The 56,983-nt window shown below is 53.5% G+C and carries 54 protein-coding genes (2 of these 54 only partly in view); 26 read left to right on the forward strand and 28 right to left on the reverse strand.

What is annotated here, in order from left to right; genetic code table 11:
- A protein-coding gene (gene uvrA, locus JUJ53_RS17540; protein WP_204153333.1) for an excinuclease ABC subunit UvrA crosses the window boundary here: on the forward strand, positions 1–1,493 show its final stretch. 1,582 nt of this gene lie to the left of the window's left edge; the window shows 1,493 of its 3,075 coding nt (coding positions 1,583–3,075); its start codon lies beyond the left edge, outside the window; the stop codon is at positions 1,491–1,493.
- 28 nt (positions 1,494–1,521) lie between these two features.
- On the opposite strand, the gene JUJ53_RS17545 is transcribed toward uvrA, so the two are convergent.
- Positions 1,522–4,125, reverse strand: a complete 2,604-nt coding sequence (locus JUJ53_RS17545; protein WP_204153334.1) for a response regulator — start codon at positions 4,123–4,125, stop codon at positions 1,522–1,524.
- A gap of 737 nt (positions 4,126–4,862) precedes the next feature.
- Positions 4,863–6,104 (reverse strand): Zn-dependent hydrolase, encoded by a 1,242-nt coding sequence (locus JUJ53_RS17550; RefSeq protein WP_204153335.1) that lies wholly within the window; start codon positions 6,102–6,104, stop codon positions 4,863–4,865.
- A gap of 371 nt (positions 6,105–6,475) precedes the next feature.
- Between JUJ53_RS17550 and JUJ53_RS17555 the strand changes: the two genes are divergently transcribed.
- Entirely contained in the window at positions 6,476–6,889 is a 414-nt protein-coding gene (locus tag JUJ53_RS17555; RefSeq protein WP_204153336.1) for a gamma-glutamylcyclotransferase, read from the forward strand.
- Positions 6,886–7,362 carry a nucleoside deaminase gene (locus tag JUJ53_RS17560; protein WP_204153337.1) on the forward strand — a complete coding sequence of 159 codons (477 nt, stop codon included), beginning with the start codon at positions 6,886–6,888 and terminating at the stop codon, positions 7,360–7,362. Before JUJ53_RS17555 ends, JUJ53_RS17560 begins: the two co-directional genes overlap by 4 nt.
- 83 nt (positions 7,363–7,445) lie before the next feature.
- Here the strand turns inward: JUJ53_RS17560 and JUJ53_RS17565 are convergent, their stop codons facing one another.
- Positions 7,446–7,793 carry an iron-sulfur cluster assembly accessory protein gene (locus tag JUJ53_RS17565; RefSeq protein WP_204153338.1) on the reverse strand — a complete coding sequence of 116 codons (348 nt, stop codon included), beginning with the start codon at positions 7,791–7,793 and terminating at the stop codon, positions 7,446–7,448.
- Positions 7,794–8,001: 208 nt separating this feature from the next.
- Positions 8,002–8,418 carry a cupin domain-containing protein gene (locus tag JUJ53_RS17570; RefSeq protein ID WP_204153339.1) on the reverse strand — a complete coding sequence of 139 codons (417 nt, stop codon included), beginning with the start codon at positions 8,416–8,418 and terminating at the stop codon, positions 8,002–8,004.
- Between the two features lie 712 nt (positions 8,419–9,130).
- Here JUJ53_RS17570 and dnaK point away from each other — a divergent pair.
- Complete coding sequence (gene dnaK / locus JUJ53_RS17575; RefSeq protein ID WP_204153340.1) at positions 9,131–11,647, forward strand: molecular chaperone DnaK; 2,517 nt, start codon at positions 9,131–9,133, stop codon at positions 11,645–11,647.
- A gap of 184 nt (positions 11,648–11,831) precedes the next feature.
- The gene (locus JUJ53_RS17580; protein ID WP_204153396.1) at positions 11,832–12,824 is read left to right on the forward strand and encodes a J domain-containing protein; all 993 of its coding nucleotides are present in this window, start codon (positions 11,832–11,834) and stop codon (positions 12,822–12,824) included.
- Positions 12,825–12,963: 139 nt separating this feature from the next.
- On the opposite strand, the gene JUJ53_RS17585 is transcribed toward JUJ53_RS17580, so the two are convergent.
- The 3 genes from JUJ53_RS17585 to JUJ53_RS17595 form a co-directional block, all read right to left on the reverse strand.
- Positions 12,964–13,188 carry a hypothetical protein gene (locus JUJ53_RS17585; protein ID WP_204153341.1) on the reverse strand — a complete coding sequence of 75 codons (225 nt, stop codon included), beginning with the start codon at positions 13,186–13,188 and terminating at the stop codon, positions 12,964–12,966.
- Positions 13,189–13,851: 663 nt separating this feature from the next.
- On the reverse strand, positions 13,852–15,441 hold the full coding sequence (locus JUJ53_RS17590; protein ID WP_204153342.1) for a hypothetical protein: 1,590 nt from the start codon (positions 15,439–15,441) through the stop codon (positions 13,852–13,854).
- Positions 15,438–16,124, reverse strand: coding sequence for an MBL fold metallo-hydrolase (locus tag JUJ53_RS17595; protein WP_204153343.1), 687 nt, complete (start codon positions 16,122–16,124; stop codon positions 15,438–15,440). Before JUJ53_RS17595 ends, JUJ53_RS17590 begins: the two co-directional genes overlap by 4 nt.
- Before the next feature lie 352 nt (positions 16,125–16,476).
- Here JUJ53_RS17595 and JUJ53_RS17600 point away from each other — a divergent pair, with 352 nt between their 5' ends.
- Together JUJ53_RS17600 and JUJ53_RS17605 are read left to right on the forward strand one after the other, a co-directional pair.
- Positions 16,477–17,982: a site-2 protease family protein gene (locus JUJ53_RS17600; protein ID WP_204153344.1), complete on the forward strand. Its 1,506-nt coding sequence runs from the start codon at positions 16,477–16,479 to the stop codon at positions 17,980–17,982.
- A gap of 223 nt (positions 17,983–18,205) precedes the next feature.
- A complete protein-coding gene (locus JUJ53_RS17605) occupies positions 18,206–18,751 on the forward strand; it encodes a hypothetical protein (protein WP_204153345.1) in 546 nt (181 codons plus the stop codon).
- Here JUJ53_RS17605 and thrC read toward each other — a convergent pair.
- A complete protein-coding gene (gene thrC, locus JUJ53_RS17610) occupies positions 18,714–19,814 on the reverse strand; it encodes a threonine synthase (protein WP_204153346.1) in 1,101 nt (366 codons plus the stop codon). The two genes, JUJ53_RS17605 and thrC, sit on opposite strands and share 38 nt — an antisense overlap.
- Before the next feature lie 483 nt (positions 19,815–20,297).
- Here thrC and JUJ53_RS17615 point away from each other — a divergent pair, with 483 nt between their 5' ends.
- Positions 20,298–20,519, forward strand: coding sequence for a hypothetical protein (locus tag JUJ53_RS17615; protein WP_204153347.1), 222 nt, complete (start codon positions 20,298–20,300; stop codon positions 20,517–20,519).
- Positions 20,520–20,884: 365 nt separating this feature from the next.
- Positions 20,885–21,421 carry a DoxX family protein gene (locus JUJ53_RS17620; protein WP_204153348.1) on the forward strand — a complete coding sequence of 179 codons (537 nt, stop codon included), beginning with the start codon at positions 20,885–20,887 and terminating at the stop codon, positions 21,419–21,421.
- Between the two features lie 219 nt (positions 21,422–21,640).
- Here the strand turns inward: JUJ53_RS17620 and JUJ53_RS17625 are convergent, their stop codons facing one another.
- Positions 21,641–21,967: a hypothetical protein gene (locus tag JUJ53_RS17625; protein ID WP_204153349.1), complete on the reverse strand. Its 327-nt coding sequence runs from the start codon at positions 21,965–21,967 to the stop codon at positions 21,641–21,643.
- A gap of 408 nt (positions 21,968–22,375) precedes the next feature.
- Between JUJ53_RS17625 and mutL the strand changes: the two genes are divergently transcribed.
- The gene (gene mutL / locus JUJ53_RS17630) at positions 22,376–24,058 is read left to right on the forward strand and encodes a DNA mismatch repair endonuclease MutL (protein WP_204153350.1); all 1,683 of its coding nucleotides are present in this window, start codon (positions 22,376–22,378) and stop codon (positions 24,056–24,058) included.
- 30 nt (positions 24,059–24,088) lie between these two features.
- Here the strand turns inward: mutL and JUJ53_RS17635 are convergent, their stop codons facing one another.
- Positions 24,089–25,480, reverse strand: a complete 1,392-nt coding sequence (locus JUJ53_RS17635) for a malic enzyme-like NAD(P)-binding protein (protein ID WP_204153351.1) — start codon at positions 25,478–25,480, stop codon at positions 24,089–24,091.
- A gap of 417 nt (positions 25,481–25,897) precedes the next feature.
- Between JUJ53_RS17635 and JUJ53_RS17640 the strand changes: the two genes are divergently transcribed.
- Entirely contained in the window at positions 25,898–26,338 is a 441-nt protein-coding gene (locus JUJ53_RS17640) for an SRPBCC domain-containing protein (RefSeq protein ID WP_204153352.1), read from the forward strand.
- Here the strand turns inward: JUJ53_RS17640 and JUJ53_RS17645 are convergent.
- Both JUJ53_RS17645 and rpsD read right to left on the reverse strand, forming a co-directional pair.
- On the reverse strand, positions 26,335–27,591 hold the full coding sequence (locus tag JUJ53_RS17645; RefSeq protein WP_204153353.1) for an S-layer homology domain-containing protein: 1,257 nt from the start codon (positions 27,589–27,591) through the stop codon (positions 26,335–26,337). The genes JUJ53_RS17640 and JUJ53_RS17645 overlap by 4 nt on opposite strands.
- A gap of 35 nt (positions 27,592–27,626) precedes the next feature.
- The gene (rpsD, locus tag JUJ53_RS17650) at positions 27,627–28,235 is read right to left on the reverse strand and encodes a 30S ribosomal protein S4 (protein ID WP_204153354.1); all 609 of its coding nucleotides are present in this window, start codon (positions 28,233–28,235) and stop codon (positions 27,627–27,629) included.
- Between the two features lie 280 nt (positions 28,236–28,515).
- On the opposite strand from rpsD, the gene JUJ53_RS17655 reads away from it, so the two are divergent.
- Together JUJ53_RS17655 and JUJ53_RS17660 are read left to right on the forward strand one after the other, a co-directional pair.
- Positions 28,516–28,731, forward strand: a complete 216-nt coding sequence (locus tag JUJ53_RS17655) for a DUF4327 family protein (RefSeq protein WP_204153397.1) — start codon at positions 28,516–28,518, stop codon at positions 28,729–28,731.
- A gap of 126 nt (positions 28,732–28,857) precedes the next feature.
- Positions 28,858–29,082, forward strand: coding sequence for a hypothetical protein (locus JUJ53_RS17660; RefSeq protein WP_204153355.1), 225 nt, complete (start codon positions 28,858–28,860; stop codon positions 29,080–29,082).
- Here the strand turns inward: JUJ53_RS17660 and JUJ53_RS17665 are convergent.
- The 7 genes from JUJ53_RS17665 to JUJ53_RS17695 form a co-directional block, all read right to left on the reverse strand.
- Entirely contained in the window at positions 29,079–30,422 is a 1,344-nt protein-coding gene (locus JUJ53_RS17665) for a hypothetical protein (protein ID WP_204153356.1), read from the reverse strand. The two genes, JUJ53_RS17660 and JUJ53_RS17665, sit on opposite strands and share 4 nt — an antisense overlap.
- Before the next feature lie 186 nt (positions 30,423–30,608).
- Positions 30,609–32,534 carry a S9 family peptidase gene (locus JUJ53_RS17670; RefSeq protein WP_204153357.1) on the reverse strand — a complete coding sequence of 642 codons (1,926 nt, stop codon included), beginning with the start codon at positions 32,532–32,534 and terminating at the stop codon, positions 30,609–30,611.
- 367 nt (positions 32,535–32,901) lie between these two features.
- A complete protein-coding gene (locus JUJ53_RS17675; protein ID WP_204153398.1) occupies positions 32,902–33,669 on the reverse strand; it encodes an MBL fold metallo-hydrolase in 768 nt (255 codons plus the stop codon).
- 118 nt (positions 33,670–33,787) lie between these two features.
- Positions 33,788–34,399: an aminodeoxychorismate/anthranilate synthase component II gene (locus tag JUJ53_RS17680; protein WP_204153358.1), complete on the reverse strand. Its 612-nt coding sequence runs from the start codon at positions 34,397–34,399 to the stop codon at positions 33,788–33,790.
- A 138-nt stretch (positions 34,400–34,537) separates the two neighbouring features.
- The gene (locus JUJ53_RS17685) at positions 34,538–34,990 is read right to left on the reverse strand and encodes a diacylglycerol kinase family protein (RefSeq protein WP_204153359.1); all 453 of its coding nucleotides are present in this window, start codon (positions 34,988–34,990) and stop codon (positions 34,538–34,540) included.
- A gap of 305 nt (positions 34,991–35,295) precedes the next feature.
- Positions 35,296–35,820 carry an rRNA maturation RNase YbeY gene (gene ybeY / locus JUJ53_RS17690; protein WP_204153360.1) on the reverse strand — a complete coding sequence of 175 codons (525 nt, stop codon included), beginning with the start codon at positions 35,818–35,820 and terminating at the stop codon, positions 35,296–35,298.
- A gap of 11 nt (positions 35,821–35,831) precedes the next feature.
- Entirely contained in the window at positions 35,832–36,050 is a 219-nt protein-coding gene (locus tag JUJ53_RS17695; RefSeq protein WP_204153361.1) for a DUF3285 domain-containing protein, read from the reverse strand.
- Positions 36,051–36,571: 521 nt separating this feature from the next.
- Here JUJ53_RS17695 and JUJ53_RS17700 point away from each other — a divergent pair.
- Positions 36,572–37,810, forward strand: a complete 1,239-nt coding sequence (locus JUJ53_RS17700) for an adenylate/guanylate cyclase domain-containing protein (RefSeq protein ID WP_204153362.1) — start codon at positions 36,572–36,574, stop codon at positions 37,808–37,810.
- 28 nt (positions 37,811–37,838) lie between these two features.
- On the opposite strand, the gene JUJ53_RS17705 is transcribed toward JUJ53_RS17700, so the two are convergent.
- The 4 genes from JUJ53_RS17705 to JUJ53_RS24755 all read right to left on the reverse strand — a co-directional run bounded on the left by JUJ53_RS17705 (position 37,839) and on the right by JUJ53_RS24755 (position 42,043).
- Positions 37,839–38,303 carry a hypothetical protein gene (locus JUJ53_RS17705; protein WP_204153363.1) on the reverse strand — a complete coding sequence of 155 codons (465 nt, stop codon included), beginning with the start codon at positions 38,301–38,303 and terminating at the stop codon, positions 37,839–37,841.
- Positions 38,304–38,372: 69 nt separating this feature from the next.
- Positions 38,373–40,058, reverse strand: coding sequence for a phosphate ABC transporter substrate-binding/OmpA family protein (locus JUJ53_RS17710; RefSeq protein WP_204153364.1), 1,686 nt, complete (start codon positions 40,056–40,058; stop codon positions 38,373–38,375).
- A gap of 201 nt (positions 40,059–40,259) precedes the next feature.
- Entirely contained in the window at positions 40,260–41,642 is a 1,383-nt protein-coding gene (locus JUJ53_RS24750; RefSeq protein WP_343327982.1) for a pentapeptide repeat-containing protein, read from the reverse strand.
- On the reverse strand, positions 41,576–42,043 hold the full coding sequence (locus tag JUJ53_RS24755; protein ID WP_239125176.1) for a hypothetical protein: 468 nt from the start codon (positions 42,041–42,043) through the stop codon (positions 41,576–41,578). Before JUJ53_RS24755 ends, JUJ53_RS24750 begins: the two co-directional genes overlap by 67 nt.
- A gap of 481 nt (positions 42,044–42,524) precedes the next feature.
- Here JUJ53_RS24755 and JUJ53_RS17720 point away from each other — a divergent pair, with 481 nt between their 5' ends.
- On the forward strand, positions 42,525–43,925 hold the full coding sequence (locus JUJ53_RS17720) for a HEAT repeat domain-containing protein (RefSeq protein WP_204153366.1): 1,401 nt from the start codon (positions 42,525–42,527) through the stop codon (positions 43,923–43,925).
- Positions 43,926–43,955: 30 nt separating this feature from the next.
- Here JUJ53_RS17720 and JUJ53_RS17725 read toward each other — a convergent pair whose 3' ends face one another.
- Complete coding sequence (locus tag JUJ53_RS17725; RefSeq protein ID WP_204153367.1) at positions 43,956–44,900, reverse strand: 50S ribosomal protein L11 methyltransferase; 945 nt, start codon at positions 44,898–44,900, stop codon at positions 43,956–43,958.
- 423 nt (positions 44,901–45,323) lie between these two features.
- Between JUJ53_RS17725 and JUJ53_RS17730 the strand changes: the two genes are divergently transcribed.
- Entirely contained in the window at positions 45,324–45,533 is a 210-nt protein-coding gene (locus tag JUJ53_RS17730) for a type II toxin-antitoxin system HicB family antitoxin (RefSeq protein WP_204153368.1), read from the forward strand.
- 2 nt (positions 45,534–45,535) lie between these two features.
- A complete protein-coding gene (locus JUJ53_RS25540; protein ID WP_204153369.1) occupies positions 45,536–45,760 on the forward strand; it encodes a type II toxin-antitoxin system HicA family toxin in 225 nt (74 codons plus the stop codon).
- Positions 45,761–45,892: 132 nt separating this feature from the next.
- Here the strand turns inward: JUJ53_RS25540 and JUJ53_RS17740 are convergent, their stop codons facing one another.
- Positions 45,893–46,105: a hypothetical protein gene (locus JUJ53_RS17740; protein WP_204153370.1), complete on the reverse strand. Its 213-nt coding sequence runs from the start codon at positions 46,103–46,105 to the stop codon at positions 45,893–45,895.
- Between the two features lie 162 nt (positions 46,106–46,267).
- Between JUJ53_RS17740 and JUJ53_RS17745 the strand changes: the two genes are divergently transcribed.
- The 8 genes from JUJ53_RS17745 (at position 46,268) to metK (ending at position 53,121) form a co-directional block, all read left to right on the forward strand.
- On the forward strand, positions 46,268–47,140 hold the full coding sequence (locus JUJ53_RS17745) for a GGDEF domain-containing protein (protein ID WP_204153371.1): 873 nt from the start codon (positions 46,268–46,270) through the stop codon (positions 47,138–47,140).
- Between the two features lie 27 nt (positions 47,141–47,167).
- Positions 47,168–47,491, forward strand: coding sequence for a YlcI/YnfO family protein (locus JUJ53_RS17750; protein ID WP_204153372.1), 324 nt, complete (start codon positions 47,168–47,170; stop codon positions 47,489–47,491).
- Between the two features lie 140 nt (positions 47,492–47,631).
- Positions 47,632–48,420 (forward strand): class I SAM-dependent methyltransferase, encoded by a 789-nt coding sequence (locus JUJ53_RS17755; protein WP_204153373.1) that lies wholly within the window; start codon positions 47,632–47,634, stop codon positions 48,418–48,420.
- A 7-nt stretch (positions 48,421–48,427) separates the two neighbouring features.
- Positions 48,428–48,763, forward strand: coding sequence for a cupin domain-containing protein (locus JUJ53_RS17760; RefSeq protein WP_204153374.1), 336 nt, complete (start codon positions 48,428–48,430; stop codon positions 48,761–48,763).
- 199 nt (positions 48,764–48,962) lie between these two features.
- Positions 48,963–49,475 carry a DUF1993 domain-containing protein gene (locus tag JUJ53_RS17765; RefSeq protein ID WP_204153375.1) on the forward strand — a complete coding sequence of 171 codons (513 nt, stop codon included), beginning with the start codon at positions 48,963–48,965 and terminating at the stop codon, positions 49,473–49,475.
- 322 nt (positions 49,476–49,797) lie between these two features.
- Positions 49,798–50,997: a type I restriction endonuclease gene (locus JUJ53_RS17770; RefSeq protein ID WP_204153376.1), complete on the forward strand. Its 1,200-nt coding sequence runs from the start codon at positions 49,798–49,800 to the stop codon at positions 50,995–50,997.
- A 345-nt stretch (positions 50,998–51,342) separates the two neighbouring features.
- Positions 51,343–51,489 (forward strand): hypothetical protein, encoded by a 147-nt coding sequence (locus JUJ53_RS25545; protein WP_343327981.1) that lies wholly within the window; start codon positions 51,343–51,345, stop codon positions 51,487–51,489.
- A 378-nt stretch (positions 51,490–51,867) separates the two neighbouring features.
- The gene (gene metK, locus JUJ53_RS17780; RefSeq protein WP_204153378.1) at positions 51,868–53,121 is read left to right on the forward strand and encodes a methionine adenosyltransferase; all 1,254 of its coding nucleotides are present in this window, start codon (positions 51,868–51,870) and stop codon (positions 53,119–53,121) included.
- Between the two features lie 186 nt (positions 53,122–53,307).
- On the opposite strand, the gene JUJ53_RS17785 is transcribed toward metK, so the two are convergent.
- The 3 genes from JUJ53_RS17785 to JUJ53_RS17795 form a co-directional block, all read right to left on the reverse strand.
- On the reverse strand, positions 53,308–53,889 hold the full coding sequence (locus JUJ53_RS17785; RefSeq protein ID WP_204153379.1) for a DEP domain-containing protein: 582 nt from the start codon (positions 53,887–53,889) through the stop codon (positions 53,308–53,310).
- A gap of 95 nt (positions 53,890–53,984) precedes the next feature.
- Positions 53,985–54,983 carry a tRNA dihydrouridine(20/20a) synthase DusA gene (dusA, locus tag JUJ53_RS17790; RefSeq protein WP_204153399.1) on the reverse strand — a complete coding sequence of 333 codons (999 nt, stop codon included), beginning with the start codon at positions 54,981–54,983 and terminating at the stop codon, positions 53,985–53,987.
- A gap of 222 nt (positions 54,984–55,205) precedes the next feature.
- Positions 55,206–56,024: a tetratricopeptide repeat protein gene (locus tag JUJ53_RS17795; protein ID WP_204153380.1), complete on the reverse strand. Its 819-nt coding sequence runs from the start codon at positions 56,022–56,024 to the stop codon at positions 55,206–55,208.
- Positions 56,025–56,572: 548 nt separating this feature from the next.
- Between JUJ53_RS17795 and JUJ53_RS17800 the strand changes: the two genes are divergently transcribed.
- Positions 56,573–56,983: the beginning of an aspartate ammonia-lyase gene (locus JUJ53_RS17800; protein ID WP_204153381.1), read on the forward strand. It continues 1,002 nt past the right edge of the window; only the first 411 of its 1,413 coding nucleotides appear in the window; it begins with the start codon at positions 56,573–56,575; its stop codon lies beyond the right edge, outside the window.

Raw genomic sequence — 56,983 nt, forward strand, 5'->3', positions numbered from 1 at the left:
TTGGGGAATTGGTGCTCAAAGAAATTCGCGCCCGGCTGCAGTTTTTAATCGACGTGGGGCTAGATTACCTCACCCTAAACCGAACGGCGATGACCCTGTCTGGTGGCGAAGCCCAGCGCATTCGCCTGGCCACCCAAATTGGCGCGGGGCTCACCGGCGTGCTCTACGTTCTGGATGAACCCAGCATTGGTCTACATCAGCGAGACAACGATCGCCTCCTAGCCACCCTCACCCGTCTACGCAATTTGGGGAACACCTTGATTGTGGTGGAGCATGATGAAGACACCATCCGCGCCGCTGACCATTTGGTGGACATTGGCCCCGGTGCCGGGGTGCATGGAGGGGCGATCGTGGCCCAGGGCTCCTTCGATGAATTGCTGAAGGCTGAAGACTCCCTCACCGGGGCCTATCTATCGGGTCGGCGCAGGATCCAGACGCCCGCCCAACGGCGCACCGGCAACAGCCGCATGTTGAAAATCCGCCAGGCCCACCGCAATAACCTGAAGCAGATTGATGTGGATATTCCCCTGGGTAAATTAGTCTGCGTCACTGGGGTCTCAGGATCGGGCAAGTCTACTCTGGTGAATGAGCTGCTCTACCCCGCCATTCAGCACCACTTTGGGCGCAAGATTCCTGATCCTAAGGAGATGGAACCGATTCAAGGTCTGAAGGCCTTGGATAAAGCGATCGTGATTGACCAGTCGCCCATTGGCCGCACGCCGCGATCGAATCCTGCCACCTACACCGGTGTGTTTGACGTGATCCGGGATCTGTTTGCAGAAACCATTGAGGCGAAAGCGCGGGGCTATAAGCCAGGACAGTTTTCGTTCAACGTCAAAGGTGGACGCTGTGAGGCCTGCGGTGGTCAGGGGGTGAATGTCATTGAAATGAACTTCCTGCCGGATGTCTATGTGCAGTGCGAGGTGTGCAAAGGGGCGCGCTATAACCGGGAAACCCTGCAGGCGACCTACAAGGGCAAGTCGATCGCCGATGTGTTGAACATGACCGCCGATGAGGCACTGGACTTTTTCCAGAACATTCCCAAGGCAGCATCGCGGCTGCAAACCATGGTGGATGTGGGGCTGGGGTATGTGCGTCTGGGGCAAACAGCGCCGACGCTCTCCGGCGGCGAGGCCCAGCGATTGAAGCTGGCGACGGAGCTGGCGCGACGAGCCACGGGCAAGACGCTGTATTTGATTGATGAACCCACCACGGGGCTCTCATTTTATGATGTCCACAAGCTGCTGGATGTCCTCCAGCGCCTGGTAGACAAGGGCAATTCGGTGTTGGTGATTGAGCACAATTTGGATGTGATCCGCTGTGCCGACTGGATTGTGGATCTGGGCCCCGAGGGGGGCGATCGCGGCGGCGAGGTGATCGTTATGGGAACACCGGAAACGGTCGCGGCCCATCCCACCTCCTATACGGGGCACTATCTCAAGCAGGTGTTGGCCACCCATCCCCCCCAAGCGATCGCTCCCATCGACGCTTAGGGATCTAACGCTAGCTCCCGGCCCTAGGTCACTGACTGTCGCGAATATTTTGATACTGCTGCAGGATGGTGGACAGGGCATCCATGCGAATGGGCTTACTCAGGTAGTTGTCCATACCGGCTTGGAGACAAACCTCGCGATCGCCCTGGGTGGCATTAGCCGTCAAAGCCACTACGTAGGGCTGTTGTTCGGTAGGAATCTGCTGGCGGATTTCTCGGGTGGCTTCCAGTCCATCCATCTCTGGCATTTGCACATCCATGAGCACTAGGTCATAGGGATGCTGCCGCAGATAATCCAACACTTCGATACCGTTATTGGCGATCTCTGCCTCATGGCCCAGCCGTTTGAGCAATTGCAGAATCACTTTTTGGTTGACTAGATTATCTTCAGCCACCAAGACACGCAGGTCATGGGTGGTCAACGTCGATGGTTTGGACAACTGTTCCATATCAGACTTAGAAAGGTGAGACGATTCATCATGGGGGGCTTTCAGGCTATGAAGCAGGGCATCGCATAGGGCGTTCTGCTTCACAGGCTTACTGACGTACTGGATGCCAGCAACCGGATTTTGCTGGGCCATCACGGCTTGGTCGATTTGGGTGAGCAGCACGACCGGAATATCTTGGGCGTTAGGACAGTGCCGAATCGTCTGCAGCAACTGGGTATCTTGAACACTGAGCGGTTGCCCATTCAGGATAATAACGTCGAACCGTTGACTACTCAAAAGTTTTTCTCCTTCCTCCAAGGAGTGGGTCGCCAATGAGGTCATGCCCCAGGTGCGGGTCTGTAGGAGGAGGTTTTGCTGACTGACGGTATTGGCGTCAAGAATCAGCACCCCTTTGCCGGCCAAGCCAGGAATGGGCGAACTGGGAAATCCGACCTGGGGTTCTTCGACGGCATCAACCACGACGGAGCACCAAAAGGTCGATCCCACACCCAACTCGCTATCTACCCAAATTCGTCCGCCCATCATTTCACTGAGGCGCTGGCTAATCACCAAGCCCAAGCCCGTGCCGCCATAGACACGGCTGATGGAGGCATCGAGCTGGCTGAAGGGCTGGAATAGATAGCGGAGGCGATCGGAGGCAATGCCAATCCCGGTATCTTTGACGGCAAACTGTAGGGCATAGCGGGCCGTGAAGGGGTGGGATTGAGAACGCCCCTGCGCAGAAAACTCTGAGCGAAGCTGCCGGGCATTCACCACCACGGTCACTTCTCCGGTGGTCGTAAACTTGACGGCGTTGCTCAAGAGGTTGCTGAGGATCTGCCGCAGGCGCACCACGTCACTCACCACCACGCGAGGCACTTCAGGCTGAATGAGATAGGCGAGTTCCAACCCTTTTTCGCTAGCTTTCGGGGCGAGGAGATCTAGGGCTTCTTCGACACAGGTGCGCAGTTTAAAGGGCTTTTGGTCGAGGGTGAGTTTTCCGGCTTCGATTTTGGAAAAGTCTAAGATGTCGTTGATGATCACAATCAAAGCATCACCGCTGGTGCGAATGGTTTCGACAAAATCGCGCTGTTGAGGGGTTAGTTCCGTATCCAGCAGCAGCTCGGTCATGCCAATCACCGCATTCATGGGCGTGCGAATTTCATGGCTCATGGTGGCCAAAAAGCTGCTTTTGGCGCGATTATCGGCTTCGGCTTTCCAACGGGCCTGCTCCAAGATGGTTGTTTTCAGGATCAGATCTTGCTGCTGTTGGCGATGCTGATCGGCTTTTTGGGCATGGGCGATCGCCAAGCCGATGTGGCTAGCGATCAGCTCCAGATGATGAATCGTTTCTGATGACCATGGGCGCGGGCGATCGCATTGCTGCAGACACAGCACACCGGCGACCTGCCCTTGATACAACACGGGCACCGCAACCAAGGCCTGCACGGCTGTCAGAGCCTCTCGGGGGGCATCGGCGAGAGCGATGGGCAACGGGCCAGACGAACAGTTGTCGATCACCCAAGAGCTGTGATCGGGCTCAGTTTGAATATGGTGCTGCAGGTGGTGGGCTAGGGCCTCAAAGGTGTCTAGAACTGCGGGAATATCATCGCGGCAATATTCCACCTGATGTAAGGCTGAGCGGGGAGGGGAGGGGTGCGCATAGATCAGGCAGCGATCGACCTGGAAGGTTTGCCCAACTTGGTTGGCGATCGCCTGCAGGGTTTCATGCAGGGTCAGATCCTGATGAAGCACTTGAATGGTTTGTTCCAGCCCATGCAGAGACGGTTTGGCGGGCGGGAGAGAAGCCTTCGCCGGACTAGGCTGGACGGCGAACATTAGATAGGTCGATGATCCTTCGGGTGGCGCTACCCAGGTGATGTGTCCTTGCCCAGGATGGCGGTGAGAGGCGAGGGCACCCGCTCGCAGAAAATCGACTGGCAACGTAAACGAGATCTCATTGACCTCGTTGCTCAGTAACGACTGAAGGCGATCGCAGCAGGCTGACCAAAGGCTTGGACAGGCTTGATCCAGAGCAACACCTAGCAGGTGCTGCCGAGATATTCCCGTCCAGTCTTCGAGCAGGCGATTCCAGCAAACAATGGTGAAATCAAGCTGCACCACGCAAATTCCCATGGGAACTGCATCAAGCGCATAAAACTGGGACGGCATAATCTGAGTCGGATGTTGATTAAGTGAACTCATGCGCTGCGTTCCGGCATGGCGTAACCGTCGTTCCCCAAGTTTACTCCTTGAATTCCCTTCAGGAACGGACGTTCGTTAGATCCTTCCAGGAAACTAGGATGATATCAGCACTGATAGGTACGGTTTCGAGGTAGATCGCCGATCTAGGATGCTGTGGATCATCTTGGTCTGACGGGTTATTCCGTGATGGGTAATCGACAGAAGATCAGTGATTGTACGGAAACACGTTGCCTGACTCTTCTATGGGTTCTATAGATTGACGAGATAGGCACCTGTAATGTTCTGGCAAGCTCGTGATTCCCACGCCCATCTGTGAGTTATGAGCGAACGATAGGGGCTTGCCTGGAATAGGTTCTAGGGTCTTGGCTACTGCTGCAGGGGAGACAACCCAGCCCGGCATCTTGCAAGAGTGAAACGCTAGAATCGCCCAAACCAAAAAGCGATCGCCCTCCCTAGTCCCATTGTGAATGAGCTTAGGGGCGATCGCCTCCAGTTAACCTACGGATTTTCTGCACTCAAATCATAAAGATTCGTCAGACGCGATCGCCTGATCCTTGCATACCTGCATGGCGCTGCGATCGCGTCTAGGGCTAGCACTCTGAGGCGTAGGTAACCCGCCTATGTGCTAAGGCGGGAAACCTCGTGTCTCCTGGATCCTCTTCGTTTTCCTGTCTTCGTTCTTCTGTTTTCGTTCTTCTATTTTCATTCTTCTGTCTTCGTTTTTCTGTCTTGCGATCCTAGCTGTAGACCTGATCTAGGCGCACGAGGGTGTGGAGCAACACGGTCGCTCCCTGAGTACATTGTTCTGGGGAAGTGTATTCTTGGTCGGAGTGACTGATGCCGGCATGACTGGGCACAAAAATCATGCCCATGTCGGTGATATGCCCCATTTCCATAGCGTCGTGACCGGCGCGGCTGGGTAAGGCATGGGCGGAAAATCCTAGGTCTTGGCAGACTTCGCGGATGACGGACTTGATGCTGGCGGCGGCGGGGGAGGGCTTGACTTTCAAAATAGGGGTCATGTCAATGTCGGTGCGGGTCTTGGCGGCGATCGCCCGCAGGTGCCGCGATAGCTGATAGGTCATGTCATCCAGACAATCCTGGGACAGATCCCGCATATCTACGGTCAGTTCCACCCGACCGGGGACAATGTTGGCAGCGTTGGGAGACACGTTGAGGGAGCCCACGGTGGCCACAGGACGGCTGGGTTGCTCTAGGGCGATCGCCTGCACGGCCAGGGTCACCTGAGCGGCAGCCACCAGAGCATCATGGCGCATATCCATGGGGGTGGTGCCAGCATGGTTGGGCACGCCGGTGATGGTAATGGCGTAGCGGTTCATGCCCACCACGCCATCCACTACGCCAATTTCATAGCCTTTGCTGTCGAGCACACTGCCCTGTTCCACATGCAGTTCTACAAAGGCCGCCATATCTTCGCGGCTACGGCGGGCCGAGAGAATGCGCGACCAGTCACCGCCCACGGCATCCAAACAGGCTTGAATCGAGGTGCCCTGTTCTGGATGGTAAATCGCTTCTCCCTTCACGGCACCAGCGATCGCCCGCGACCCAATCATGCTGCTTTCTTCGTCGCTGAAAACAATGACGTCTAGGGGATGGTCTAGCCGTAGCCCTTGTTCATGGAGGCTCTGCACCGCTTCAATGCCTGCCAAAACCCCAAGAACGCCGTCATAACGACCGCCCGCCGGCACGGTATCAATGTGGGAGCCGGTGGCGATCGCCGCCAGCTTGGGTTGTTGACCGGCATAGCGGCCAATCATATTTCCGGCTGCATCAACCCGTACCTTCATGCCAGCCTGTTCCATCCACTGGCGCACCCGCTGCCGAGCTTGGCAATCTTCGGGGCTAAAGGCCAAACGGCGAATGCCACCGTGGGGCAGCCGACCTAGTTCGGCTAGTTGATCAATATGCTGATTGAGGCGATCGCCATTGACAGCGAGAGCGGTAGTAAGTACGGTCATAGACGAGATGCCTCCTAAAATGTGAGTGAGTTTTGCCTAGGTGCGCTGGGGTCTGAAGGGATCGAACCGCGAGCAGGGCGACAATGCAACCTTGGCGGAGCCCTAGGGCTGATTATTGAACGAACGTGATGGGGCGATCGCCCATCCTATGACGGTACCTAGGATAGGTTCCTGAAAAATGTTCTCTATAAACTAAACTACCAGCCTTGCTGTGAAATTGAATCCGCCCTTCTGCTGACCTAGGAGCGATCGCCCATCTCCGTCACCCATCTCCGTATCTGAGGAAATGGTCACTTAAGACAGTTGACGAGATGGATGCAACAAGCCTTAATGAGATCTGTCATCGATCTACGAACGGGATTTCAACTGGCATGACCGACTCGAACGCATCTGTTAAACATATCTTCATTTGCGGATCTGCACTGCAAGGGCAGCCTGACCACGGCAATCTCCAGGGGGCAAAGTTTTTGGGCCCCACCTGCACTCAGCCCCGCTACCGGCTCCATGCGGCAGGCAATGGATGGCATCCTGCGATCTATGAAGTGGAGACCGGAGGCATCAGTATTCCTGGAGAAGTCTATGAAATGACCTTGGCTGAATACGAGTACTTGCTGGCCAATGAGCCACCCAATATGTATCCCGATGACGTGGTGCTAGAGAACGGTGATGTGGCGACTGCCATGCTGTATCCCAAGGCACTGATTGATCAACACCAATGGCCCGATATTTCCCACTACGGCGGCTGGGCAGCATACAAAGCAGATCAACCACAGGCTAGCTCATGACAGAACCCAATCCTGAATTTATGCGAGAGGCGATCGCTCAGTCCCTAGAGGGCATGCGCCATGGCCATGGCGGCCCGTTTGGCGCAGTGATTGTCAAGGATGGAACTATTATTGCTCGGGGACATAACCGAGTCCTGACGTCCAACGACCCCACAGCTCATGCGGAGGTCAGCGTGATTCGAGATGCTTGCCAGCAACTGCAAAGCTTTCAGCTCGACGGCTGTGAGCTATACACTAGCTGTGAACCCTGTCCTATGTGCCTAGGCGCAATCTACTGGTCTCGGCTCGACCGGGTTTACTATGGCAATACCAAAGTTGATGCCGCCGCCGCAGGGTTTGACGATCAGTTCATCTATGATGAGCTAGATGTGTCCATGGGCGATCGCCAGCTCCCCATGAAGCCTTTCCTGCGCGAGGAAGCCCAGAGTGCCTTCCAAGAGTGGATTGAAAAATCTGATAAAACGCCTTACTAACGCCTGGAAACCTGGTTGGGTCGCACTTGCTTGACCCAGCCAGACTTGGACTAGCTATTTCCTTGACTAGCTATCCTAAAGTACTAGGCCAACGTGAGCTCGGGTGATTGGGTGGAAAAAGAATTGCCACAGCCACAGTCTTGCCGAGATTGGGGGTTGCGGAAGCGAAAGCCACCGCCCATTAAATCTTCGGCATAATCCACCGTGAGTCCTTCTAGCACCGCCGCACTCTCGACATCCACAGCAACCCAGATATGGTCATGCTGAGAGACATGATCATCAGCATGGGGGCGATCGACTAAGTCGAGGATGTAATAGAGATCTTGGCAGCCGCCCGGCCGCACCGAAATCCGCAGCCAGGCATCGGGCTGGTCTCGACTATGTTTCAGGCGATTGACTTCTGCGATCGCAGTTGAACTGAGGTGAATCATAGCTGTTACTGAACAGATGTCTTTGAACAGGACGTTATCCCAATCCTGTCCAATGTCTCATTACTGTAGCAGCACAATGACACCAAGCACGAGAGTCGCGTCGGCTAGTAGAGCGGTGAAGCGATCGCCTGATGGTGGAGCGATCGCTGTTCTGGCTCAACCTAGCGTATGCTGGGCGCTAGGATTTGCGATCTTAGGATTTGCGATCTTAGGATTTGCGATCGCGGGCGTAGTCGTCTTGGTAGCGAATAATGTCGTCTTCTCCGAGGTACTGACCGTTTTGCACCTCAATTAAGATCAATGGAATCACCCCAGGGTTTTCGAGACGGTGCTGGGTGCAGGCCGGTACATAGGTTGATTGGTTGCTAAACAGCAGCTTCTCTTCCCCATCACAAACCACCTTAGCGGTTCCCGATACCACAATCCAATGCTCACTGCGGTGGTGGTGCATTTGAAGGCTGAGGCGATGGCCCGGCTTGACTTCAATGCGCTTAATCTTGTACCCCTGCCCTTCTTCCAGAACGGTGTACGACCCCCAGGGACGTGGCTCAGCTTCCCCAGAACCACCCGAGGTGCTCGGGAGCGTTAAATTCACGGGTACTGTCGCTTCCTTGGTCTGAGTCATGAAACTGCTCTCCTAAAAATCCGGGTGTGCAACATCTCAAACGTGCTGATGGATCTCATCATTCAGGCGAGTTGGGGCTGATACTCTTCACTATGGCTGTGATGAAGATGAATGCCCCTACCCTTCTCAATATTCCCAAGTATCTACAAAGGAGACCGCTCTTTTGCCCTGATGCCATGCCCAGGGTAGACCCAACCTAACATAACAAACTCAGATCTTCTGTACGCGATCGGCGGTATTGTATGACACGAGTACAGGTCAATTCTTCATAAAACTAGGGTGATGTTCAAAGATGATATGAAGTTATCCCAAGTCAAGCAATGGGGCCCGCGAGAGATTTGACCAACGTTCGATGAACGACCCGAAACGTTAGGTGTGGTTTGACTTCAGAGGAGTATAGTGCAGCTATATCCTTAGCAAGGTGCCCGACTTGCGTCTCGTCCCATCCCTCTTGAAGCGGATAGGGCAACGGTGAGGTTAGCCAAAGCGTGCGTGACCGTCGAAACTGTTCTTCATGTTACATTTTAGGGCTGTTAAGATTTCGTAAAGTAACGAAGCACTGAGACGGGTTGAAGAGCGATCGCTCTCTCGGTTCCTAGAGTAACCGATGGATTTATCACCAGAACCCCCTTGCTGACAAGATAATATAGATTCAGCAACGATTCTCAATATTCGGTATAGTCATTCAGGCAAGCGAGGAGCATCGCAACGCATGGGAAAAGTCGTCGGTATTGACTTGGGCACCACAAACTCAGTTGTCGCTGTGATGGAGGGCGGCAAACCCATTGTCATCGCCAATTCAGAAAGTATGAGGACGACTCCCTCCGTGGTTGCGTTTAGCAAAGATGGAGAGCGCCTCGTGGGGCAGATGGCCCGTCGCCAGTCTGTGCTAAATCCTCAAAATACTTTTTATGGCATCAAGCGCTACATCGGTCGGCGCTACAGCGAACTGCCTGCGGAGTCGAGGCGGGTGCCCTACACTATCCGGCGGGATGAGGTGGGTAACGTGAAGGTGCAATGTCCGCGCTTGCAAAAGGAATTTGCCCCGGAAGAGATTTCGGCCATGGTGCTACGCAAGCTGGTGGATGAAGCTAGTCGCTACCTGGGAGAATCGGTGACCGGTGCGGTGATTACGGTGCCGGCCTATTTCAACGATGCCCAGCGGCAGGCTACCCGCGATGCAGGGCGGATTGCTGGGCTGGAGGTGAAGCGGATTATTAATGAGCCAACCGCGGCGGCCCTGTCCTATGGCCTAGAGCGCCGGGACAGTCAGCGTATCTTGGTGTTTGACTTGGGCGGCGGCACCTTTGATGTGTCGGTGCTGGACATCAGCGATGGCGTTTTTGAGGTGAAGGCCACTAGCGGCGATACCCAATTGGGCGGCAGTGACTTTGACAGCAAAATTGTCGATTGGCTAGCGGAGCAGTTTCTAGAAGCGGAAGGCATTGATCTACGGCGCGATCGCCAAGCGCTGCAGCGGTTGATGGAGGCGGCGGAGAAGGCCAAAATTGAGCTGTCTGGGGTCACGAATACGGAAATTAATTTGCCGTTTATTACCGCTACGCCGGATGGCCCTAAGCATCTTGAGACCCGGCTGACGCGATCGCAATTTGAAGGACTCTGTGGTGACTTGATCAGCCGCTTGCAGCTTCCCGTCAAGCAAGCGATCGCTGATTCAGGACTACCGCCGAGCCAAATTAATGAAGTGATTCTCGTAGGCGGCGGTAGTCGAATGCCGATGGTGCAGCGGTTGGTGCGATCGCTGATTGACCTAGAGCCCAATCAAACGGTGAATCCTGATGAAGTGGTGGCGGTGGGTGCAGCGATTCAAGCCGGCATTCTCAACCAAGACATTCAAGACATTTTGCTGCTGGACGTGACGCCGTTGTCTATTGGTCTGGAAACCATTGGCGGCGTCATGAAAAAACTGATTCCGCGCAATACGACGATTCCCGTGCGGCGATCAGATGTGTTTTCCACGGCGGAAAATAACCAAACCTTGGTGGAGGTGCATGTCCTCCAAGGGGAACGGGAAATGGTGGCAGACAACAAATCTCTAGGCCGCTTTAAGCTCATGGGCATTCCCCCAGCGCCGCGTGGTGTGCCGCAAATTCTCGTGTCTCTGGACATCGACGCTAACGGCATTCTGCAGGTGACGGCCCTCGATAAAACCACCGGTCGAGAACAGGGCGTCACTATTCAGGGCGCTTCCACTCTGAGTGAGGAGGAAGTCAACCGCATGATTCTGGAGGCAGAGCAGTTTGCGGATGAAGATCGGGCGAAGCGAGAACGGATTGAAAAACGCACCAAGGCTGAAGCCCTCACCTTCCAAGCCGAGCGCCTGCTGCGCGAAGTGGCCCTAGACTTTGGGATGCAGTTTGCTGGCAGCTATCGCCGTCGTATTGAGCGATTGGTGCAGGATCTGCGGGATTGCCTGGATCGCAAGGATGACCGGGGTATTGATATGACCCAGTCGGAACTGCAGGATGCGCTCTACGATCTGCGCCAGGAAGCCTATCAATTTGCCAAGGAGGAAGAGGAGGAAGACGACTTCTTTGGATCCATCCGTCGCACGATTGCCAACTTGGGCAAGGATGATGATGAGTATGATTATTATGATCGCCGTAGGGATCCCTATGAGCGCGATCCCTATACTCAGGATCCTTACAAGCGTTCTCCTTACCAGGATCCCTACAGACGTGATCCCTATGCTCAGGATCCCTACCAGCCGAATCGCGATCCGTATCGGGCAGAGCCATCGCGATCCGATGCCGGTCGCCGTGATCCCTATCCGTCCTACGACTATCGGCAAGATGCGCCCAGCCGGGATCCCTATGCTCAAGATCCCTACAATGCGCGTCCTAGCAAGGATCCGTATAGCAAAGATCCCTATGCTCAGGATCCCTACGATGCACGTCCTACGCGGGATCCCTATGCTCAAGATCCCTATGATGCACGTCCTGCTCGGGATCCCTATGCCCAGGATCCCTATAATGCTCGCCCTAGCAGAGATTCGTATAGCAACGATCCCTATGATGCGCGTTCTACACGCGATCCCTATGGCGATCGCCGCCCGGCTGCTCCCTCCGACCCCTATGCTGCTCGTCCTCCACTGGATCGCCCGCGAGGAGAGCGATCGCCTGCACCGCCGCCCAATGACTATGACAATCGCCGTACCCCTCGCTATTCTGACGATGAAGATTGGGGTGACGAGGATGAATGGCTCTAAGTCTAAGGGGTTGATGGCTACTAGGTTGCCACTAGGTTGCTACTAGGCTGCTACTAAGTTGTCACTGAGGGGCGATCGCCTTCATCTCCAGCTTGATGTCATCTCCAGGTTGACTACTGATACTTTTGATACCTGTATCTCGTTCACATAACGCTCTGACTCATTCGCCGTGTCCAACGCCTCTATGCAAAACTTCCGGAACTACTATCAAATCTTGGGAGTTCCTCGGGACGCTACACTTGACGATATCAAAAAAGCATTTCGTGCCTTGGCCCGCCAATATCATCCGGATATGAATCCGGGGAATAAAGCAGCGGAGGAAACGTTTAAAGATCTTGGCGAGGCCTATGAGGTGCTGTCAGACGTCAGCCGCCGAGAACAGTACGATCGCTTCAGCCAATATTGGAAACAGCCTGGATTCCAGCGAAAAGCTCGGAGCGGTCGTGGTGCGGCCGATGATCTCAACTTTAGTGATTTCCCAGACTTTAATAGCTTTGTCGATCAATTGCTGAATCGCCGGGAGGAAACGGTTGCCCGTGCCCCTGCGCCACGTGCCGCCTCTCCCCGTCCGGCAGCGTCTACCTCAGCTCCCCCGCGGCCAGCATCTACGGGCAAAGCACCTCGGCGATCGCCCCCTCCGAAATCCACGGCTAATCCTTCTCCGCGCGCTCGGGACACAGAAGCCCGCCTGACGGTGCCCCTAGAAACGGCCTACGCGGGTGGACGGGAGCGAATTCGTCTGGAAGATGGGCGATCGCTTGAGGTGAATATGCCAGCAGCGATCGTCAGTGGACAGCGGATTCGCCTCAAAGGACAGGGATCTCAAGGGGGAGATCTCTATCTAAAAATTACCCTTGCTCCCCATGCTTTTTTTGGCGTTGAGGGAGCAGATATCTATTGCAAGGTGCCGGTGACGCCCAGTGAAGCAATTCTCGGTGCGGCTGTGGAGATTCCTACCCTAGATGGCCCGGTGAAAATGACGATTCCGGCGGGGGTGCAGCCAGGGCAAAAGTTACGGTTGGCGGGCAAAGGATACCCCATTGAAGGGCAGCGGGGCGATCAAATTGTGGAGATTGTTCTGGCTCTGCCGAAGGATCTCACCACCCATGAACGGGAACTCTACGAAAAACTGCGGCAGCTTGAAACCTTTAACCCTCGGGGGCATTTGTTCTTATAATGCTCACGCAGATGGCTAGTCCTCTGAAGCGGAAGTCACCCGCCTATGGACTCAGGCGGAAACCTTGTTTTTCCTGGAATTCTTTTTCGTTCTTCTGTCTTTGTTCTTCTGTCTTGCGATACTGGTCAGCTAGGACTCGCTAGCGGCGGAATGGAATTTTTACCGCCGATGTGCCGCTCATGAGCAGCAGACCGATCAGCACTAGCTTGATGAACCATGGGGTCAAAAATAGGCTCACAAAGAGGCAAAACAGGGCAACGAGTAAGGCTAGCAGGGTAATGCCTTCTGCTTCTTCCGCAAGGTGGGTGCCAACATAGAAGGAGGCGATCGCTAAGCCTAGGGCAATCAGGCTAAGTCCAATCATGGGACAAACCTCTACGAGGATAGGCGCGTTAACAGACGGCTAGGGCTGTATGCTCTGGGGCAGACATCGTTGAGCCGCGGCAGCGCTTAGATCACTAACATTCCCTCAGAATACCCAAAACCCGTCAGATTTGGGGCAAGGTGAGCTAAATCTTGAGTCAAATCCTGTAACGGAATCGTTGCGGTTCATGGCTAAGCATAAACTTTAGTGAATACCCTACCTACACCGAAAAAGACGTGATACTTTTAGATCAAGGCACAAGGCAATCAATCTTCTCTTCAAGTTGATTCCCTTACCCCCCTTGAGTTAGAACCTGTGCCTCCCGTTCTAGTTCAACACAGCACTCTACTTGTACGTGACAGATCAACACTACAGCGGTCATTAGTAGATAGCGATTGGTTTAGTCGAGGTCTATTCCTGACTCAAAGCTCACTAGCCTCCTAAAGAGACTCGATCTGTCCAGCATGAGAGCCTGTTGTGGGTTCATGTCCACCTCATTATTTTCTCTAGACACGGTTCACGGATTACGTTTCAATCTGATTCGAGTTAGTCTAGCGTGATTTTCTGATTTTCTAATTGTTCTGGGGGCTGCGATCGTTCGCGCCCCCATTATCATGTGGGGCCAATTTTGAGCCAAGGTGCTCTTGTTTTGGCAAAACGACCCTAGCGCGGCGGGATATCCCAGAATTCAAGCTGGAGGTCTAGCTGCAAGGTTGCTGGAGTAGGGCGATCGCTCTCAGCGTTCCATAGATCGACGGGTAGGGGCGATCGCAGTTGGTCGAGCAGAGGCGTGTGGTAGCACTGTTCTAAAACGGCTTTTTGTAGAGATTCTATGGATAGGAGTTCCGCATTCCAGCCGAGGCAGCGAGGACGAGCGATCGCGTCAGGATGGATAGCGCTGTGCGGTTGGTCTTGGGCTTGACCGGTGGTGAGATCGAGGAGGAGATCTTGGGTTTCTGTCTTCAGATGCAAACCGGCCCAGAGGTGTAGGGTTCCTGATTGCCAAGCGGTACCGGGTTGGAGCACCTGAACGGATATGCCGCCTAGGAGCTGCATCACAGGATAGGCGCTGCGGCTGATTTGCCACAACAGCCATCGTTGCCATTGGTAGACAGGAATGGCTTGGTGCAGCAGCATGGAATGGTAGGTGAGGGCTGGGTGGCGCAGGGTCTCGGTGACTTGGCAGGCTTGATAGGCCCAGTCACCAATAGACTGCACGGTTGGCATTTGAGCGATCGCTTGCCAGGCCTCAGCTCGGTGAGCGATCGCCTCTTGGCGCTGGTGGGCGATCACCGCTGCGATCAAGGCTGTGCGCTCAGGTTCTTGGACAGCACATTGGGTCGGTGTGGGTTGCCCTGCGGTAGTTGGTGGTGAAGGGATGTCCGCTGTATCTGATGGAGTTGGAGCTAATAGAGTTGGATCTAACGGTGACGTATCCGATGGTGCAGGGGAATGGGGGATGAACTCAAAGCCAAACTGCAGTTGAATATGCCCCCGCTGCCAGGTTTGCTCCGGCTGCAAAATATCCACGCGTTGTCCATCGAGCAGGGGTTTTAGCCGAGGCGTGGTGACCTGTAAGCCATCGAGAAGCAGCGCTAATAGGTTTTCCACCGAACAGGGAGTTTGCTCTAAACCTTGGGAGTCTGGAGTTTGGGACTGCAGTAAGACGCTGGCATCGAGCAAGGGGGAGGGCTGCTGCTGGGTTGTCAGATCAAAGGCGATGGTCTGCTCTAGGGTGAGAATGCCGTAGGGAACTAGGCGCACTTGCCCCTGGATGGGCGCTGCATCTGGGGATAGCACGACCGTTGCTTCCAACCCCTCCATCCACTGCATAGCGATCGCACTGCCCCGTACCACCGCCCAAAGCAAGCGCGATCGCCAGGTATCCACGTCAATGTAATGGCTAGTTTGTTGGGGGAGCCCACTAGGAGCGATCGCCTCTAGGATCGAGGGAGTTGGCTTCGGTGGTGCATGACTCCAAGCTTCCAAGACCCGATCAATTTCCTCAGCTACGTAGGGAGCGAGGGTCTCTGGGGTTTGGGGTAGGTCACTGGGCCAGCCACTATCGGTGGTCTGGAGTTGGGCCACCATGGTCACCAAGGCATCGAGGGTTTGCGCCACCGGCTCTGGCAGAGTGGGCGATCGCCCATCCAGACCTTCTAAAACTGGAGTTGGAAACCGCAGTACGGTGGCCATGAGAGAGTCCGTGGCTGCTGTTGTCGTGGGTGCCTGAGTTAACAACACATCGGTCATAGCAAAATTGGCGCGGTCTGCGCCTGCTCCAAATCGATGGTGGTGACCTGACGGTAGGCATCGGCGATCGCCCGCTGTCCTCGCAGGAAGCCTGTATTGGCTCCAGGGCATAGGTAGGTTAGGGTTTCGCTGGAAAAGCGATCGCGGATAGCCTGCACACTGCGAAGCTGGCGGGGCCAGTGGAAGGTTTTGGCCGTACGCAAGGGCACAGGCTTGCCCTGCCGATCGGGTAAGAGATGCCGCCCGGTCAACAAGATGCCGCCTTGCCTTGGGTCATACACACAGGCTGATCCCGGAGAGTGGCCGGGTGTCCAGAACACCTGAAGGCGATCGCCTAGGGTGAGGTCATGGTGAAACGACACCACCTCCACCTCCGGCAGTAAGTAGGCTTCCTGTTCTTGGATGACGACCTGGCACTGGAGCGCCGTTTGGATCTCCTTCACCTTGCCTAAGCCGCCGCGATGGGTGATGACCAGCCACTGAACTCCACCATGGGCTTGGAGAAATGATAGATGTTCTGCATCCCAAGCCGGACAATCTACCAGAATATTGGCCGGTTGGCTATCGATCTGGTCTAGGATGAGATAGGCTGTTCCACCCATGGTGTCGCGGTTTGGAGGAAATGCAAATAGGGTGTCAACATAGTCAAGCACCGGACGAGGAGATTTAGACGATGTTGGCATAGCACACTCAAAAAACACCAAACGCGATGCGGGTCAGGATTTTACCCGTGAACTCAGCGATCGATCCATGGGCGATCGCCCCAAAATGCAGCAAGATTCCTAAATTTCACTGGAGCCTGACCGCATTTATTTCTTACCATAATTTTAGGGATAGATTTTAGAGCTGGAGTTGAACCCTTCATAAAATGGGACGATTAATCTCCATGGGAGAGTCGTCTGTCCTCGGCAGCCCTCGTTAAAACCTAGCCGAGGATTTCGTAGACTACTGGGTTCAAGGGCGTTGACGTTGCATGATGCAGAGTTGACGCAGGTTTCCCCTTTCTCCGCTCATCGACGCTTTGAGACAGATGGCATGATCATTCTACTGCTCGTTTTCTTCACACTGAGCCTATTCACCTACATGGTCGTGAAGCGCAGTGTCGCCAAGATTACCCGCACTCCTATTTGGTTACTCTGGGCAGTCATGATGGCCCCAGCCTTCATTTGGATGGCTTGGCTGGTGGTCAATGGTGAGAATGAGCAAATGCCCTTTGCCCTTTTCATTATTCCCTTTGTGGTGTGTCCGATGCTCTACTGGTTTTTGGTGCAGTGGGGGCGCTTGCCCGAAGCACCGAAGCCGTCTCGCACTGCCGACGATCTACCCACCTCTGACGGCTTGCTGACCTACTCCTCGTCCTTAGAGGGCAAGTCAACGGTTCGGCCGGTTAACCAAGAGGAAGAGAAGCAGTTGCGCAACTGTTTTTCTTGGTCGGTTTATTACCTACAAACCGTGGAATATCGCCCTCAAGCCGTTATCTGTCGGGGGCAGCTTCGGACGTCTCCTGAGGTTGCCTATAAGACCATTCGGGAAAATATTGAGGCTCAGTTTGGCGATCGCTTCTTGATCATTTTCCAAGAAGGTATGCAGGGCAAGCCCTTTTTTGCCTTGGTGGTCAATCCAGCGGCGAACAGCAACGAGGATGCGTCGCCGGTGTCTCGCCCGCTGCTGGCCCTGGGGCTTTTGGTCGCAACGTTACTCACCACCACCTTGGCCGGGGCTTGGCTGATGATTCCTCCAGGGAGCGAGTTTACGCCGGAAGCCTCAATGCTATGGAGCGGTTTGCCCTATGCCTTGTCGATTATGGCGATTTTGGGTACCCATGAGCTGGCCCACTATCTAGCCGCTCGGCGGTATCGCATCCAGGCGACCTATCCCTACTTCATTCCCGTCCCACCGGCACTTATTTTTCCCTTCGGTACCTTTGGGGCCTTCATCCAAATGCGATCGCCCGTCCCCCATCGCAAGGCGTTGTTTGATGTGGGTATTGCGGGGCCCCTGGCAGGCTTTGTTATGACCATTCCGCTGCTGATTTGGGGACTCGCCCATTCTGAAACCCTACCCTTGGAGGAAACCTCTAGCCTGTTTACCTTTGACTCTTTCTCTCCTACCTCATCCTTGCTGCTCACCCTGCTGGCCCGGTTGTCCTTGGGTAGTGCGTTCACGGCCGACCAAGCCCTGAGTTTACATCCCGTGGCGATCGCTGGCTGTTTGGGCCTCATCGTCACGGCCCTCAACCTGATGCCGGTTGGACAGCTTGATGGCGGGCATATTGTTCATGCCATGTTTGGGCAGCGTACCGGAGCCTTGATTGGCCAAGTGGCTCGTTTTCTGGTTTTGGCTCTAGCTTTTGTACAATCTAGCTATCTGGTCTGGGCGATTCTGCTGTTTTTGATGCCGACGGTGGATCAACCTGCTCTCAATGATGTGACGGAACTGAATGACTCCCGCGACTTTTTGGGACTCTTGGCTTTGGGGCTGCTGGTGATCATTGTCTTGCCAGCACCGCCGCTGCTCCTTGATATGCTGCTGGCAGGCTAGATGCCCCATGACGGCGGAAGCGTAGGGCAATAGAACGCTGAACCAGGATAAATTTGCTAGTCTTAGGGTTGCTAGCCCTAGGGGTCACCCGTCCCATCTTGCTAGGAAGCCATGGCGGAGGAGCGATCGCTGCCTAAACCCGCTGAGAAAAGTTTTTGATTTATGAGTTCTAGAGTCTGCCATCGTTGAGCCATATTCCTTTTAGTCGTCCCATGTTCTGACCATGTCGCAAGATGTTAAACAGTGGATCGCAGAAATTCGCACCCTCCAGCACCAGATTCAGGTTGCTAATAAGGAGCGCGACCAAGCCTATGCCAGCGCTGAAAACTGGCGAAAGCTCTACCAAGCCGAAGCTCAGCAGCGTCGTACCGATGCCCGGCTAATGCAGGAAAAGCTGGATCAGCTCGGTATGGAGCTGCAAACGCTACAACAGCAGATCTCTAGCGATCGCTCCGTCGATGGGGGGGGCGAACAACCGGCGATGCAGCTTGATCAGCTTGAGGCTCTCTCCGTGGAACAGCTTCGGGAGTCGCTGCAGCAGGCGATCGCCGATGCCAATGGTCTACGGCAGGCGCTGCAGGCAGAAAAAATGGATCATAAAAATACGCGCCAGAGCTTAACCACAGCCCTGGCCGACACCATGGATTTGCTGACGCGGGAAAAAAGCGATCGCCCCATGCCTGCTGCAAGCAGCGATCGCCCTTCTGAGTCGTCCGATGCTCAACCCCAGCCTAAAAGCCCATGGCCTGAGCTACCACATCTACATTAGGCGGCAAACCTTTCTTGACCTGGTTGTTGCCGTGCTCAATGGCCGTATCTGGATCCTTGAGGCCGTTCCCTGTGAGGACACAAACCACCGTGGCACCCTCCGGCACCTGATCCTTAACCTTGAGTAGACCGGCTACGGATGAGGCGCTAGCGGGTTCACAAAACACCCCTTCTTCCGCTGCTAGCAAGCGATAGGCGTGCAGAATTTCTTCATCCGTGACGGCGTTGAACTCGCCCTGGCTCGCATCGCGCACCGCCACCGCATGGTGCCAACTGGCGGGGTTACCAATGCGGATGGCCGTCGCTACCGTTTCAGGATGGGCAACGGGGTGACCGCTGACGAGGGGTGAGGCTCCAGCAGCCTGGAAACCCATCATGCGCGGTAGGCGTTGACTGCGGCCCACTTCTCGGTATTCGCAAAATCCCATCCAGTAGGCTGAAATATTGCCAGCATTACCCACGGGAATGCAGAGCCAGTCGGGAGCATCACCGAGGGCATCTACCACTTCAAAGGCAGCGGTTTTCTGTCCTTGGAGGCGATAGGGGTTCACGGAATTGACCAACGTGACGGGGTAACGATCTGCAATGTCGCGCACCAGAGTGAGGGCTTGGTCGAAGTTTCCATCAATCGCCAGCACATCAGCACCGTAGAGAAGTGCCTGAGCCAACTTGCCCAGCGCTACATAGCCATCGGGAATCACCACAAACGCTCGCAGCCCGCCGCGCCTTGCGTAAGCCGCTGCCGCCGCCGATGTGTTGCCAGTACTGGCACAAATGACGGCCTTAGCCCCTTCTTCCTTGGCTTTGGAGATGGCTAAGGTCATACCTCGGTCTTTGAAACTGCCGGTGGGGTTCAAGCCATCAAACTTAACGAAAACCTTCACCGATCGCCCCACTTGGGCCGCGATCGCCGGGGCGGGAATGAGGGGCGTATTGCCCTCTAGCAGGGTCACAACGGGGGTTTTCTCAGTGACCGGTAGAAAGGGGCGATAGGCTTCAATTAAGCCCGGCCAGCTTCGGGACGACAGATCAACCGGGTTGGAAACAGAAAAACTAGGGATCACGGCAGTTAACGCATTACCTCAAGCATACTTTACACGACTGGCCCAGCAAAATACCGACGATGCGGGTGGCAGAGCCGTTAGAATTCCTGTCCGCTCTGGGTTAGGTGGGCTGGCGGAGTGATGACACCTCTTTTTGCCAACGGACTAACCAGGGTAGCCTATGCTACATCCAAATGGGTAGCCCAAATGAGTAGATAGATCAGCGTATCGATGATCGAGCTATCCTTATGGTGATCATTCGTTGAACAGAATCCCACCTTTTAGTCTAGCTTGCCCTGTTGCTGTCCCTGTATAAATTTAGGGATCAGGGCTGTCTCGATGGAACCGTTGAGGCAGACCGTTGGGGCAGACCGTTGGGGCAGACAGTTGAGGAACTGCCACACCCTTTTGGGAGGCGATCGCTATATTGCATACAATCGATTGCGTTGGATACGATAGAATACGCCATGTTGTGAGTGAGTAAAAATGACTATCCAAGCTTCTATGGCTAATGTACTCCTAGAACGTCCAAGTTCACCGGTTACGAGCTCTCAGCCTCACCCCTCTGAGGCGATCGCTGCATCGGCCCTGACGTCGTCCGCCCACGCATCTATCCCGGAGACCTCTCACCTGCCCTACTGCGCCATGCACCAAGCTGAGCTGCTATCGCTGCAAGCGGAAGCCGATGCCCTTTTGCACCACCTTCAAGCCCTGCGGCAGGAGTAATTGATAGGAAAGCTTGAACCGCTTGCCCTTCTCAGATGGCCCATCGTGGTCAACCTTAGCACCGTGACCAGACGGGTTACCTTGCATCACCGATTGTGGTCGACAGACTCATCTAGTTAAGAATCCTTAACACTATACTCAGACTAGCGCAGCTCTCCCCGAGGGCTGCGCCTCTTGTTTTGGGGCATTGTGGTGAGGTTTTAGACGGATCTTTGACGGTTTAACAGGGTGAAGGCGATCGCCCCCCGTCAACATGGGCTGTTTCACTTCAATATTAATCTTAATCAATATGATTGAGTTTCCTTAACAATCATTAAAATTAATTACAATGATAAGTAGACAATCTAGAGCAACCCCTGGGGCCCATGACTACAACCCAACGTTTAACCCAAACCGCAACGGCACTTCTAAAATCTAATTTGTCTGCCAACTACGGATCTCAGGCCGTATGGACGATTCTTCGCGTCGTGGCAGGTGTGGTGATGATTCACAATGGTCTTGACAAGTTGTCGAATATCGAAAGCTTTGCCCAGGCCTACGTACAGGTGATTGGACTGCCTTTCCCAATCTTCTTCAGCTATGTGGCAGCCTACACGGAACTGCTGGGCGCACCGCTGCTCGCCCTCGGTCTACTAACCCGTCCCGCAGCCTTGGGTCTGTTTAGCACCATGGCGGTGGCGATGTATCATCACGTCTTGGTAGCTGGATTGAGCATTCCCTACCTAGAGCTATCGGTGCTCTACGCTGCCTGTTTCCTGTTCTTCCTGGTGAACGGAGCGGGTCTGTTCTCCGCTGACGCCCTCATTGCTGGTTGGCTCGATGCTGCTAGCGGCAATGCTCAAGCTCAGGCGATCGCTGAAGCAGAATCAGCCTATAGTGCCTCTCAGCCTATTACCAAGTAGGTGCAAGCGCCCGTTTGGCAGTTCATCTGCCTTGGTCGGAAGCGCATCTACCTTGTATCTACACATTAAGCTAGCGGATTCGGGGGACTGTCCTTGGATCCGTTTTTTTGACGCTCCGCTAACGCTTCGCGTATGGCAGGAGATTCCTTGTTCACAGAGTCGTAGAGTTTCTAGGCTAGCTGGCACGTTCATAGGGGCTGCTGGAGCCTGCGGATTCAGCTAGAGCAGCAGATCGGCGTCATTGCCCCTGGCATCTAACGGCGGCATCAAGGGCTTGCAAGACTGAACCGGAACGGTGGCTACCAAGTCCCCTTTCACCAAAAATTTAATGTGCCGCGCAATGCGCAGTTGAGCGATCGGTTCACGGATTAATTCACTCAGATCTCGGAGAGCTAAGGCTGTTGATGCGGTATGGCACTCAATCCGTAGCGATCGCCAGCGACGGGTCAGTTTACACTGACGCAGGAGGTTGAGTTGCTCTAACTCTGCGGTATTTTCGCGATAGTAGTTTAGGATGAGTTGAGTAAGCTGTGATTGCCAGTTCATAGTCTTTCTGCGGCGAATTCTCAAACATTCAACAATGGCGAATAGACCGCCTACTGAGGCTATGGGTGGCAGCTCAGTATCGGTTCTTAGTCTTTTAGGTGATACCAACCGGGTGGACGTATCGCCCTCTACCGTCATTGAACCCTAGTTCCCTTTGGGGCAGATGGGTCTTGCAAGAAGACTTAACGACTTGTCGCCTCTGTTCATAGAGCAAAATCCGGGGCGATCGCTGATGGGCCTTGAGGTTGACGATATCTCGCCGCGATCGCTACCGTAATATTCCCGAGGGATTTCTTGAAGAAACTCAACAAATGGCAAGGGAGAATAGTGTGAGGGCTCATGCTCTAGGGGCTCTGATGGGACGATTGGATGGTGATGGCGCGATAGGGTGTCTATGACAGTGGGTCTATGACGGATGCAATTGGCGCATTACCGAGGGATGTCGTCCATTTAATGGCGGCGGGCGAAGTGATCGATTCGCTGGCGGCGGTGGTGCGAGAACTTTCGGAAAATGCCATTGATGCTGGCGCAACTCGCATTGCGGTGACGGTGTGGGGATCGCAATGGCGGCTGCGGGTGGCGGACAATGGCGCGGGTTTATCGCTGCTGGACTTACAGCAAGCGGCTCTGCCCCACTACACCAGTAAAATCAAAACCTGTGATGATCTGTGGCGGATTAAGAGTTTAGGATTTCGCGGGGAGGCTCTCCACAGTCTGGCCCAGCTTTCCATCTTAGATATTTGCAGCCGGCCGAGAGCAGCAGAGCATGGTTGGCAAGCTCACTACGGTCACGATGGGGTGCCCGTTGCCACGCAGACCGTAGCGATCGCCGCTGGAACGGTGGTGACGGTGCAGGATCTGTTTGGCAATTGGCCGGGACGGCGGCAGGGATTGCCCTCGTTACCCCAACAGTTGCGGGCGGTGCAGCTTATGGTACAGAAGCTGGCCCTATGCCATCCTCAGATTACCTGGCAGATGCAGCAGGGCGATCGCCCTTGGTTTTCGATCAGTGCAGGGCAGAGCGGCTGTGATATCTTGCCGCAATATCTACGGGATGTGCAGCGATCGGATTTGCGCGATGGACAGGTAGGTTTAGCCAATCCTGAGGGCGCTGACGGGGATACTCAGCGGGAGGATCCCCGTCTGTATGTCTTGCTAGGACTGCCCGATCGCTGCCATCGCCACCGGCCAGATTGGGTGCATGTGGCTGTTAATGGCCGGATTGTCCAATGTCCTGAGCTAGAGCAAATTGTGGTGGGAGCCTTTCGCCACACCCTGCCCCGCGATCGCTACCCGGTTGGTTTTGTCCACCTGACCTTGCCACCAGAGTATGTGGACTGGAATCGCCACCCGGCTAAGGCAGAGCTTTACTTGCATCACCTGTCTCATTGGCAGGCCCAACTGCGGGAGGCGATCGCTCATCTGCTAAATCTACAGATCACGAATGGCGATTTGATCCCGCAGCGTACGGGGCAGGTGTTCAAAAGTGCTGAACAGTCCACCCGCTATTTACCCGGTGAAAATGGCCAGAAGCCGCGATCGCCCGTTAGCCTGCCTTTGAAAGCGATCGCCCAAGTGCATCAGATGTATATTTTGGCCGAGCATCCAACCGGCCTATGGTTGATTGAGCAGCACATTGCCCATGAGCGCGTGCTCTATGAACACCTGTGCGATCGCTGGCAGATGGTTGACCTAGAACCGCCGTTGATTCTCCCCCAGCTCTCAGCATCGCAGGTGGAGCAATTGGAGCGTATTGGTGTGAAGGTGGATCTATTTGGCGATGATCTATGGGCCGCTAGAACCGCCCCTGAGCCCTTAGCCCAGCGGCCCGACTGTGCAGATGCGCTGCTGGAACTTAGCCGAGGGCCCGACCTGGATACGGCGCTGGTGGCCACGGCCTGTCGCACGGCGATTCGTAACGGCACGCCGCTGGAGCTGCAGGCGATGCAAACCTTGATTGATCAATGGCAGACCACCCGCCATCCCCAAACCTGCCCCCATGGCCGCCCTATCTTTTTGCCCCTGGAGGAGTCGAGTCTATCTCGGTTCTTCCGGCGACATTGGGTGATTGGCAAGAGCCATGGGATCTAAGGCTGGGGACGTGGGTGGACAATCGCTAGGTTAGCGTTCTGCTACGCCATCTTGACGAGCTGCTTGCTGCACCGCCGCCGCCACGGCTGTTGCTACCCGTTCATCAAAGACGGAGGGAATAATATGTTCGCTATCCAGGTCGCTAGGCTTGATCAAGGAGGCGATCGCTGCTGCTGCTTCTAGATACATGAGGGTGGTCATGGTCTTGGCCCGGCAGTCTAGGGCTCCCCGGAAGATGCCGGGAAAGGCCAAAACATTGTTGATTTGATTGGGATAGTCACTGCGGCCGGTGGCCATCACGGCAACATCGCTGCTGATCAACTCCGGCTGAATTTCAGGAATGGGGTTGGCCATGGCAAAGACAATCGGGTCGCGGGCCATGGATCGCACCATGTCCGGTGTCACCACTCCCGGCACACTCACCCCAAGAAATACATCTGCGCCGATCATGGCGTCGGCGAGGGAGCCACCTTTCTCCACGGCGAACTCCCGCTTTTGGGAATTCAAATCGGTGCGGCTATGGCTGATGATGCCTCGGGAATCGCAAAGACAAATATGCTTGGCCCCTGCCTTTCGCAGGAGGCGAGCGATCGCCACTCCAGCTGCCCCGGCCCCATTCAGGACAATCCGCACCTCATCCATGGGCTTTTTCACCCACTTCAGGGCATTAAACAGGGCGGCTAGGGTGACGACGGCGGTGCCATGTTGGTCATCATGGAAGATGGGGATATTCAGCTCTCGCTGAAGGCGGGCTTCAATTTCAAAGCAGCGGGGAGCGCTAATGTCTTCTAGGTTAATGCCGCCAAACACGGGGGAAATATTTTTCACCGTTTCCACGATGGCATCGGTGTCTTGGGTGGCGAGACAGACAGGGAATGCATCGATCCCCGCAAATTCTCGAAACAGCATGGCCTTGCCTTCCATGACCGGCAACGCTCCCTCTGGGCCTAAATTACCTAGTCCCAGCACGGCACTACCATCGGTGACGATCGCCACGGTGTTGCTTTTGATGGTGAGATTAAATACCTGCTCGGGATCATTGGCGATCGCGGTACAAATTCGGCCAACCCCTGGGGTATAAGCCATGGCCAGATCCCCCTGATTTTTCAGGGATAATTTGCTGCGAACTTCGATCTTGCCGCCTCGGTGTAGGGCAAAGGTGCGGTCATACACATCCAGCACTACAATGTCGGTGAGCGCTCGCACGGCGTTGACAATGATTTCTGCATGTTCAGAACTAGATGCATCCACCGTAATGTCGCGCACAATCACCTTGCGGGTTTGCTCCACTAAATCAATCTGCCCGATATTGCCCCCGGCCTGGGCGATCGCTTGGGTCACATTGGCCAGCATCCCGGCTTGGTTGGGAATTTGAAATCGGATCGTTAGACTGTAGCTGGGGTTAGGTGTCAGATTGACCATGGTGTTTGCGTCGCTTCAATAAAAAAAGGGTTCCTTCATCCTGACGGATTGATGACCGCTGCAACCGTCATATGGGTAACAGGACTGAGTTAGCATACTACGGATGTCAGCGGCGATCGCCTGTTATACCAACTTTCTGAAGACCTACTATCCTTAGCCCGCGCCCTCCATATCTATCTCTGAGGGCGAGAGGTTTTGACGTTAACGATCCTGTAGCCTGATCGTACGAGAATGGATAGTACGTGGATGAACTCCATTGAATGGAACTGCCGGGTTTCGACGTCGCTCAATCCTCTTCTCATCAAGATTGGAGCATTATGTCGGGTTTCGACGTCGCTCAACCCTCGTCTTAGGTTCTCCCACGTACTGAGAACTCAGTCCCTTCCCTGTCGCACTGTCCACGGTTGTTTTGTCGTTATGCCTAGCCTTTACACCGAAACGATTATTCATGCTCCACGGGCAGTGGTCTGGCAGGCCCTTGTCCGCAAGCAAGACTGGCTGAAGTGGAATACGTTTTTATTCGATCGCCAGCCCGAGCAAGCTTTTCAAGAAGGGCGATCGCTGCTGCTGTCGGTGCGGCGGGTGGAGGGGGGCGACGAGATAGAATTTGAGGCTTCGGTCAACCGCGTGCAGGAAAACTGTTACCTGCGATGGCGCTCTTCAGTTCCAGGTTTGTGGAATGAGCATAGTTTTGAGCTACAGGATGTGGGCGTGAATCTCACGCAATGTATGCATCGCAATCGCTTTGATGGTCTAGTGGCACCGATGATTCTGCCTTTTATCCGCCAAGATGAGCAGCGGGGGATGCGGCGCATGGCCCAAGAACTGCGGCAGTATGCTGAATACCTCAGTTACTAAGTTTGGGAATTGTCTAGCTCATTGCCATTTGTAGAATTGTTGCCATCAGACCTAGTGCCATCAGACCTAGTGCCATCAGAATCCACGGAGCGATCGCTTGCGTCGATGTCTTCTGTGTCCATTGTGTCCATGTCTTCATCCCCGGTGCTTGGATCACGGCTCTCTTGGCTACGGGTACGCAGCACGTCTTGAGCCGATCGCCCATCGCCTTGATAGCCAAAAAACCACAGCACAGCAGCAGCTTCAGCGCGGGTGACCGATCGCTTCGGCTGCAGCAGGGTGGTAAAACCAAAGGCGCGGCGGGTGCTGGCCCGTTCCCCATTTTGGTAATCGGCTAGTACGGCCTGCAGGGCATCGGGATCAATCTGTCCGGCATCTTGAAAGCCCCAAGTTTGGCTGATGGCTTCAACAGAGGCCGTGGGCAGGGGCTGGCGTAAATCTAGGGGCACCTTCCAGCGCAGAGCCGTTTCACGGGTCAAGGGTTCGTCGGGGCGAAAGTTGACGGTGGTGGCATTGCCTGACAGCGGACTGGGCAGCAGACCGGCTTCAGCTAAGCCCTGAATGGCGGCAAAGTCGGGATCGCTGGGGGGCACATCTTGAAAGGCAGGCTGAGCGGTGTCGGTGGCTAAGCGAATGCGATAACTGGGGCGATCGCTAAACAGTTGATTATTGGTGGCGACTAGCCAACGAGCAAACTCGCGGCGGGTCACCGGTTGATTAGGTCGTACTACGTTGCGTTGATCCGGTGGATTGGATTGATCCGGTGGGTCAGCCGCGTCTGCCGCGTCTACGGTTTCAGACTCCAGCACGCCCAACTCCGCTAGGTCTAGGAGGTAGGGGCGCAAATCCTCAGGAGCGTCGTCTAAATCGGCAAATTGCTGGGGCGGCCGCGGCGGCAGGACATCCAATGCTTGTCCAAGTCGATCAGCGCTTGGGAAAAGCCACTGTTGTCCGAACTGGTCGCCCAATTCCATGGGCTGCTCGGGGGCGGACGGTTGGAAGGAGGACGATGATGGCGCTGGTACCTCCGGATCTGCTCCATCGGTATATCGCGGATCCGCAGACAGGGATCGCTCTACGTCCTCCGCAAACGGACTGTTTGCACAGGATGCGATCCCTCCCCCAAGCAGAATCAGCCCTAGGGCGATACTGCAGGGGCGTTGGATACGTTGATAAATCCAACGCGATCGCTTCACTGCCAGCAACCGAAGCTGCTCTACATGCGATCGCGTCCTTCCAAGTCGCTCGATCATCTCGATCCTCAATAGCCCAACAGTCGTTAGCCGGGCTAGGCTTTCCGGGAGTAGTACTCAACCACTAGGAGCTCGTTGATTTGTAGCGCGATCCACTCACGTTCAATCAACCCGGTTACCTTACACTCTAGCTTGCTCTTGTCGAACTCTAGGTGGGTGGGCAGGTTGGCTAAACCAGGGAACTGGAGGTTGGCTTCCACGAGTTTGCGAGAGCGATCGGTATCCCGAACCCCAATCACATCACCGGGTTTGCACTGGTAGCTGGCGATATCTAGAACACGGCCGTTCACGGTCACGTGACCATGGTTGACCAACTGACGAGCGCCTGGAATGGTGGGAGCCATACCTAAGCGGAAGACCGTGTTGTCTAGACGCATTTCCAGCATCTGCAAAAGAGCTTGCCCCGTTGAAGTGGTGGAGCGTCGGGCCTTTTTCACATAGGTCACCAACTGCCGCTCGGTGACGCCGTAGTTGTAGCGTAGTTTTTGCTTTTCTTCTAGACGAATGGCATATTCAGAGCGCTTCCGACGGGCTTGGCCATGTTGCCCAGGCGGATAGGCTTTTCTGGGGGTTTTGCGGGTCAATCCTGGCAGATCTCCCAAGCGGCGCACCACCCTTAGGCGCGGACCTCGATATCGAGACATTGATTTCTTTTCCTCTCTCTAAGAACGTACCCAAAACTCTAATTCTAGGGATAAAACCCCACAAACGCAACTCATTCACGCTATAGTGAATTTAAGGCGCTCTGTTAGTGTACGTGAATAGTATGCTACAGTATGCGGAGTGTTGAGCAGCCCCGGTAGTACAGCTAGCTACGCATTGTATTACTGCATCCGATATCGTCCTGAATCCGATGTCGTCCATAGTCGGGTTGCATGTAAGATCTTTTCAAAAATTTACAATTTTGTTATGTCTAAAGGTGTTTTGAGCCAGCCGGTTATTCACCCAATGGTGAAGTTCCAGCGCAAGGTAGACTCCCTAGTCAAGTCTGGTGTTGTGAAATCATCCGATAGTATCTGGAAAATCGCGTTGCTCTATGGCGACGATTGGGCCTATTGGAAACAAGAGCTGGAAGATTTCGAATTTTCTGTGCAGGATCCGATTGGGGATCTGTTGGTGGTTGAAAGCTGGGATGATTGATCCCTCAACTGTTCCAGTCTGATCAACTCTAGTTTAATCCACTGCTTGGCAGTCGGTACTGTATCTCTGGGGGATGGTTGTTCCAATACCTGTGAATAGCTATCCCTTTTGCTTGGCCCCTTTTCCTTGGGTTGGTCACGTGATGTTTCCCGCTATGGCGATCGCCCCTTTCCTGAGAAGGCGTTTGCCTCCGGGATCTCCGGGATTGTTTCGCTAGGGCCCCGACCCGATCAGTCTGAACCGTTATGGGATGCAGTCTGTCCCAACCAAGGTGCAATGGCTATTTTTGCCATGGTTGCACCAGCCGCCACCCTGAGGATCTCGATCCAAGGTAATTGCGTTGGCGTCTAGATTGTAGTCGCTGATGATGCTTGCTGCATCTGCTGGGCGATCGCGTCTAGAATATCCTGCTCGGCGGCTGTAATAGTGTCGTCGAGGTGGGCAATGCGCTCACATTGGGCGAAGACAGAGCTGGTAAAGGTGCTGTCTAATTGAGGTAACAGATTCTCCAATGGTGGTGGATCTGATAGGTTAAGGGCGATCGCTTCCAAGGATGCAGGACTTAAACCAACCTGTTCTAGTGAGGGCAGCATCAGATCCCAGGTTTGGTCGGGATGACTGGCCAACACCATATGCACCAGAACCTGATCCATCAGAGTTTGCTGGTCAATGGCGTGATCTTGGAAGTCTTGCGTATCTCTTACTAGCCCATCAAGGTCTTGCTCGTTGAGTGCTTGGTGCTCACCACCCATACTGTAAAACTGACAGGCGGCGTGGCCTAGAGTATAGAGCATGACGGCATTGGAACTAGCGCCGATCAGGGCCCCCGCCACTGGTGCTGTTTTGAGTAGACCCAGTCCGGCTTTGAGAGCACGACTGCCGCCTAAACTTAAGCCAAAAATAGCGAGCACCTCACCTTTGCGGGCAGGGTCTTGGAGATCGAGCCCATAGGCGGCGGCAATCTGGTAAACCAGTTCTGCTTGCAGGAGGGTGGTGGCCATGAGGTCTACGGTAAAGGTGGCGGCGGCCAGACCGGGGATGAAGCTGCCGGCCAATCCTGTTCCCCCTGCCAATAAGGTCTTTTCCACCATCAAATGATGGGCGATTTGCCGTGGCGTTTCTTCCGGATGTTTTTTCTCTAGGCGACGCACTGCCTGTTCTGCCTTGACCAGATCGACGTGATCGGTGACGCCCAACAGCCAATCTAAATTGAGTATGGACGTTGTTCGTCGCAGCAGGGGATTATCTGTGACCCAGGAGACGGCTTTCCCTACTGTACTTGTCGTTTGTTGCAGAGCCTGGTGGGTTTGCTGGGTGGCAGATTCTCCTAAGTTGACTACGGTAGCGGCTGCCTGGGATGCGGCGCTGCTCATGGTTTTGCCGGTGTGGGCGGCGGTGTCGCTCATCCGTTGACCTGTTTGAGCAGTGGTTTGAGCGATCGCTTCACCGGCATCTGTCATCACCGTTTTGACAGATTGTTGGGCTTGCTTTGCAGATTCTCCAACTGTTTTTCCAAACTCTGAAAGTTTATTGGACACTGCTGACCAACGATTGGGCGGAGTAGGCGGTGTTACCTCAATTTCAGTACTCTCAATGCTTTCAGTACTCTCGTTACTGTCTGAGTCTGTCTTTATATCAGGCTGGGGCAACGACTCAGGGGGCGTGGCGTCGGATGGGTTGGGATGAGACATGGCACTAGGGGCGATCGCAGTGAAGAATAGGGTTAGTCTCGACAGGACTAGGCCCAGCGTAACCCAATGAAGAAGAGAATTCCCATGGGACTGAACCATGTCCTACAATGCACCCTAGCTTCACCTTCTCAGGGAACGGGCCTCATTTCGGATAGCCATACCCCATGGATCCTGATCTAGCGGGGCTTATAGGTTAGCGATCGCCACCGGCTCAATAGTCTCGGCTAGCTCAAAACCAAAGACCTGGGCATAGAAATAGAGTTCGCCATCTAAGGTGCGTTTAATATTCTCCGCCTTACGAAAGCCGTGCTGCTCCCCTGCAAACAGCACATAGGCGACCGGCAACCCCTTATCTTTGAGGGCAGAGACCATCATTTCGGCCTGATTGGGGGGCACAATTTTATCTTCGTCACCCTGGAAGAAAATCACTGGGCAGGCTAGCTGATGAATATGGTGGATGGGCGATCGCGCTTCGTACAGATCTTGGCGTTCGGGGTAGGGGCCAATTAATCCGTCAAGATATCGTGACTCAAACTTATGGGTATCTTCCGCCAGAGCTTTGAGATCACTGACGCCGTAGTAGCTGGCCCCGGCCTTAAAGGTATTCCGGAAGGTGAGGGCCGCTAGGGTCGTGTAACCGCCAGCACTGCCGCCCTGAATCACCAAGCGATCGCCATCCACTTGCCCCTGCTGCACCAGATATTCTGCACCATGAGCACAGTCGTCTACATCCACGATGCCCCAGTTGCCCTTGAGGCGTTCGCGATAGGCTCGACCATAGCCGGTACTACCGCCATAGTTGACATCGAGAATGCCAATGCCGCGACTTGTCCAATATTGAATACCGGGGTTGAAGGTAGCTGAAGTGGCCGCCGTCGGCCCGCCATGGCCCTGCACCCGCAGGGGTGGACGTTCACCCTCTGGGGCCACAAAGTCTTTATTTTGGGGTGGGTAGTAAATAGCGTGGGCGGTTAGACCATTGCTGGTGGGAAATTCAATCACCTGGGGCATGGAGAGATAGCCGGGATCGATGTCCATCTGGCTAGAACGACGCAGCACCTGCACCTGTTCGGTGATCAAATCTAGGGCAGCGATCGCACTGGGAGCATCGGGGGAACCGCCCAAAAATACAGCTTGCTTGTCGGAGACTTGCAGGCCACCGATGGCAGTGTAGGGGGTGGCGATCGGCGTTAGCTTTTTAGTTGTTGTATCTAACCGAGCCAACACCTGAATGCCGCGTTCCACATAGGTGCAGATCAGGGTATCGACTGAGGCAAAACCGTAGGTGGCCATACGGAACACCCATTGGGGTAGGCCAAACTCGGCTGATTTAGGACACATGGGTTCAACCATGTTGTCATGCCAGCGGTAGAGATTCCACCAGCCGGTGCGATCGCTGACGAAATAGAGCACGCCGTCGGGCGACCATTCCGGCTGAAACACGGATTCTTCCAAGCCACCAGCAATGCAGTGTGCGCCATGTACCTGGCCTTGCTCATCGACCTCAGCCAGCCACAGTTCCGTGCCATCCCAGGGCATATTGGGATGGTTCCAGCTAATCCAAGCGAGGTGGCGACCATCGGGGCTGAGGCGGGGCGATGCATAGAAGTCACTGCCGGACACCAGCACAGTGCCGTAGCTGTCTGGATCTAGGCTCAGGGCAGCGATCGCGTTGACCGGTTCGCCATCCCCACTGCCATCTTCACGGATACAGACTAAACGCTGACGTCCTGCATCCCATACGGCATCGGCGTAGCGATAGGGCCCCTCCGGGGTCACGGGCGTCGGATCTGCTCCCGGCGCTTGGCGATAGAGACGTTGATCTAGAAAATTCGAGAAATAGACAATTCCATCGACGACAATATAGGCTCCGCCGCCATATTCATGGACACGGGTACGTACATTAAACGGAGCTGGGGTGACATCTTGGGTGCTGCCAGCCTTCCAACTGACCACAACATTGCGGCCCCCTTCCGTAGGCCGCCCCTCACTCCAATAGAGGCGATCGCCATCTAGGCGAATTTCACCCAGCCGCAGACTACCCGCCACAATGAGGTCAGAGGTAATGGGTGAGGCCCAACTTCCATAGGGAGCAACTTGAGGTTCAGACATAATACTTCGCAGACCAGAAAACCTTACATCATACAAAGATAGAAGGTTCTGCCGGTGATGCGCTAGGGCTCAAGCTATTCTCAGGGTGAAACCGACCCTGATTCCAACTAGGTCGTGCTTCAACGATCATGGTTGTGAGTGCTAGAACGCTGATTCATCCAGGATTCAATCTGCCATAGAGTCGCAGGAGCGACCAAGATGGGTGTCAACGCGAGCTGGCATTATAAAACACAGGAGCGTTGGCACCATACAAGAGTCGCAGGAGCGACCAAGATGGGTGTCAACGCAGGAGCGTTGGCACCATCAACGTTGGCACCATCAACGTTGAGCACGACCCGTGATTCAGACCCAGGATTAAAAACTGGGATTAAAACGAGTAGTTGAACACCCGCACACTCGACCCAGAGGCGGGCAGGTCGGCGGCACCGATGGACACGGTATCCGTGGTATGGCGCGTGATGGGTGTGCCCGATAGAAGGTTCAGAAAATCATCGACCGGCGTAATATCGCAGGTGTTGGCATCGGCGGCGGCGGTGCGATAGTGGGTGGGAATAATCACCTTGGGGTTCAATGCCTCAATGGCGGCGATCGCTTCCTGGGGCGTATAGGCCTTGTCACTACCGCCGACGGGAATCAGCAGCACATCGGGGCGGCCAACAAGCACCTGTTGCTCAAAGGTAATGGGAGCAGCAGCTCCACCCATATGCAGAATATTCAGCCCGGCCTGTTGCCAGTTCCACATGACATTGGTGCCAAATCGCCGTCCACCCACGCGATCGTGGGCAATGGGAATCCCTTCAATTTGAGTTCCCGATAGCTCATAAAGTCCCGAGCTGGAGAGAACGCGGGGATTGCCCGGCAGCCCTTCCACTACGCCTTCGTCCAGCAAACGGCTGCTGATCATGACGACATCGGCGGTTACTTGGGGGGCTCGATAGCCTGCAGTACAGCCAATGGCTTGAAAGGGATTGACAAGAAATGTCTGACCATCGCCCGTAAACGAAAAGCACGTATGCCCCAGCCAGCGAATTTGCACAGAACTGGACTGAGCTTGGGCGGCGTTGCCCAACAGACCCAGACCCACACTTGCGCCTAACCCAGCTCCCGTATATTGAATAAACTGTCGCCGCTTCATAATTTCCTCAGGATTCACCACTGCTGAACGCGATCGCCCTTGACCCAGGCAAGCTTAGGTTCCATCGAGATGCCTATCCAGCACGATGGAGGGACGAGTATTGATGCTATTTCGGTGTTCAGTGCGCTACGAGCGATCGCTGACTCACCTCAGCCAAAAAGTTACTTAACAACAGCTTGCCGGATGCCGTCAAGATACTCTCTGGATGAAATTGGACACCTTGGAGGTGCGGATAGTTCCGATGACGCACGCCCATAATTGTGCCATCTTCTACCCACGCCGTAATTTCCAACACATCCGGACAAGACTCGCGATCGATGATCAAACTGTGATAGCGAGTGGCTGTGAAGGGGGTTTCAAGACCGGCAAAGACCCCTACTCCGGTGTGATGGACTGGAGATGTCTTGCCATGCATTAACTCTGGGGCAGAGGTAATCCTACCACCAAAGACTTGCCCCATGCTTTGGTGCCCAAGGCAAACGCCGAGAATGGGATAGTCGGGCCCCAAGTCGCGAATGAGGTCTAGGGAAATGCCCGCATCTTCGGGACGGCCGGGGCCGGGTGAGATGACAATGCCGTCAGGATGGAGCGATCGCACCTGATCGAGGGTGATTTGGTCATTGCGATAGACCTGGATCTCAGCAGCGACGGCATGGTCGGCACCTAACTCGCCCAAATATTGAACGAGGTTGTAGGTAAAACTGTCGTAATTATCGATAACAAGGATCATAGTTTCTATGCAACGCGGGCTATGCAACGCGGGGATGAAGGACAAGGCACGCCTTGAACAAGGGCGGGACACCTACCCTAGGTTGGGCGTGGATATAGTGTGTGGCAAGGGTTAGAACCGTCTAGCTTGATCCTAAGACTAGCTGACCCAGAGGAGAATTCGCTGGAGTAACGGAGGGAGAAGCAGTGAACCTGCCACAATCACGGCTGCTAGCGCCGAGGTGAGGACGGCTCCTGCGGCACAGTCTTTGGCAATTTTAGCGAGGTCGTGGTAGCTCTGCTTGACGGTTAAATCGACCACAGACTCAATGGCTGTATTGAGTAATTCCATGGTCAAAACGGCACCCGTGGTTAAGCCAATGATGGCCATTTCCACGGCGGTGAGCTGGAGATAGATGCCCAGCACTAGGGCAAGCGTGCCGACCAGCAGATGAATTCGAAAATTGCGCTGGGTGCGGAAGGCGTAGCGTAGGCCCGCCCAAGCGTACCGAAAACTCACAAATAGATTTGACGCAACCCGCCATGAAAGCTCCCGATTTTTGGGCATCGTGGAGGACTGGGATGCTGTCTCCGTTGAGGTCTGCTGAGACATAGGCAACGTTACCTGATCAAAACAATTTGAACTGCTCTCTCGCCGTTGCGATCGCGCCTAGCAGAGAGGTCTATATGGATTACCTGAGTATGGCATTCACGGCGATCAACCCTATCAACGGAATGCTCTCATGGTACCTAGAGGCGCTAGAAATTTATAGCTTGGCGTTCCTGCTGATGCTCTCTTGGCTGCGGCCAGGGGCTCGGCAAGAAACGAGACATGCAGCAAACTCATTCATGGTACATCCTCTCCCTAGAAGAACAAAGAGCATCCTATGACTGAGTGAAGCAAGGCTAAGGACTTCTTTAGGCTACGGGGTCAGGCAGCAAGGCAGCGGTGATACCTACGGTAGCAAGCAACACCTGCTGTTGGTTCAGCATATCCCAGAGGGTATCATCATCGGGATGATCCCATCCCAGCAGATGCAGTAGTCCATGGGTTGCCAGAATCGCCAGTTCATCCTTTAAAGAATGAGACGTAGCCTGCCGCTGGGCTGTTTCAACAGAAATGACAATATCACCCAGGTAGACCGGCATTTGCGATCGCATCTCAGCTAGCCCCGGCAGAGGATCATCTAAGGTGGCAAAGGCCAAGACATCCGTGGGGCGATCGACTTGGCGGTACTGGGCATTTAGCTCATGGATGTCGGCATCGGTGGTCAGCCGCAGGCTGATTTCATACTGCCCAATGGGGGAGACATCAGGCTGCATTTCGGATAGCCAATCCTGGAACCACTGCTGCCACTGGTCATCTGAGGGGCGATCGCTTCCCTGGGGCCAGTCATCTACGTCATCCTGCACCAAGAGTTCTAAAACGGGGAGGGGAGCCATGGTGATCTGACCTAACGAGTGAGGTAGGCCAGACCCACTAGCAGCGCTAGCAGACCAACCACTGTGAGACCAAAATGCACTAAAGACTGCCCGCCTTTTTTGACCATGTTGCGCATGGCTAATTTGACGTAGCTGGGTGCGGGCTCGTTGGGGGTGATGGCTGGCCCTGGCTGGCTTGGATCGATGGGCAGGTCTGCTGGAGTGGGAGAGGGGGAAGACGGTTGGGTCATGGAGCCACGGGATAGATGGTCAAACTACAACGTTCAGAGGGCAGCTAGGTGAGCCGTCTGTATGCACAGGGTAACAAAAAAAGAGCTGGGCAGAGAAGAGCGATCGCGCTCTCACGATGAGCTAGGGAAGAGCCTTAACACACTTCTTGGTATACTTGCATACTCTACTTATCTCAAGACTTAGGGCTGTATATGAAGCTCGTCAGAAAAGATAAGCAAAAGAGATTGAACTGCTGATTAAGCCTCTATACCAGTTGTTTCACGGCTTAAGTTGTCAAAGAGATCCAGGAACGTTCACAGAGTTGATCATTTATCTGGAATCTATCTCAAGCCAAATATCCAACGCTATACCCGTGTCCTCAAGATGGACAGGTATCCTTGAGCGGTAGGATGCCAGCCGTGTCTTGTGCAAGACTCCAGAGGGTTCTAGGCTAGGGTCTCTCACTGTGGAAACCTGACAGGCTAACGGCTGAGTCTTGTAGCATAGATCTAAAGCATAGCCGGTTCTAGGCACTACTCCGATGAGGCCGCTCAAACCAACTCCGCCCCAATCCGCTACCCGATTGTCGCTCCAAGCAACCCTCGATCAAGTCGTGGCCGCCGAAGCCCACAGCAATGAGCGCAATTTCGCCTATGTACGGGCGGTTGTGCTGTTCATTTCTTCCGTTCTTGATGTAGCCGTGTTCTTGTTTCCCCAGCCCTTGATGGGTGAAGACTATATTCCTCCGACGGTGATGATCATTAGCCTCTGTGCCAGTATGTTTGCTCTGGGGCTGGTTAAAGTTTTACAGCGACCCCTATCGTTGCGTAGACTGCGGCAGTGGCAGTTGATTATTCCAGTTTTTGATAGCCTGCTGCTATGTGCATTTATCACCAATATCTGGAAGGTGCTGGGCGAAACTCAGCCTCTTATTTTAACGAATATCGCTGCTTTTTGTTGCTTAATAGCTATATCTGGAGGCATCCGCCTCAATCGTCGTGCTGCTTGGTTGACGACTCTGTTGTCCTTGGCTAATTTTACCTATGCAGCTTATTTATTTCAGGTTGATATAGCGATCGCTCTTTTCGCGACTATTACTATTTTTGGTACAGGCTTTTTAGGCATGTGGATGGGGGGGATTGTTCGCCGCCATATTAAAAATGAGTCAGGGCGCGTGTTGATTGAACGATTTTTACCTCGAACGGTGGTGGAAACTGCTTTCGAGTCGCCCCTTAATCTCCTGCAGCAACCTAAAAAATGTGATGTGACTGTGGTGGTTGCTGATTTACGTAGCTTCACTCAGTATTCTGAACACCTAGATCCTCAAGCGGTGCTGGATTTTCTTAACCGCTACCAGGGGTTGCTAGCTACGATTGTTGAGCAGCACGGTGGCTGGGTGGATAAATTCATGGGAGACGGCATGTTAGCGGTGTTTGGGGCTCCAGAACCTCTGGAAAATCATGCAGAGAAAGCACTAACGGCAGCGATCGCCATGGCGTGGGAGGTGAAACAAATGTCTCCCTTAGCTATGGGCATTGGCATTCATTCTGGGCAAGTAGTTGCAGGTTGCCTAGGCTCAGTGCAGCACTTAGAGTTTACAGTCATTGGCGATACGGTGAATGTGGCATCTCGCATTGAGGCGCTCACGAAAACGCTAGGTTATCCTCTGCTTGTGAGTCGCACTACGCAAGAACTGATCACGTCTAAGACGCTTACGTCTGTGGGGTTTCAAACGATTCGGGGACGGGTAGAAAAGCTAGAATTGTTTACGCTAGGCTAACCCCTACATATCCTATCTACCGTTTGAGTTAATCATCTAGCAGGGCAAGCAGCCGCACCAAATCGTTTTGAACCGATGCATGGGTATATTCATCATCGGGGTGGGGCATTTGTCCGGGCTGTTGAAAATGGGGACGCTCGTCATACATCTGTCCCCATTTCATATCTGCCTGCTGCACCAGTTCATACAAGAGTTGTGGGTGTTCCAAAATATTCTGGATAGCCTGCCGCAAAGCATTCAGGGGCGTTTCAATATGCTGACTCAGCAATCCCTCATGGGTGCCGACCCAGTTTTTGAGCGTCACCTGCAGGGCTCCAGATGCGTCTACTAGGTGGCGATCGATGAACAGATCTACAGCATGTTTAGCCTGAACTAAGGGGGGAATCATTGACTCTCCTTTCAGAAAGTCTCCGCCTTCCCGAGCAATTAATTCTGCGATGGAAAATTCTCGCCCCATGCGAAGCTCTTGTTCGAGGTCTGCCTGATCTGACATAACTGCTCCGGTCTTGACGAGTTCATTCTATCGCGATCGCTTTCCATCGTGGCACAGATCGTCTGTAATTCAAAGCTTGGCGATCGCTGCCCATGGATCAGCGATCAACACCGATAGTCCTGTACTCCAAGCTAGCGATCCAGGATCGAGGTGAGGCAGGGGCGATCGCTGCTGCGTTTGGGCTGTGGTATTCACCCGCACTAGGCGAATTTCGGTGCGTTGGTTGCGGGCATCTTCGGGGGCGATGCCGGGTAGCGGTTCGTTAAACCCCTTACCCTCGGCGGCAATATTATGCTGAATACCCTGACTGCGTAGATAGTCTACGACCACCTGGGCCCGCTGTTGGCTGAGCTGTTGATTGATAGCGGCACTACCGGTACGGGAGGTATGACCAATGACCCGGACGGCTACGGTTTCGATGCTAAATTCTTTAATTTCTGTCGCGAGTTGATTCAGGGTTTGTTGACCCTCGGGCGTCAGTTGGGCGGCTCCGGTGGCAAAGCTCACGTCACCGCGTACATCAAGGTTGCCGATGTCGGGGGCAGCTTGGATTTGGGCTGGCTCTAGGGTGGGGGCGGCGGGGGCAGTGGAGCGTTGGGCACCCATAAGCTGATCTGCTAGTTCTGGATTATCTGCCTTAACTAGGTCAATAAGCGCTTGGGTGTTGCTGGCGGCTTTGACAATGAACTGAGGATCGTAGAGATCACTGAGGTTGTCAGGAACAACGTTGACTTGATTGGATAGGGTAAGAACAGCAGCGATCGCTCCGATACGGGTCTCTAGGATACCTTCGGTCATCCAAGCCTGAGCTTCAGCAGCGGTGAAAAACTCAATGCCATTGACGACAGCAGCGGCATCAGCGGGTGATAGGTTACCATCTTCGGCAATTTGGGCCTGCAGTTGGGATGAGTCGCGGACATTGGCATCAATACGGCGGTAGTAGGCTTCTAGGAATTCTGAAACCAGGTCAGGCTGCGATCGCACCAAGCGATCGGAGGCGACCATGACGTCAACAATGGCTCCTGGGGCATCTTCACTAGAGAGGACGACGGTATAGCCCTGCTGCCGCGCTTGGGATACAAAGGGTTCCCAGATGATGGCAATGGCGATCCGTTCGTTTGGATCTTGAATGAGCTGCCATGCCTCTGAAGCGTCGCCCACTCGGGTGATATTGAAATCAGATAGGTTAAAGCCGTCAAACTTGGTATCCAGCACGAGGGCCAGATATTCGCTGGGTGTATCGCCAGCAAAGGCCATGCCGAGGGGTTGTCCTTGGCTTTTGGCTTCGGCGGTGAGCTGGTTGAGGTTTTGCAGGGAGGTGAGGTTGGGATAGGCGGGGGTGTTGAGAATGACGGCATCGGCTCCGACGGTGCGATCGATTAAACCGACGATGCGTCCGTCGGGCTGCTGCTGCACAAATTGATCGAGGGTGGTGACAATGATATCGGCATCGCCTTGGTTGAGGCGATCGGCGCGGGCGGCTTGGTCAAATTCATCGTCGTAGGACAGGCTAATGCCTAGCTCGGACAGGGTGGCTTGAAAAGCGCTATTGCGGAAGGTGCTATAGCCGCTGAAAGTATCACCCAACACTCGCAGGCGGCCTGCTTCACGGCGATCGCCCGTCAGACTAGGAAGGGGATTCGATCCGCCAGACAGGGATCCCAACATCCACAGACCGCCTGCCACCAGACCGCCGGTAAACAGGAGGGTCACCACAAGGGCAACAATTAAGGTTGGATCAATGCGCTTGCTCATAGAACTACCGGATATTCCACTGGTTGAGTCTTCTGGATGGAGGACGGGAACTCCTGATGGATAGCGGGATTTGTAAGGGTTTGTAACGTTTCCTAGGGCGATCGCCGCTAGTCCTAGAATACCCCCCCTAGCATCGATGTCTATATCTACGTCAGCCTAGCTGGAAGGGCAGGCACGAGAACACCTTTGGCTTCAAGCGGCTTAAAACAAGGCCAGGATCATGGGTAAGAGGCTTGTGCAAGCGGTGGCGAGTTTGGAGGCTTCGGTCAGGGGTTCGGCGATCGCCTTCAGCGTGGCGGTGGCCCGTTTTGCAAGGCGCTGCATGGTGCTTTCTTTGGGATTGCTGCCAGCTTTGACTAGTTTGGCGACCTCTTCTAGAGCTTCGGCTTTTTCATCGTCGCTGAGTTCAGTATCGGTTTCGATGGCGGCTTTGAGCTGCAGCAACAGGGTCTTGAGGCTCGGTTGATTGGGCGTGGGAGCAGCATCGGGCAGTTGATTGATCTGATTGCTGACCTGTCCACTAATGTCCCCGAGGTTGAGGGTGCTGCCGGTGAGGTTGACGTCGCCACCTGCGTAGAAACTGCCGTCGCCGGTATTGATTGGATTGTTCATATTATGAATGGATAATGGGTTTTGGGTAAAACTTAGCATGACTTCCTTTAGATCATTGGCGCGCTGGGTTTGTCCTTCCAACAAGCCACTGTGATATCCCTCCTTTAGTCCAAGTTGATATCCTTCGTCCCACGTTCGCTCAATCTTGGCTTTATCTGTTCCTGACGGCACTTGCAACGTGAGTAGAATATCCTGTCCTTGCCGTTCAAACCCTTGAATTGAATCACGACTTACGTCAGGATTTTCAGCCGTCACCTTCTTAAAAGCAGTTCTGAACGCTGCGGGATCAATTCCATTACGGATTAGAATTTGAACGGTATCTAGGGTCTCTTTGAAGAATTTCTCGAAATCGCCAGGCTGAAAGTCCTTATCTAGATTGTGGGGACGTCGTTCTCTGTCACCCCGATCATCCGGCTTCTCTTTAAGAAAGATATGTTGACAGTCAACGTCTTTTAGGATAGTTGTTTCATCAATATTCCAAGCTTCTAGACAAGCGCCGGTGAGGTGGGCGGCGGTGAAGTTAGTGGCAATACACTGGGCTTCGGTGAGGATAGCTCCGTGAAGTTCTGCACCTTCCAGGGTTGCGCCGTTGAGCATGGCATTGTTTAACCTAATGCGGTGGAGTTGGGCGCTGGCTAAGTTTGCACCATGTAGATCGGCATGGGACAGATCATGATCAATACCGTTGAGGGTAGTAAGCAGAGTGCAAACGCGAGGATCTTGGAGGATGCTGGAGCCCAGCCGAGCGCGATCGAGATCGTGAGACTGGTGCCAGCGTACGTGGGTTAGGATTGTAGGTTTATGGCGGGAATCTGCAAAATTGGTACGTTGAAGATAAGCATGGGAAAACGAAGCCCCGCTCAAATCAGCACCATTAAATGTGGTTCCCCCCAGTGCGGCAAACGCTAATCTAATGATACGAAGATTCTCAAATCTCTGGTCTCGCTTCCGGATACATCGGTTAATGTAGATAGAGAGAAGTAAGCTTGTGACAGCGACAGCGCCAGCGAAAGCGACAGCGAAAGCGAAAACGAAAGCGCCAGCGAAAGCGACAGCGACAGCGAAAACGAAAGCGCCAGCAACAGCGCCAGCGACAGCGACAGCGAAAGCGCCAGCGACAGCGACAGCGACAGCGCCAGCGACAGCGAAAGCGCCAGCGACAGCGACAGCGCCAGCGCCAGCGCCAGCGACAGCGAAAGCGAAAGCGCCAGCGAAAGCGAAAGCAAAAGCGACAGCGACAGCAAAAGCGACAGCGCCAGCGAAAGCGACAGCGACGCTCCCCAGTGCTTTGATTGAGCATCCTTGGCGGGCGATCGCGAAAAACGTACCCGCAACCATAATGATGGCAGCGATCGCTGCTGCCTTATCAGCATAAGCAGAGGAGCTGTATGTCAGCCAATACCCAATCCAAGCTCCTACGTAACCTTGTAATGCTCCTGCCAACCCTGCAATCATCACCACCAACAGCAACTGCCCCAGCCACCAGCGGCGCTGTAGGCCTGCCTGGGCACCACAAAACTTGGCATTCTGCAGCGTGGCATCCACAAACCGCGCACTGCGGATGTCTGCCCCGCTAAAATCTGCCCCGGAGAGATCGGCTCCCCGAAAACTGCAGCCGCGTAGAATGGCACCCCGGAAGTCTCGCTCTCCCGCTGCATAGAGCCGTAACACATCCTGCGCCTTCAGTCGTTGTCCGTGGTATTTGCCCCGTTCTGTCATCACGTCGCCACATCAGGTCTTGCCACCATTTAAGCCCAAATTCTTGGGAGACACCACTTTCTCTACGATAGACGGATACATGAACCCTTCCGAGGATTTGCCTACAGCTCCCTGAATCGGGAAAGTCTGAACGCCATGGAATCGTCATCAGCAGAACGGGAGCGATCGCGGTACGATGGAAAGCACCCCAAATCTCATGTCATCGTCAAGGTTCGCCTGCTTTCAGTGCTTATGGTGCAAGGTAATCAGTCCAATGCCTCCGGTTCTATCCCAGAACCCTTGCGGGCGCTTCACAGTTATTTGCAACAGCGCGAAGGTTCTGCCCAGGCGGATCCGACGGATGCGGATGCGGTGATGCAGTGGGCGCTGCGAACGTTAGATACGGCAGATTTTGGAGAGCGGTGGGATATTGCCAAGCTGTTGTCTCAATGTGGGGCGGTGGCGATCGCCCCAATTTTAGAGCGTCTGCAACGGTTGGATGAGGATGATTGGGAACTGCAATGGTACTTGATTCGAGTCCTGGGAGATTGTCGCCATCCTGACGCTATGTCGGTTCTGGCGGAGCAGTTGCGAACCACCGATCATGCTGATATTGCCCAAGCGGCTGCGATCGCCCTTGCCAATATGGGTGCTCCAGCCATTCCCGTGCTAGCCCAGCTCTTGGAGGTACCGGAACTGCGGCTGCGGGTGGTGCAAGCCTTAGCTCAGTTATCTGACGTGGCGGTGGTGTCTGTGCTGCAAACCGTGGTGGATGATCCGACCCCATCTGTGCGGGCGGCAGTGCTGGAGGCGTTGGCGCAGTATAACGATGAAAGCACTGTGGCGGCGCTGATCCAGGGATTAGCGGATCATCATGCAGAAGTGCGGCGGGCCGCGGCGGCGGGGCTAGGACGCTGTGCGCCCAAGGTAGATTCTTCAGAGTTAGTGGATAAGCTAGGAGACCTACTGGCTGATTTAAACCTAGAGGTGGCCGGGCAGGCCGCCATGACCCTTGGTCGATTGGCTACAGACGATGCGGTGGCGGCGTTAACCCAACCATTGCGATCGCCCCATACGCCCGCGCCCTTACTGACCCATGTGATTCATGCCCTCGGTTGGATAGCTACACCCACTGCTCTGCAACAGTTAGCGGAGTTTCTACACATGGCTTGGCAAGAACCCCATCGCCATCGCACGGATACGGTTTGTGGGGAAGCGATCGCCATGATATCTCAGGTGACGGATAAATCCTTGACACCAACGGCGGCGACGCTGCTGATTCAGGTCTTGCAGGAAGGCGGCGATCGCCTTAGTCCCATTCTGCGTCAACGTCTGGCGCTAGGCCTCGGACGGCTACAGGAAGCGATCGCCTTGGATCCGTTAGTGCAGTTACTGACCGACACCCATGCGGGGGTGCAACTCCACGCGATCGCGGCCCTGAAGCTATTGCCGGGGTCAACGGCCTATGATCATCTGCAGGATCTGGCCCAGGAGGCTGATCTAGATCCCGATCTGGCCCAGGGGGTGGCGATCGCTCTGCGGGAATGGCATCGTTGAGGTATCTTAGCTGAATTTGGGAGCGATCGCTTACGCTAACTGATGCAGTTGAGCAATCCATTCTCCCATGCGTTCGGTGTGATGGTGGATGAAGCCAGCTTTGGATAAGGCAGCAGATACGTCTTGTTCATAATCGTCGGTGTAGCCAGCGGTGATCAGATAGCCATGATCGGAGGGCGATCGCTCTAGGGCACGGCGAAAGTCGGGGGCGAGGGCGATGTGAATGCGGGCAAAAATATTGGCGACGATCAGGTCAAAGCTGGGGGTGATGTCGAGGACGGCTTGGTGAGCGATCGCATCGCCCCCCAGCCAGTGGCCGAGGTCGTTGCCTTGCCCTAAACTGCCTTGAATGACCGTGACGCGATCGGCGACGTGGTTATCCTGGACGGCGGCGCGGGTAGACTGAACGGCGATCGGATCGTTGTCGGCAGCGAGAACCGTGGCTCCCAGTTTAGCCATGAGGATGCTGAGAATGCCGGAGCCGGAGCCAAGGTCGAGAGTGGTCATGCCGGGGGTGATGGAGCGTTCGAGGAGACGAACGCAGAGGCTGGTGGTGGGATGCAGACCACTGCCGAAGGAGAGGGTGGGTTTGAGGGTGATGGGAATGTCGTTGGCATGGCGGCCGGGGGACTGAAGGGGGCGATCGCTGCTTTGCAACACAACGCGTTGTCCGCAGCGGGTGGCGCTAGTCTGAGCGGTGGCGGGAAGTTCGGCAACGTGATGTTGGCGGAGCAGGCTGGTTTGTCCGGTGCGGTGCAGAGGATGGAGGGCATCGGCGATCGCCTGCACTTGTCCGTTCATCGTGGCGGCTGAGGAAAGGTAGAGGTGCAGGGTGAAGTCCCAATCGGTTGGGTCAGCCTGGGTGCAGTGCGGCTGGATGGCTAGGGGTTGGGTCACTCCATGGGTGGCGAGGAGGGTGCGGATCCAGTCGATGGCTTCGTGGGTGGTGTCTAAGCTGAGTTCAGTCCAGGTCATGCGGTTTTTGGGATGCGTCAACGGGATGTCTAGCGCGGCTAGGCAACCTTGACACTATACAGGGCGATCGCATTATTCTGCATTCAAGCTTTTAAGAATCTTTGCTGATCGGGATTTGCATAACACCCCAAGCAGGATAGCTACACGGACAATTTTCAGCCTAGTCCGCCTTAGGGGAGGTAATATTCAGCTATTAGTCTAGCTAGTCATCTCAAGAGAGATTGTTATGATGATCCAAGGGAGCATATTCGGACTAAAACACAGTTAGGCTTGCTCAGTCATGCAGCTTTTCCCGTTTAATTTTCTTTGAAGCGTAGTTATCTCCTTCGCATTAGTCTAGCTACTTGTGGTGCTGAGCATATGTGAGCATCTTTTGTATGTGCCATACTTGAGTTTATGAACTTTTAGGTTTAGACATTGGTCATGAACACATTTACTGCTGTTGTGGAAAAAGATTCTGACACTAACCTCTATGTTGGGTATGTTCCCGGCTTCCCTGGAGCACATTCTCAAGGTGAAACCTTGGATGAATTACAAAGCAATCTTTGTGAAGTAATAGCAATGCTACTTGAGGATGGACAAACGAAATTTGAAGCCGTATTTGTTGGAACACAACAAATTACAGTTGCATAATTATGGGCAACATACCTGTTCTGAAACCACAGGAGGTAGTTCGGATATTGGAAAGTCTCGGGTTTGTTGAAGTGCGTCAAAAGGGATCACATAAGCAGTTTCGACATCCAGATGGGCGTGCAACAACCGTTCCTTTCCATAAAGGACGCGATATTTCTCCTCGCTTACTGCGACAGATTGCAACTGATATTAACTTAACAATGGAGGAATTTTTAGAGTCACGGTAAAGCCTAATCAGGGTATGCAGCGGATGGTCTCAATACTCTTGTGATGACTCAAAGATTCCTACCGCTGCTGCTGCCCAAGCCTTTATGGAGCAGGCATTGTACTGCATCAGGTGTAGCATACTCCAACATATCTCATTTCCCTGGAGAACCTCTGAGCGATCGCTTTTCCTGAGAGAGACTGGGAGGGGCGATCGCTTTTGCTAGGAATAGTTTTAAGGGGGGCGATCGCTTCTCCTGGGGCGAGTGTTGGAAGGGGCGATCGCTTTTTCGGGGAAGAGTTTTGAGGGGGGCGATCGCTTTTACTGAGAAGAAAGTTGGAAGGGGCGATCGCTTTTTATGAGACAAGTGTTGGGAAGGGCGATCGCTTGGCAGTGAACCGATTTTAGCAGTCCGAGTAACATCCCACTACAAGTCGAGAGTCATCCTAGAAAGGGTTGTTATGATTGTTAGAAGAGACATCTTCAAAATGAACAATAGTTAGCCTTCTCTACACAAAGAGAGATCCTTATGAAACCCAAAGATGCTAACAAAATCGCGTCTGCCAAGAAAGCCTCGCTTGGACATGTGCTTAGAAAAAATGAAAAAATCAAAGAAACTGTCAGAGATGCTGCCAGTGAACTCACATCAGTCAATGAAGTTCTGAAGCAAGAAGAAGTCCCTGTTGAGGTTATTGAACAGGCCCTCACTAAGAATGAAGATGTTGAACATAAGATTACAAAAGCAGCAGTTGATTTGAAGCGAGTTAACACCAAACTTTCCAAAGAGTTGGCTGACCGCATAGCTATCGAATCTGAACTCGCTGATGCGAAGACCGAGCTGGCCGAAGTACGTGTCGATTTATTAGAATCCCGCACCAAAGAAGAAGAAGCACAGAAAATTGCGCTTCAGGACGCACTCACCGGACTCCCAAACCGTGTGTTATTTGAACAGGGGCTTGACCACGGATTGATTCAGGCAAAGCGGCACGGTTGGAAACTCGCCGTCCTATTTATTGATATCGATAAATTCAAGAGTATTAATGACTCTCATGGTCATGATGCGGGAGACCATGTACTCGTGACGGTGGCACATCGTTTACAAACTTTTATCAGAGGTGAAGATAGAATCAGTCGTTGGGGGGGCGACGAATTTGTTTGCCTGTTATTGGAAGTCAAGCAAGAAGCTAACGTGACTTCCCTTGCAGAAAAGATGATAGATCGGCTTGCTGAACCCTGCGAGTTTAATGGGAATGTTTTTTCTATAAAAGTAAGTATCGGTATTGCCATATATCCCACACATGGAGAAACGGCCAACATTCTTTTCAAAAATGCTGATACTGCAATGTACAGAGCTAAGAGAACAAAGAAGCGAGTTGTGCTGTTCCGAGAATCTGGTAAATAAAAGCGGGCTAACATCGCAAGAAAATCTATGCGCCGATTAACCTTACGATTACCTGAAACTTTGCATCAACGGCTTGCTCAACTTGCTGAAGGTGAAGGTGTATCGCTGAATCAGTACATCGTTTATGCATTAACTCGTCAGGCAGCTCTGGCGTATGGAATTCAGGCTGTTCCCGATGCGGACGTTGCACAGCAACAGCAAGCGTTTCAATCATTGATTAAGCAATTAGGACAAGCTTCGCTGCCTGAAATTAAGTCTGTTTTAGCGACCCGTGAGACAACTGATCCAGAAGCAGAATTGAGTGCAGATATAGTTGAGCGTCTTCAAGAACGCATCCGAAAGGGAGACTAATCATAAAAGCTTAGAGTAGTGCCAGCCAGATAACAAGTCGTTGGAGCGCAGGGCCTAGTTTTGTGGACGACTATGAGCTACCTCATAGAATTTGATGAGAATCTTTGTCAAGCTTAGTCCATAGCACTCAGGTGATGACCATGGTTCAAACCCCGATCAACCTCAAGACAGCTCCCGGTCACCAGGTTTTGGCGGCGGCGGGTAAGCAGACCTTACGCCCCGGTGGTTATGGTGCAACAGAGCAACTGCTGGGTTGGGCTAATCTACAGCCGGGTGAAACCGTTTTGGAACTAGCTGCTAGCTTTGGTTATAGTGCGATCGCTCTGGCTCAGCGCTACGGGGTGCGGGTGGTAGGGATTGAGAAAAATCCGGCCAGCGTCGCCCAGGCTCGTATCAATGTAGAACAGGCTGGGCTCACGGATCAGGTCACGATTCAAGAGGGCGATATTTTTCACCTAGATCAGGTGACGGAACTCTTTGATTGTGTTTTAGCAGAGGCAATTTTATCCATGCAGTCGGCGTCAGGCAAGGCTAAGATTTTGGCTGGGGTGCGCGATCGCCTCAAGCCGGGCGGCCGTTTTCTCAGTCATGAGTTGCTGGCCAATGGCCCCAACCCTGAGGAGATTCATCGCGACCTCACAGCCGCTATTCGGGTCAATGCCCAACCGCTTTCCAGTGCCGCCTGGATCGCTGCCTGCCAGGAAGCAGGGCTGATGGTTCACCACCACGCCACTGGCCCCATGGCCCTGCTCGATCCCCAACGCATTGTCCAAGAGGAAGGTCTGCCCACCTTACTTACTCTCGGCTGGAATATGATAACTCGTCCAGTCATGCGCGATCGCATCCTCACCATGCGCCAGGTCTTCCGTCGTCATGCCGACCACCTTGGCTATGTGATTCTCTGTGCTCAATCGTCCCATTTAGGTTAATGTCACTATGGCTACTACACTCATCACATCAACCACAACCACAATCCAGCTCAACGATCACCTTAACTTTCCTGATGCTGGTGTTCTCAGTAAGGTAATTTGGAAGGATGCCGTCTGTCAATCCAGCCTTTTCTGTCTGGCTGAGGGAACGGAAATCTCGGAACATACCGCTACCCGCAACGCTACGGTGCAGGTGATCGCGGGTAGCGGTACCCTTACCCTAGAGGGAAAACCTATTGCTCTGGAACCTGGCGTTTTTGTTTTCATGGCGGCTAATGCTCCCCATGCACTGGCGGCAGCGACGAACCTAGCTTTTCTGCTAACTCTAGCCTCAGATTGTTAATCCCCTGTTGCCCAAGCCCAGGAACCAGCATCCACCTCGTCAGTGATAGTATCGTTTTACGGTGAGTGGAAGGACGTAAGATTGATAAGCATTTCAACGTTCTACTACCTGCCGATCACTGGAATATGGAGTTCATGGGGTGGTACTGGTTTCGTTCCATGAGTTAGACTTGACGAAATAAGTCTTAGGAGGTTGCAACATGTCAAGTCAGAACATAGATTCCATCAAAACCATCTTCCAAAGCCGCCTAGCGACTCTTGAGCACCTCTTAACGTCAGCCCAGACACATTTCAGTGAGGATGAGGCTTTCCTGCAGGAGCGCATTGCGGCTGATATGCTTCCCTTGGGTACACAGATAGTTTTTACCTGCAATCAACCACGCAACTTTGCGTTGTGGTGTGATGGCAAGCCGATGGATAATCTAGATCCAAATGTCTTATCTCTAGCGCATGCATCCGACCATATTGTGAATACTAAGGAACTGCTTTCGAGCATTAACGCTGAAGATGAAAAGCTGAGTGAGATTACGCGCATCGATCTGGGTCAAGATCTTTGCATCACCATGTCTGGTAGCGCTTATGTACATGACTTTTTAATGCCCAATTTCTATTTCCATATGGTTACGGCTTACGATATTCTTCGCATGGTGGGTGTACCTATTGGAAAGCGAGATTACATGATGCATCTGCTTCCGTTCCTCAAGCAGGTGTAAGTCTAACTGTTCAAATACAGGGGGCGATCGCCTATTCTTAGGATGTTTTGGTACAGCATAATCTAGCGATCGCTTAACTGTTGCTCTGGTTTCGGTGGACTCCCATGGGGCCGTGGCCGTACTGGCAACAACAATGGTATTCTGAATTCCTTGGCGTTACACTAAGCATAAAGATTCTTTGATCTATCTTCATCACATCCTAAAGCCGGTATAAAGTTGCTATCATAATCTTTGGCAAACAGAGAAAACCGGGTCATTGGTATGGATGAAGCACTTTCGGGTAATCTTAAGTAAGTGAGTACTAGCGGTTGGGACAAGCAACATGGTTTTTTCAGATGACATTGCCAAAGTTTCAGAACAAGTTCGCAAGCGAGCTGATTTAGTTACGGGTGAAGAAGCCACTAAGATGGGTCTGATTGTGCCATTTTTTAGTGCACTTGGCTACGATATTTTTGACCCAACCGAATTAATCCCGGAGTTCATAGCTGATTTTGCCATCAAAAAATCAGGACAGCTAGAAAAGGTAGATTATGCCGTAGCTATCAATGGCGTTATCGTCATGATCGTAGAAGCAAAGGCAAGGGACAAAAAGCCAGATGCTCATGATGGTCAACTAAAAAGATACTTTAATGGGTTACTTGTAACTAAGGTTGCTATTGTCACCAATGGAATTGAGTATCGATTCTTTACGGATTTACGTCACGAAAACGTAATGGATGACGAGCCATTTTTTAACTTCAACATCCTAAGTTATGATCAAAAGCAGATTGAGAACCTCAAATTTTTTCACAGAGATAACTTTGATTCGGCTATCATCAAGCAACATGCTGAAGAGATGGTTTATCTTAAGGGAATGACTCAGCTTGTAGACAACCTTTTGCGTTCACCCTCTGATGAATTTATTCGGTTTTTAGTTGCCCAACTCAGCACGATAGCTCCCAGCTACGCAGTAGAAGGCAGAGTTACAAATAAAGTTGTTGATAAGTTTCGTCCGATTGTTAAAAAGTCACTTCAGAGCAGCCTAGTTGATTTGATGACTCAATCAATTAGCAGAGAGATGGGGCAGTCAGGAGTATCTCCCGAACTTCAAACTGTTGAAGTTGAGGCAATTCAAGATGAGCAAGAGCAAGATTTAGAAGAAGTAAAAGTTGAAACAACGGCCGAAGAAATTGAGGCTTTTGATAAGGTTAAGTCCATTGCTGCCAATTCTGAAGCTTATAATCTAGATGTGAAATACAAGGACGTTATTTCTTATTTTGGTATTAATGTTGGTAAAACAACTTGGTGGTTCTTGAGGTTCTATTTGTCGCCTAAAAAGAAAAGCTTTGTAACTCGATTGTCAGTCGAGGAAGCTAGGGCATTGGCACCAGGTTTTGAAGTGCAAGAAATGTCGGCTTCAATGGGAGATGCTGCTTCGAGAGTGATAATTTCATCAGTTGATGATTTGGATCATCTCTCTGATTTAATTCTTAGGTGCTATGAGACTGAGGCTGCAAAGCATTTCTCGAAGAAGATGGTGTAGTTTTAGAGTCCAATAATTGCAGTTTAGTGAATTAGCCGTAACTGTTTGGGTGAGATACTAGAACCCTGGCAACTGCCCATAACGGTTGTGGGCAGCGGTTGCCGCATAAGGTGTAGACTACTACCCCGATAAATTCCACCCCTGAGAGAGACGTTGGGAGGAGCGATCGCTTGTTCTAAGTCATGCAATAGCTGAGGCGATCGAGGAGCCCATCGATCGATAGCTTCTTTCAATGGACGGGGCTGTTGCTTCAGGGGCAAGATCTTGGGCAACAAAGGCTCATGTTTTACTCTGCATCCATCAGACTACGACTCTTGGGAGCATGACGTCTTGGTTGAGAAGGTAGTGACTGCTGAGAGTGACGTTCGCTACCCCGTCTGCGTTAAGGCTAAGCGAGCCTGCCCACCCGAAGATTGTGGTGGAACGTGGGGCTATAAAGCGGTTCTAGAAGCCATCCAAGACCCTGAAATCCTGAGCACGAGCACTACTTGAATGGGTAGATGGTTTCTTCAACGTGTGCTTTCGCGTGCTGATGGTTGTCGAACTCGTGTTCAGCCAAAAATGTTAAAGTTGGAGCCAATAGAGCGATCGTTCCGGATGTCCAAGGCAACTTGGCGCAAACTGTTGGGTGCATCGTGCCAACTTCATGACCATGCTCATGCGTGGGAATGTGCTGCCAGTTTTGATGGATTTCATCGAGAGAGTCCGCCTATCAACACTTTGCAATAAGTTTTAAAGAAAGCTTGCAAACTGTGAAGGAGCGCTTTACTCTGATTGAATGCATTGATCTGGGTGCAGATCAAGCCCCTAAGAGATTTGGCTTTGCGAATCGACTGGGTTCTTAACGCTAGTAAGGGAGAAATCGGTTCATTGTCTCGTCGTTATTTATTCACGTCTGAATCTGTTACCGAGGGGCATCCCGACAAAATTTGTGATCAAATTTCGGATGCTATCCTAGACGCACTCCTGACTGCTGATCCCACCAGTCGAGTTGCGGCTGAAACGGTGGTCAATACAGGTCTTGTATTGATTACAGGAGAAATCTCATCCACGGCTCCGGTTAACTACGTTGACGTGGTTCGCCAAAAAATTGCTGAAATTGGCTACACCGATGCAAACAATGGCTTTTCGGCTAGTAGCTGTTCGGTTATTTTGGCGATCGATGAGCAATCTCCAGATATTGCTCAAGGGGTTGATCAGGCCCATGAGAGCCGAGAACAAGCCAGCGATGAAGAGCTCGATGCGATTGGCGCTGGTGACCAAGGGCTGATGTTTGGGTTTGCCTGCAATGAAACCCCGGAATTGATGCCATTGCCCATTAGCTTGGCTCACCGGATTTCTCGCAGCTTAGCGTCAGTTCGTAAGTCTGAACAGTTGCCCTACCTGCGTCCAGATGGCAAGACCCAGGTGACGGTGCTGTATGAAGATGGTCAGCCAGTGGGCATTGATACCATCTTGGTGTCTACTCAGCATACGCCCACCATTGATTCGATTACCGATGATGCCGGAGTGCAGGCGCGTATTCGCGAGGATCTATGGGAAGCCGTGGTTACGTCAGCTTTTTCTGACCTCAGCCTCCGCCCAAGCGATCGCACCCGTTTCTTGGTGAACCCAACCGGTAAGTTCGTCATCGGTGGCCCGCAGGGCGATTCGGGGCTAACGGGTCGTAAGATTATCGTCGATACCTATGGCGGTTATTCTCGCCACGGCGGCGGTGCCTTCTCGGGCAAAGATCCCACTAAGGTGGATCGAAGCGCTGCCTATGCGAGTCGTTATGTTGCCAAAAACATTGTGGCTGCTGGCCTCGCCGAGAAGTGTGAGGTGCAGCTCAGCTATGCCATTGGGGTTGCGCGTCCAGTCAGCATCATGGTCGATACCTTCGGCACTGGCAAAATTGAAGAAGAGCGTCTGCTGGACTTAGTCAGACGGCACTTTGAGCTACGTCCGGCGGGCATCATCCAAGCCTTCAATCTGACGCGTCTACCGGCACAATTTGGAGGCAAGTTCTACCAAAACGTAGCCGCCTATGGCCACTTTGGACGCACCGATCTAGATTTGCCGTGGGAGAAAACCGATAAGGCAGAACTCCTCCGGGAAGAAGCTGCTACGTCGCTGGTTGTCTGAGGACTATTCCTCTACCCATGCCTGCGCCCTGACTCTCGGTGAGCGATCGCCAAGGTTGGGGCGCTCTTTTTATGGAACGTCAGGTCGGGTTAAGGAGGTTTTTAGCTTGGTGGATGAAAGAATCCAGATTTCAGCCCAGGAGACCATCAGCCTTTCCGTTCATTCCAAGCTTAGGATCGGCAAAAACTAGCCATCTGCTTCAACCAACGGAGGCGGGCTAGCATCGGCATCGGGCACAGGAGTTAGGGCTTCTGTCTCAAATTGGTAGAGAGCGTCACTATCTTGGAAGGGCAAATCGGCCACTGAGTGAATGTAGTTTCGCTCTAGCAGCGCCTCTCCCAGGCGAGTGGCTTCCAAACGGGTGCCTTTGTGGTGACGCACTAACCAGGTTACTGCTTCAGCACCGGTAAAGCTTTTGGGATAAAGATTGAGACGGTAGCGGTGCTTTTTCAACGGGATACCCTCTTCGCCGGCCATGGCTTGGGCGATCGCTCTTAGATTGTCCTCGTAGGTTTGGGCAAGCTGGGTTGGATCGGGTTCTGTGGCAATCAGCAACGCCATGCCATTGCGCACAATTTGCCGCAGCCGCAACACAATACCGCTAGCCGCCACTCCCCAACCGATACAGAGTAGCAGCGTCACGCTGCGATTCAGCAGGGGAATATCGCCATACCCAGACAGGGCCGCCAGCATTTTTACAAATCCCAATCCCAAGGCCAGGGCCACAACTCCGCCGGGAATAGCGCTACGAAGGGATTGAACGGTCATGACCATCTGCCTGAGTAACTAATCCTCTCGATCCTAGGCGATCGGGCCAGGGGGCTGTCAACTGCCTAAGGAGCGATCGCCCGTCTCAAACGCCCTTAAACACCCACCGCTACGAGGGTTGCCTGCTGTAGATCCAGTGCCTGCTGCAGCACCTCCGCACCAGCTCCCATCTGGCAAGACTGTTCCGTGAGATGGCGACGCCAGAGGCGGCTACCGGGTTGCCCCGCAAAGAGGTGGATCATATGGCGGGTAATTTTGTTCAGCTTCTGACCGCGATCGCTCCACCGTTGCACATAGGGCAGCATGGCGGCCACGACTTGGGCACGGCTGGGAGGGGCGATCGCTGCTCCGTAGATATCGCGATCCACGGTGGCAAAGAGGTAGGGATGATCATAGGCGGCGCGGCCGATCATCACGGCGTCTACGGCCGTGAGGTGCTGGGCGACTTGCTCTAGGGTGGTGATGCCGCCGTTCACCTCGATCCATAGATGGGGAAACTCTTGCTTGAGGCGATAGACATCGCCATAGCGCAGGGGCGGCACGGTGCGGTTTTCCTTGGGGTTGAGACCCTGCAGCCAAGCCTTGCGGGCATGGACGGTGAAGTGTTGACAGCCGGCTTGGGCCACGGTGGCCACAAACTGCACTAGGTCTTCGTAGCGATCGCGATCATCAATGCCAATGCGATGCTTGACGGTCACCGGCAGGCGAGTAGCGGCTTTCATGGCAGCCACCCCTTCTGCGACCAGCTCCGGCTGGGCCATGAGACAGGCTCCAAAGTTGCCGGTCTGCACCCGATCGCTAGGGCAGCCCACATTTAGATTCACCTCGTCGTAGCCCATCTCCTCCGCGATCTGAGCACAGCGGGCTAGGTCTTGAGGGCGATCGCCCCCGAGCTGCAGCGCTAACGGTTTCTCCTCGGGCGAAAATCCCAATAGATGGTCGCGATCGCCATGGAGGATGGCAGCCGTGGTCACCATTTCGGTGTAGAGCAAGGTGCGGCTAGTGATCTGCCGCATGAAATAGCGATAATGGCGATCGGTGCGATCCATCATCGGCGCAATGCTCAGCGGATTGCCCACCGGAGCGATCGCCATAGTTAAAGGAGGCAGGTTAGACAAAGCACAATTCCCAACAGACGTATGTCCACTCTGCCGTGGGTCTGCTGCGATCGTCAAGCCTTCTCATGTCCAGTCTGCTTGAAGGGTCATGGCTGCAACATCCTGCCTTCAATCCCCCGCTGCGCCGTTTCATATCCAGGGGGGATAGACATCTGGATTGGCCACCGTCCCCCATGCATAGCGCGTCTAACGCTGATCTCACCCCATGGTTTGCATGAGCATTTGAAAAGTAGCCGTGTTGCGTACTGGATCAAAATTGGAGTCGGTTTTCGCCATCACCTTATATAGATTGGGGCTGAGGATAATGGCCCGCTTCAGGCATTTGAGGGCGTGGGCAGCATCATCGAGACTGGCAAAGGATGACGCCTTGCCATACCAAGCTTGAGGGTTGTTGTTCATGCATTTGAGGGAATTGTCAAAGCTGGCGATCGCCTCCTCATGGCGATTGAGCTTGGCGAGCACCGTCCCCCGTTGATTCCATGCGTAGTAGCAGGTTTGTTTAATGGTCAGGGCGGTGTCGAGGCTGGTGAGAGCATCGCCATAGCGACGCAGCGACACCAGCGAAACAGCCCGATTGTACCAAGCCCGGTAGTTATCAGGACGTAGCTCCACGGTTTTCTCAAAGCACACCATCGCCTCTTTATAGCGATAGAGCCCCATCAGAGCATGGCCCTTGTTGTACCAAATCTTGTAGTCGTCGGGACTGTGGGTAATGGCTTGGTCGAAACTGGCGATCGCTTCTTCAAACTGCTCCATGCGCGTTTGGGCCAGTCCGCGGCCGTGCCAGGCTAGCGCGTAGGACGAACAATAGCGAATCGCCTGATCAAAGCTAGCGACAGCTTCGACGAATGCCCCCATTTTAGACAGCGCATAGCCCCGTCGGCTCCAAGCTTCATGGTTATCTGGGCAGGTTTTCAGATATTTATCAAACTTAGCGATCGCCCCTTCATAGCGTTGAATTTTGTACAGTGTGTTGCCCTGGCTAAACCAGGTATGGGCGTCACTATTATTAGTCATGGTAGAGCGCATACAAAAGCCCTAGCTAAATGGCGGAATTGAGCAATGCAAAGCGGCTCATCAGAAAACTCGATGGCACGCCCGATGATGGAGACATAGCATCTAAACCCGTACCCGCCGGAGGCAACAACGGTAGGTCAATTCATGGAAAAAGCGACTGCTTACAACCCTTCATGGACTCAGGGGCAACATGCATTCTACTGACCACCGTCGGCCGTAGCTGTGTCTAACATGCATGGATTCCTAAAAGTAGATACCCCATGCTTGGGGCAGCTAAAAGCAGCGCGATATGTAGTGCAACCCTATATGACATTCAGACCTGATTTTTTCAGCTTATCACCGCTGTCTTCTAAATGACATCCGCAAACCCTACACTTACGGGATATTTGCACCCAGGAGGATTAGTATGAAGTTTTGACGAATTTTTGGGGGAATGGTGAGCGATCGCCCATTGCTGAACGCCGCTGTTCACCAGACAATGGAGCAGGACAGCAAGGGGAATTCTCGCTCGAAAACCCCACGCACATGATCATGGAAGGATATGGGCTATGGCAGACGCGATCGCATACCGGATTGAGAAAGACTCGATGGGAGAACGCCAGATCCCTGATGACGCCTACTACGGCATTCAAACCCTACGGGCAACGGAGAACTTTCCCATCAGTGGCCTGCGCCCTCTGCCCACCTATGTAGACGCCTGTTTGCTGATCAAAAAAGCGACGGCGATCGCCAATGCAGAACTGGGCTGCATTCCTGCCGACCTCAGCCAAGCAATCGTGCAAGCTGCTGATGAAATTCTCCAGGGTAGTCTGCGGGATCAGTTTGTGGTGGACGTGTACCAAGCCGGAGCTGGCACCTCCCACCATATGAATGTCAACGAGGTGCTGGCCAACCGCGCCCTAGAACTCTTGGGCGACCAAAAGGGCAACTACGCCCGCGTCAGCCCCAACGACCATGTC

Source organism: Leptolyngbya sp. CCY15150, assembly GCF_016888135.1.
Lineage (GTDB): Bacteria > Cyanobacteriota > Cyanobacteriia > RECH01 > RECH01 > RECH01.

What these genes read in the sequence shown, in the direction of transcription:
- dusA (WP_204153399.1), bottom strand. Translation starts at nt 54,983, where the DNA reads ATGGCGATCGCTCCGGTGGGCAATCCGCTGAGCATTGCGCCGATGATG.
- JUJ53_RS17620 (WP_204153348.1), top strand. Translation starts at nt 20,885, where the DNA reads ATGACTACAACCCAACGTTTAACCCAAACCGCAACGGCACTTCTAAAA.
- JUJ53_RS17710 (WP_204153364.1), bottom strand. Translation starts at nt 40,058, where the DNA reads ATGAGCAAGCGCATTGATCCAACCTTAATTGTTGCCCTTGTGGTGACC.
- JUJ53_RS17705 (WP_204153363.1), bottom strand. Translation starts at nt 38,303, where the DNA reads ATGTCAGATCAGGCAGACCTCGAACAAGAGCTTCGCATGGGGCGAGAA.
- JUJ53_RS17695 (WP_204153361.1), bottom strand. Translation starts at nt 36,050, where the DNA reads ATGACCCAACCGTCTTCCCCCTCTCCCACTCCAGCAGACCTGCCCATC.
- JUJ53_RS17570 (WP_204153339.1), bottom strand. Translation starts at nt 8,418, where the DNA reads ATGACTCAGACCAAGGAAGCGACAGTACCCGTGAATTTAACGCTCCCG.
- JUJ53_RS17700 (WP_204153362.1), top strand. Translation starts at nt 36,572, where the DNA reads ATGAGGCCGCTCAAACCAACTCCGCCCCAATCCGCTACCCGATTGTCG.
- JUJ53_RS17560 (WP_204153337.1), top strand. Translation starts at nt 6,886, where the DNA reads ATGACAGAACCCAATCCTGAATTTATGCGAGAGGCGATCGCTCAGTCC.
- mutL (WP_204153350.1), top strand. Translation starts at nt 22,376, where the DNA reads ATGACGGATGCAATTGGCGCATTACCGAGGGATGTCGTCCATTTAATG.
- JUJ53_RS24755 (WP_239125176.1), bottom strand. Translation starts at nt 42,043, where the DNA reads ATGCTGATAAGGCAGCAGCGATCGCTGCCATCATTATGGTTGCGGGTA.
- JUJ53_RS17720 (WP_204153366.1), top strand. Translation starts at nt 42,525, where the DNA reads ATGGAATCGTCATCAGCAGAACGGGAGCGATCGCGGTACGATGGAAAG.
- JUJ53_RS17680 (WP_204153358.1), bottom strand. Translation starts at nt 34,399, where the DNA reads ATGATCCTTGTTATCGATAATTACGACAGTTTTACCTACAACCTCGTT.
- JUJ53_RS17670 (WP_204153357.1), bottom strand. Translation starts at nt 32,534, where the DNA reads ATGTCTGAACCTCAAGTTGCTCCCTATGGAAGTTGGGCCTCACCCATT.
- JUJ53_RS17605 (WP_204153345.1), top strand. Translation starts at nt 18,206, where the DNA reads ATGTCGCAAGATGTTAAACAGTGGATCGCAGAAATTCGCACCCTCCAG.
- dnaK (WP_204153340.1), top strand. Translation starts at nt 9,131, where the DNA reads ATGGGAAAAGTCGTCGGTATTGACTTGGGCACCACAAACTCAGTTGTC.
- JUJ53_RS17725 (WP_204153367.1), bottom strand. Translation starts at nt 44,900, where the DNA reads ATGACCTGGACTGAACTCAGCTTAGACACCACCCACGAAGCCATCGAC.
- JUJ53_RS17755 (WP_204153373.1), top strand. Translation starts at nt 47,632, where the DNA reads ATGGTTCAAACCCCGATCAACCTCAAGACAGCTCCCGGTCACCAGGTT.
- JUJ53_RS17625 (WP_204153349.1), bottom strand. Translation starts at nt 21,967, where the DNA reads ATGAACTGGCAATCACAGCTTACTCAACTCATCCTAAACTACTATCGC.
- JUJ53_RS17795 (WP_204153380.1), bottom strand. Translation starts at nt 56,024, where the DNA reads ATGACTAATAATAGTGACGCCCATACCTGGTTTAGCCAGGGCAACACA.
- JUJ53_RS17550 (WP_204153335.1), bottom strand. Translation starts at nt 6,104, where the DNA reads ATGACCGTACTTACTACCGCTCTCGCTGTCAATGGCGATCGCCTCAAT.
- JUJ53_RS17615 (WP_204153347.1), top strand. Translation starts at nt 20,298, where the DNA reads ATGGCTAATGTACTCCTAGAACGTCCAAGTTCACCGGTTACGAGCTCT.
- JUJ53_RS17745 (WP_204153371.1), top strand. Translation starts at nt 46,268, where the DNA reads ATGAAACCCAAAGATGCTAACAAAATCGCGTCTGCCAAGAAAGCCTCG.
- JUJ53_RS17750 (WP_204153372.1), top strand. Translation starts at nt 47,168, where the DNA reads ATGCGCCGATTAACCTTACGATTACCTGAAACTTTGCATCAACGGCTT.
- JUJ53_RS17590 (WP_204153342.1), bottom strand. Translation starts at nt 15,441, where the DNA reads ATGACCGATGTGTTGTTAACTCAGGCACCCACGACAACAGCAGCCACG.
- JUJ53_RS17585 (WP_204153341.1), bottom strand. Translation starts at nt 13,188, where the DNA reads ATGATTGGACTTAGCCTGATTGCCCTAGGCTTAGCGATCGCCTCCTTC.
- JUJ53_RS17640 (WP_204153352.1), top strand. Translation starts at nt 25,898, where the DNA reads ATGCCTAGCCTTTACACCGAAACGATTATTCATGCTCCACGGGCAGTG.
- JUJ53_RS17645 (WP_204153353.1), bottom strand. Translation starts at nt 27,591, where the DNA reads ATGATCGAGCGACTTGGAAGGACGCGATCGCATGTAGAGCAGCTTCGG.
- JUJ53_RS17685 (WP_204153359.1), bottom strand. Translation starts at nt 34,990, where the DNA reads ATGTCTCAGCAGACCTCAACGGAGACAGCATCCCAGTCCTCCACGATG.
- JUJ53_RS17595 (WP_204153343.1), bottom strand. Translation starts at nt 16,124, where the DNA reads ATGCCAACATCGTCTAAATCTCCTCGTCCGGTGCTTGACTATGTTGAC.
- JUJ53_RS17760 (WP_204153374.1), top strand. Translation starts at nt 48,428, where the DNA reads ATGGCTACTACACTCATCACATCAACCACAACCACAATCCAGCTCAAC.
- rpsD (WP_204153354.1), bottom strand. Translation starts at nt 28,235, where the DNA reads ATGTCTCGATATCGAGGTCCGCGCCTAAGGGTGGTGCGCCGCTTGGGA.
- JUJ53_RS17600 (WP_204153344.1), top strand. Translation starts at nt 16,477, where the DNA reads ATGATCATTCTACTGCTCGTTTTCTTCACACTGAGCCTATTCACCTAC.
- JUJ53_RS17555 (WP_204153336.1), top strand. Translation starts at nt 6,476, where the DNA reads ATGACCGACTCGAACGCATCTGTTAAACATATCTTCATTTGCGGATCT.
- JUJ53_RS25540 (WP_204153369.1), top strand. Translation starts at nt 45,536, where the DNA reads ATGGGCAACATACCTGTTCTGAAACCACAGGAGGTAGTTCGGATATTG.
- JUJ53_RS17675 (WP_204153398.1), bottom strand. Translation starts at nt 33,669, where the DNA reads ATGAAGCGGCGACAGTTTATTCAATATACGGGAGCTGGGTTAGGCGCA.
- JUJ53_RS17580 (WP_204153396.1), top strand. Translation starts at nt 11,832, where the DNA reads ATGCAAAACTTCCGGAACTACTATCAAATCTTGGGAGTTCCTCGGGAC.
- JUJ53_RS17770 (WP_204153376.1), top strand. Translation starts at nt 49,798, where the DNA reads ATGGTTTTTTCAGATGACATTGCCAAAGTTTCAGAACAAGTTCGCAAG.
- JUJ53_RS17635 (WP_204153351.1), bottom strand. Translation starts at nt 25,480, where the DNA reads ATGGTCAATCTGACACCTAACCCCAGCTACAGTCTAACGATCCGATTT.
- JUJ53_RS17785 (WP_204153379.1), bottom strand. Translation starts at nt 53,889, where the DNA reads ATGACCGTTCAATCCCTTCGTAGCGCTATTCCCGGCGGAGTTGTGGCC.
- ybeY (WP_204153360.1), bottom strand. Translation starts at nt 35,820, where the DNA reads ATGGCTCCCCTCCCCGTTTTAGAACTCTTGGTGCAGGATGACGTAGAT.
- JUJ53_RS17545 (WP_204153334.1), bottom strand. Translation starts at nt 4,125, where the DNA reads ATGAGTTCACTTAATCAACATCCGACTCAGATTATGCCGTCCCAGTTT.
- JUJ53_RS17565 (WP_204153338.1), bottom strand. Translation starts at nt 7,793, where the DNA reads ATGATTCACCTCAGTTCAACTGCGATCGCAGAAGTCAATCGCCTGAAA.
- JUJ53_RS17765 (WP_204153375.1), top strand. Translation starts at nt 48,963, where the DNA reads ATGTCAAGTCAGAACATAGATTCCATCAAAACCATCTTCCAAAGCCGC.
- JUJ53_RS17730 (WP_204153368.1), top strand. Translation starts at nt 45,324, where the DNA reads ATGAACACATTTACTGCTGTTGTGGAAAAAGATTCTGACACTAACCTC.
- JUJ53_RS17665 (WP_204153356.1), bottom strand. Translation starts at nt 30,422, where the DNA reads ATGTCTCATCCCAACCCATCCGACGCCACGCCCCCTGAGTCGTTGCCC.